General features: G+C 35.0%; 33 protein-coding genes. 26 read left to right on the top strand and 7 right to left on the bottom strand.

The genetic code is table 11. The features are described 5' to 3' along the window. Positions 1-28 precede the first annotated feature (28 nt). Positions 29-2,299 (top strand): aconitate hydratase, encoded by a 2,271-nt coding sequence (locus AB8B65_RS07850; protein WP_405300372.1) that lies wholly within the window; start codon positions 29-31, stop codon positions 2,297-2,299. A gap of 210 nt (positions 2,300-2,509) precedes the next feature. Here the strand turns inward: AB8B65_RS07850 and AB8B65_RS07855 are convergent, their stop codons facing one another. Genes AB8B65_RS07855 through AB8B65_RS07865 form a run of 3 tightly spaced genes read right to left on the bottom strand, consistent with a single transcriptional unit; the run spans position 2,510 to position 4,345 of the window. After that, the gene (locus AB8B65_RS07855) at positions 2,510-3,118 is read right to left on the bottom strand and encodes a hypothetical protein (RefSeq protein WP_405300336.1); all 609 of its coding nucleotides are present in this window, start codon (positions 3,116-3,118) and stop codon (positions 2,510-2,512) included. A gap of 16 nt (positions 3,119-3,134) precedes the next feature. Next, complete coding sequence (locus AB8B65_RS07860; protein WP_405300337.1) at positions 3,135-3,683, bottom strand: hypothetical protein; 549 nt, start codon at positions 3,681-3,683, stop codon at positions 3,135-3,137. Positions 3,684-3,709: 26 nt separating this feature from the next. Continuing rightward, positions 3,710-4,345: a hypothetical protein gene (locus AB8B65_RS07865; protein WP_405300339.1), complete on the bottom strand. Its 636-nt coding sequence runs from the start codon at positions 4,343-4,345 to the stop codon at positions 3,710-3,712. A 371-nt stretch (positions 4,346-4,716) separates the two neighbouring features. On the opposite strand from AB8B65_RS07865, the gene pabB reads away from it, so the two are divergent. After that, positions 4,717-6,024, top strand: coding sequence for an aminodeoxychorismate synthase component I (gene pabB / locus AB8B65_RS07870; RefSeq protein ID WP_405300340.1), 1,308 nt, complete (start codon positions 4,717-4,719; stop codon positions 6,022-6,024). A gap of 48 nt (positions 6,025-6,072) precedes the next feature. Here the strand turns inward: pabB and AB8B65_RS07875 are convergent, their stop codons facing one another. Continuing rightward, positions 6,073-6,327, bottom strand: a complete 255-nt coding sequence (locus AB8B65_RS07875; protein WP_405300341.1) for a hypothetical protein — start codon at positions 6,325-6,327, stop codon at positions 6,073-6,075. A gap of 210 nt (positions 6,328-6,537) precedes the next feature. On the opposite strand from AB8B65_RS07875, the gene tilS reads away from it, so the two are divergent. The 3 genes from tilS to AB8B65_RS07890 all read left to right on the top strand — a co-directional run bounded on the left by tilS (position 6,538) and on the right by AB8B65_RS07890 (position 12,206). Then, positions 6,538-7,863 (top strand): tRNA lysidine(34) synthetase TilS, encoded by a 1,326-nt coding sequence (gene tilS / locus AB8B65_RS07880; protein WP_405300342.1) that lies wholly within the window; start codon positions 6,538-6,540, stop codon positions 7,861-7,863. Positions 7,864-7,933: 70 nt separating this feature from the next. Beyond that, the gene (locus AB8B65_RS07885; protein WP_405300343.1) at positions 7,934-10,357 is read left to right on the top strand and encodes a protein-disulfide reductase DsbD domain-containing protein; all 2,424 of its coding nucleotides are present in this window, start codon (positions 7,934-7,936) and stop codon (positions 10,355-10,357) included. Positions 10,358-10,373: 16 nt separating this feature from the next. Then, a complete protein-coding gene (locus tag AB8B65_RS07890) occupies positions 10,374-12,206 on the top strand; it encodes a DUF885 domain-containing protein (RefSeq protein ID WP_405300344.1) in 1,833 nt (610 codons plus the stop codon). A gap of 353 nt (positions 12,207-12,559) precedes the next feature. On the opposite strand, the gene AB8B65_RS07895 is transcribed toward AB8B65_RS07890, so the two are convergent. The 3 genes from AB8B65_RS07895 to AB8B65_RS07905 form a co-directional block, all read right to left on the bottom strand. After that, positions 12,560-13,492, bottom strand: coding sequence for a T9SS type A sorting domain-containing protein (locus AB8B65_RS07895; protein ID WP_405300345.1), 933 nt, complete (start codon positions 13,490-13,492; stop codon positions 12,560-12,562). Between the two features lie 120 nt (positions 13,493-13,612). Next, positions 13,613-14,134: a phage tail protein gene (locus AB8B65_RS07900; RefSeq protein ID WP_405300346.1), complete on the bottom strand. Its 522-nt coding sequence runs from the start codon at positions 14,132-14,134 to the stop codon at positions 13,613-13,615. 59 nt (positions 14,135-14,193) lie between these two features. After that, complete coding sequence (locus tag AB8B65_RS07905; protein WP_405300348.1) at positions 14,194-14,715, bottom strand: phage tail protein; 522 nt, start codon at positions 14,713-14,715, stop codon at positions 14,194-14,196. A gap of 234 nt (positions 14,716-14,949) precedes the next feature. Here AB8B65_RS07905 and AB8B65_RS07910 point away from each other — a divergent pair, with 234 nt between their 5' ends. From AB8B65_RS07910 to AB8B65_RS08010, 21 genes are all read left to right on the top strand, one after another. Then, entirely contained in the window at positions 14,950-15,369 is a 420-nt protein-coding gene (locus AB8B65_RS07910; protein WP_405300349.1) for a hypothetical protein, read from the top strand. A gap of 733 nt (positions 15,370-16,102) precedes the next feature. Beyond that, a complete protein-coding gene (locus tag AB8B65_RS07915; protein ID WP_405300350.1) occupies positions 16,103-16,897 on the top strand; it encodes a sensor histidine kinase in 795 nt (264 codons plus the stop codon). A gap of 11 nt (positions 16,898-16,908) precedes the next feature. Next, the gene (locus AB8B65_RS07920) at positions 16,909-17,589 is read left to right on the top strand and encodes a response regulator (protein ID WP_405300351.1); all 681 of its coding nucleotides are present in this window, start codon (positions 16,909-16,911) and stop codon (positions 17,587-17,589) included. A gap of 109 nt (positions 17,590-17,698) precedes the next feature. After that, the gene (gene tmk / locus AB8B65_RS07925) at positions 17,699-18,328 is read left to right on the top strand and encodes a dTMP kinase (RefSeq protein WP_405300352.1); all 630 of its coding nucleotides are present in this window, start codon (positions 17,699-17,701) and stop codon (positions 18,326-18,328) included. A 474-nt stretch (positions 18,329-18,802) separates the two neighbouring features. After that, entirely contained in the window at positions 18,803-19,369 is a 567-nt protein-coding gene (locus tag AB8B65_RS07930; RefSeq protein WP_405300353.1) for a DUF4255 domain-containing protein, read from the top strand. Further along, positions 19,362-19,913 carry a hypothetical protein gene (locus AB8B65_RS07935; RefSeq protein WP_405300354.1) on the top strand — a complete coding sequence of 184 codons (552 nt, stop codon included), beginning with the start codon at positions 19,362-19,364 and terminating at the stop codon, positions 19,911-19,913. The genes AB8B65_RS07930 and AB8B65_RS07935 overlap by 8 nt, the downstream gene beginning before the upstream one ends. Positions 19,914-19,938: 25 nt before the next feature. Beyond that, a complete protein-coding gene (locus AB8B65_RS07940; RefSeq protein ID WP_405300355.1) occupies positions 19,939-22,017 on the top strand; it encodes a phage tail sheath C-terminal domain-containing protein in 2,079 nt (692 codons plus the stop codon). A gap of 49 nt (positions 22,018-22,066) precedes the next feature. Beyond that, positions 22,067-22,498, top strand: a complete 432-nt coding sequence (locus AB8B65_RS07945; RefSeq protein ID WP_405300356.1) for a phage tail protein — start codon at positions 22,067-22,069, stop codon at positions 22,496-22,498. A gap of 8 nt (positions 22,499-22,506) precedes the next feature. Beyond that, entirely contained in the window at positions 22,507-22,980 is a 474-nt protein-coding gene (locus AB8B65_RS07950; protein WP_405300357.1) for a phage tail protein, read from the top strand. Next, positions 22,980-23,135 carry a hypothetical protein gene (locus AB8B65_RS07955; RefSeq protein ID WP_405300358.1) on the top strand — a complete coding sequence of 52 codons (156 nt, stop codon included), beginning with the start codon at positions 22,980-22,982 and terminating at the stop codon, positions 23,133-23,135. The genes AB8B65_RS07950 and AB8B65_RS07955 overlap by 1 nt, the downstream gene beginning before the upstream one ends. A gap of 2 nt (positions 23,136-23,137) precedes the next feature. Beyond that, entirely contained in the window at positions 23,138-23,893 is a 756-nt protein-coding gene (locus AB8B65_RS07960; RefSeq protein WP_405300359.1) for a LysM peptidoglycan-binding domain-containing protein, read from the top strand. Next, entirely contained in the window at positions 23,890-25,629 is a 1,740-nt protein-coding gene (gene vgrG / locus AB8B65_RS07965) for a type VI secretion system tip protein VgrG (protein WP_405300361.1), read from the top strand. The genes AB8B65_RS07960 and vgrG overlap by 4 nt, the downstream gene beginning before the upstream one ends. A 12-nt stretch (positions 25,630-25,641) precedes the next feature. After that, a complete protein-coding gene (locus AB8B65_RS07970; RefSeq protein WP_405300363.1) occupies positions 25,642-25,932 on the top strand; it encodes a PAAR domain-containing protein in 291 nt (96 codons plus the stop codon). 4 nt (positions 25,933-25,936) lie between these two features. Next, positions 25,937-26,350 (top strand): GPW/gp25 family protein, encoded by a 414-nt coding sequence (locus AB8B65_RS07975; RefSeq protein ID WP_405300364.1) that lies wholly within the window; start codon positions 25,937-25,939, stop codon positions 26,348-26,350. A gap of 2 nt (positions 26,351-26,352) precedes the next feature. Further along, positions 26,353-29,544: a hypothetical protein gene (locus tag AB8B65_RS07980; protein ID WP_405300365.1), complete on the top strand. Its 3,192-nt coding sequence runs from the start codon at positions 26,353-26,355 to the stop codon at positions 29,542-29,544. Further along, positions 29,538-32,357: a hypothetical protein gene (locus tag AB8B65_RS07985; protein WP_405300366.1), complete on the top strand. Its 2,820-nt coding sequence runs from the start codon at positions 29,538-29,540 to the stop codon at positions 32,355-32,357. Before AB8B65_RS07980 ends, AB8B65_RS07985 begins: the two co-directional genes overlap by 7 nt. 257 nt (positions 32,358-32,614) lie before the next feature. Continuing rightward, on the top strand, positions 32,615-37,843 hold the full coding sequence (locus tag AB8B65_RS07990) for a hypothetical protein (protein WP_405300367.1): 5,229 nt from the start codon (positions 32,615-32,617) through the stop codon (positions 37,841-37,843). 6 nt (positions 37,844-37,849) lie between these two features. Further along, positions 37,850-39,595: a contractile injection system tape measure protein gene (locus AB8B65_RS07995; protein WP_405300368.1), complete on the top strand. Its 1,746-nt coding sequence runs from the start codon at positions 37,850-37,852 to the stop codon at positions 39,593-39,595. 27 nt (positions 39,596-39,622) lie between these two features. Further along, positions 39,623-43,912, top strand: coding sequence for a hypothetical protein (locus tag AB8B65_RS08000; RefSeq protein ID WP_405300369.1), 4,290 nt, complete (start codon positions 39,623-39,625; stop codon positions 43,910-43,912). 7 nt (positions 43,913-43,919) lie between these two features. Next, positions 43,920-44,792, top strand: coding sequence for an Imm49 family immunity protein (locus AB8B65_RS08005; RefSeq protein WP_405300370.1), 873 nt, complete (start codon positions 43,920-43,922; stop codon positions 44,790-44,792). A 220-nt stretch (positions 44,793-45,012) separates the two neighbouring features. Continuing rightward, the coding region (locus tag AB8B65_RS08010) for an ATP-binding protein (protein WP_405300371.1) at positions 45,013-46,103 on the top strand (1,091 nt) is incomplete at its 3' end.

Consider the following 46,103-nt stretch of genomic DNA (forward strand, 5'->3'; position numbering starts at 1 on the left):
GACTTTCAAAACACTAAAAAACGAATATATGGCCTTTGATATTGACATGATAAAAAAGGTTTACGAAACAATAGTGGAACGTGTAGATAAAGCACGCGAAATTACTGGTAAACCATTAACACTTTCAGAAAAAATACTATACTCACACTTATGGGATGGAACGGCAAACAAAGCGTTTGTTAGAGGAAAAGACTATGTAGATTTTGCTCCAGACCGTATTGCTTGTCAAGATGCAACTGCACAAATGGCACTATTGCAATTTATGCAAGCAGGAAAAACAAAAGTAGCAGTTCCGACAACAGTACACTGTGACCACTTGATCCAAGCCAAAGTTGGTGCTACTACCGATTTGCAATCTGCAATGAACAACAGTAGTGAAGTATTTAATTTCTTAGAGTCAGTATCAAACAAATACGGAATCGGATTTTGGAAACCAGGAGCTGGAATTATTCACCAAGTAGTATTAGAAAACTATGCCTTTCCAGGCGGAATGATGATCGGAACAGATTCACACACTGTAAATGCAGGTGGATTAGGAATGGTTGCCATTGGAGTTGGTGGTGCTGATGCCGTTGACGTAATGGCTGGAATGCCTTGGGAATTAAAATTTCCAAAACTAATAGGTGTAAAACTAACTGGAAAAGTTTCTGGTTGGGCAGCACCAAAAGATGTGATCTTAAAAGTAGCTGGAATTGTATCTGCAAAAGGCGGAACAGGAGCTATTGTTGAATATTTTGGACCTGGAGCCGTTTCTATGTCATGTACAGGAAAAGGAACAATCTGTAACATGGGAGCTGAAATTGGCGCAACAACGTCAACGTTTGGATACGACGAATCTATGGAACGTTATTTACGTGCTACAGACAGAAGCGATGTTGCTGATGCAGCTAACTCAGTGAAAGACTATTTAACAGGAGATGCAGAAGTATATGCAAATCCAGAACAATATTTTGATCAAGTTATTGAAATTAACTTATCAGAACTTGGCCCATTATTAAACGGACCGTTTACGCCAGATTTATCAACACCAGTTGGTGCTGATATGACGGCTAGAGCACAAGAAAAAGAATGGCCAATGCAAGTAGAATGGGGATTAATTGGTTCTTGTACAAACTCTTCGTATGAAGATTTATCAAGAGCATCTTCTGTTGCACAACAAGCCTTAGACAAAGGATTAAAAATGAAGTCTGAATTAGGAATTAATCCAGGATCAGAGCAAGTACGCTACACAGCAGAACGTGATGGAATTCTTGATATATTCGAAAAATTAGACGCAAAAATATTTACAAACGCTTGTGGACCTTGTATTGGACAATGGGCACGTTATAGCGATCCTAAAAATGCACCAAAAAACAGCATCGTTCACTCATTCAACAGAAACTTTGCAAAACGTGCAGATGGAAACCCAAACACACATGCATTTGTAGCTTCTCCTGAAATTACGGCAGCAATCGCAATTGCAGGTCGTTTAGACTTTAACCCAATGACAGATACTTTGATCAACGAAAATGGGGAAGAAGTAATGTTAGACGAACCAACAGGATGGGAATTGCCTCCAAAAGGTTTTGATGTAAAAGACAACGGATATTTAGCGCCAGAAGAAGATGGTTCTCATGTTCAAATTAACGTAAACCCAGATTCTGAGCGTTTAGAGTTACTAACTCCATTTACGCCAATTGGTTCAGAAATCAACGGAGCAAAATTATTAATAAAAGCACATGGAAAATGTACAACTGACCATATTTCTATGGCTGGACCTTGGTTACGTTTCCGTGGACACTTAGATAATATATCTAACAACTGTTTAATTGGTGCCGTAAACGCATACAACATGAAAACGAACTTTGTGAAAAGTCAGTTAGATGGAGAATATGATGCAGTTCCAAAAACAGCACGTGCATACAAAGCTGCTGGTGTTTATACAATTGTAGTTGGAGATCATAACTACGGAGAAGGTTCGTCACGTGAGCATGCAGCAATGGAGCCAAGACACTTAGGTGTTGCCGCAGTAATTGTAAAATCGTTTGCACGTATTCACGAAACAAACCTTAAAAAACAAGGAATGTTAGGGTTAACGTTCGCTAATGAAAGTGATTACGATTTAATTCAAGAAGATGATACATTCAACTTTGTTGACTTAAACGAATTTGCACCAGGAAAACCATTAACAATCGAAGCAGTTCATGCAGATGGAAGCAAAGATGTAATTGTAGCAAACCATACCTACAACCAAAGTCAGATTGAATGGTACAATGAGGGTTCTGCCTTAAATTTAATCAAAAAAGAAAACAACGCTTAATATATAAGCAGTTTGTAAATACATAAAAGAGGCTGTCTGTAAAGTTATAGAAGGCGTCATTCTGAATTCAATTCAGAATCTCATTACACTGATTTTCAATGATGATGAGAGACCGAATCAAGTTTGGTTTGACGAAATTTTAACTTTCTAGATAGCTTCTTTTTTATGTATAAGATTAGCTATTTGATGTTCTTATATTTTACCAAACGTTTAGTAGCCGTCATATTCTTTATAATTTACCAAATCAATCCTAAAATCGAGTTTCATCATTACAATTAATCGATTATTTGAGTCGTCAGCGATCCAAATTTCTTTTTTAGCATCTTTGGTTGCTACTATTAAAACAGGTATATTATAAGGTACTCCATCTTCTTTATTACCAAACGAGTACGTTTCTTTTCCTGTTAAGGTAAATAGTTCTTTTTCCGAATCTGAGTTACCCAAACCAATAGCAACTGGTTTTCCTGATTTTAAATCTTTAAACATCTTTTTGCTAACCCAAACTGTTGTTTTCTCAGTAAGTCTCTTATAACCATTACCAAAATAGTTATATAAATTGGTTGATTCTTTTAGTGCTTTTTCATCTATAGAAATAGTTCCAGATGCATCACCCAAATCATAATCGAAGGAAATAGAATTGCCAAAATGATTGATATTAAGATCAAAGTTCCACTTTTCATCACCAGCTTGTACTTCATAATACAAATCACTTCCTTCTATTAAAAGAATGCCTTCTTTTGCCAAGCTTTTAGTCGACGAACAAGATGATACTATTGAAGTTACTACAATAATGACGATTAATTTAATTAAGTTTTTCATTTTAAATGTTTTTAGATTATATAGAATAAAATCCTGTTGCAGAATATACCGCTGCTGGTCCACCGCTCATTCCCATTGGAGGAACAATTACTGGCGTAGGTATATTGTTTATTGTTAACGCTACCGTTTTTGCTTCGGCTTCTAAAGAGTTATCATGAAAAGGTAAACTTGGTGACTGTCTGTTTACTCTTGTCAATGCTCCAAAGTTTGAAAGTTTTAAATGCACTTCAAAACCTTCAATTTTCACGGTTACCTCTGCAAAGTTTGGCATGTTTGTATGTACCGATATTTCCCCAACGATGGTTGGAGCTTGTTCAAAAGGAGTACCAGCAAAAACATTCTTTGCAAAGTAATCGCCTACTACTTTACTGGTAGAAATGAATCCCATAACTTTTGGTGTTCCGTCTTCGTTTGGTAATAATAACATTCCTGATGGTGCAGATCCAACAGGAGTATGTACCATTCTGGCTAAATGTACTATTATATTTGGCATTTCTATTGTATCATTTGATAGGGCTACTAGATCTACACCAGCTTCCCAACTCATCCAATTTTGTACTTTCATAATTTTAAATTTTAATGTTATAAGATCTATTGATCTATTATTTTTGTAATTACTTTTTGTTTGTCATTTAAGCGAATAAATGAGAGCGAAACTGTATATACGTCTTCAATACTAGTCTCTCTTTCATTATATTTATAACCACCACTTAAATTGAATTTTATTAATAAATTATCCGTTGTGGTTGTTAAGTAGAATATTCTTTTTTTAAGGTTATGTCTTTCTTTTTTTAAATGATTTTCTTGTTTTATGAATCTAAATTCTTTCCCACTATTAAATCTACATGCATACCAATCATTATATAAATTTTCTAATGCTGTATTTGCTTTTTTTAAATCGAATCCTTCATAAACTTCTAAGCGAAAAACATGATGTGTTGTATTAATAGTATAATCAGTAAAAACGGCTGGAATAGCGATATTTGCTTCCCATTGCTCTCCAAAACGATCCTCATCTTTTTTTTCTCCTGTAATATCTATAAAGTCGTTATAATAGTTATTATATATGATTTTATAAAAATCACAAAGTGAAGTTTCTTGCGGTTTAATCTTTTTGATGCCTTTATTTGTTGCTCTTTTTTCTTTTTTAGAAAGAATAACATCTTGTGAAAAGGATTGTAGCGGTATTAAAATAAATAGGATGATGATTGCTATATTTTTTTTCATTGCTATTTCTTACTAGTTAATAGAGCATCTAACCAATGTTTTCCAGCTAAAATCACCCAGGCGGAAACATTCGTATAGATGCTCGTATCTAAACTTTTAAGTTGGGTGATTTTATAAGATGATTCAAAAGTAGTTGTTACAAACATGCGAGAACATAGAGTTATTCACGTAAACAACTACGGGATTTACCGTATTTTGAAAAGAAATAGTTGCTTTTAGATGAAAACCTTCACTTATCAATCAATACAAAATTACATTTCATACACTTATAGGATGATGTTTAGGTATAATTTAACCAATAGCTAGAAACAACCAACAACATTTGGCAATGCGATCTTTAATTCAGAAATTAGCAACTTAAACTTGAATTCTTGAGAGTCACGTTAAAATTTTCCCTAGAAAACACATCCATCATAAAACAACAACTGTTGTTATGGAGTAAGCAATACCATGAAGTAGTTTGGCTCGATTCAAATGACTATAAAGCAAATCATAACGGTTTTGATGCAATTTTAGCAGTAGACGCATTGACACTCTTACAAACAGATTATATAAACGGTTTTCAAAAACTAGAAGAATATCAAAAAATGACCAACGATTGGATTTTTGGTTATCTATCTTATGATTTAAAAAATGACGTTGAGCATTTAATCTCGCAAAATCATGATGGTTTGGCATTTCCTGAATTGTATTTCTTTCAACCCAAAAAAATATTCTTTCTAAAAGGAAATACGCTAGAAGTTCAATATTTACAAATGGTTGATGATGAATTGCAAGAAGATGTTCATGCAATTCTACATACTGAAATTGATCAAGAAGTATTCCATCATAAAGATTCCAACAAAGAACATCGTCCTAAAATAAAACTCCGAATTCACAAAGATGAATATCACGAAAAAGTAAACAAAATGCTTGCGCACATTCATCGAGGAGATATATATGAAGCGAATTTTTGTCAAGAGTTTTATGCTGAAAATGCTGAAATTGATCCGCTTTCAACCTATACACATTTAAATTCCATCTCAAAGCCGCCTTTTGCAACCTATATGCGACTGGAAGACAAATACATTCTTTCGGCTTCGCCAGAACGGTACATAAAAAAAGATGGCACTAAACTCATTTCACAGCCAATCAAAGGAACTGCAAAGCGTTCAGAAGATGTTCTTGAAGATCAACAATTAATAGAAAACCTGCAAAACGACGAAAAAGAACGCGCAGAAAATATTATGATTGTCGATTTGGTACGAAACGATTTATCAAAAACCGCCATCAAAGGAAGTGTACAAGTAGAAGAGCTTTGCAAAATTTACACATTTGATCAAGTACATCAAATGATTTCCACAGTCGTTTCAGAAGTTGCAGCAGACCAAAATCCGATTGAAATATTAAGAACAACATTTCCAATGGGAAGTATGACTGGCGCGCCAAAAATTTCGGCAATGCAAATTATAGAAAACTTGGAAGAAACCAAACGCGGTATCTATTCGGGCGCAATCGGTTACTTTACTCCACAAAACGATTTCGATTTCAACGTGGTTATTCGTTCCATTCTTTACAATAGCACAAAAAAATACGTTTCCTATTCTGTTGGTGGCGCTATTACAGCAAAATCAATTCCTGAAAAAGAATACGAAGAGTGCTTAATAAAAGCAAAAGCGATGCGTGAAGTGTTGGAGTAACCACTATAAAAAGAACATCACTAAATTCTTTATTTATAACAGAAGTATTTAATCTTTTAATACTTCAAATGGCCAACTGTAATGACTTGACACAAATGAACGTTTTCCGATTGGGTGAATTATTTTTGCTCTAATTTTAAATTTTGTCCCAACAGGAAAGTCATTAGATAGAACTTTAGAACATTGAACAAACATAGTTTCCAAATATGGATCTTGATTTGGTAGAGGTTTAATATGAATTGGTCCATGTTTACCTCTTTCTTTTGTTAAAACACTTTGAACAATTATATATTCATATTCCATAACTTTCAATCATTTTTTAAAAATATAAAAATACGGTTCAATATCATTATTTAATTTTAAAAATGTTTATGTCGAAAACATTTGTTGACTACATTGATATTATATTTCAATAACAACATTTCTAAGCTGTTTTCATGGTTAATTCGGCTATTTAATTATCTTTGGGAACAGTAAGTATAATAAGGGTTGTACTCTGTTTAATCTATTCGTTTGCTAGGAAATATAGAAAAACATATTGCGGAGCATTTACCATTTTTGAAGCAGTCAAAAATATTGATTGCTATTAGTGGAGGATTGGACAGTGTTGTATTGGCAAAACTATTTCATTCGTTAAACTATTCGATTGGATTTGCACACTGTAATTTTCAATTGCGCGGAGAAGAAAGTGATGAAGATGAAACTTTTGTCAAAAACTTGGCAACTGAGTTGAATGTGGAAGTATTTACAAAGAAATTTGGCACAGAAAAATACGCAAACCAACAGAAACTATCTATTCAAATGGCTGCACGAAAACTGCGCTACGAGTGGTTTCAGGAAATTGCAACTACATTTCAATACGATTATATCTTAACAGCGCACCACAAAGACGATGCGTTGGAAACGTTCTTAATCAATCTATCACGAGGAACTGGAATTGAAGGTTTGACAGGAATTCCTGAACGAAACGGAATTATTGTTCGTCCATTATTGCCGTTTACTAGAGCTGAAATTTACGCTTTCGCGGGAACTAACAAACTGCAATGGCGAGAAGATAGCAGCAATGCTTCTACAAAATACGTTCGCAATAAAATAAGACATGATATTGTGCCGTTGTTAAAAGAATTGCATCCAACGTTCATGGACAATTTTGAACGCACGCAAGTCCATTTACGCGAAAGCAAAGACATTATTCATGAAAGTATTCAAAAACTTCGTGAAGAACTTGTAGAAACTGTTGCAGACAATCAATACAGAATTGAAATTGCAGCATTACAAAAACTAGCGAATCCGAAAGCATATACGTACGAATTGCTCAAAAAATTTGGATTCAATGCTTGGAATGATGTTTCTGATTTGCTATCAGGACAAACAGGAAAACAATTGTTTTCGGCAAAGTACCGATTGATTAAAGACAGAACGCATTTGTTAATTCAAAAGCGCACAAAAAATAAAAATGCTTCCGAAGTGATTGTAATTAACAATTCGGAATCAATAATAAAAACACCTATTCGACTACAAATCGAAGAAGTAACAGGCATAACTGACACAGGAAAAAACATCTTATATATTGAAAAAGAGATGTTAAAGTTTCCTTTAACCGTAAGAAAATGGCAAAATGGAGACTATTTCTATCCATTCGGTATGAAAGGAAAAAAGAAGTTGAGCAAATACTTCAAAGATGAAAAGTATTCGTTGATTGACAAAGAAAATCAATGGTTGCTGTGTAGTGGAGAAAGCATTGTATGGATTATCGGAAAACGTTCGGACAATCGGTACAAATTAACTAAACTAACTAAAACTATTATTAAGCTAACATTGTACGAAAACAAGTCATGAAAACTCATATCACACCTAAAATTATGATTGACGAATTTTATGTAACAATGTAAACAACAAGTATTACCAGATGAAAAAACTAATTACGCTCTTACTTTTATGTGTGTCCAGTTACGCTGTGCATGCACAAGTGAACAATCCAGTAGAATGGACTTCTGAGATTGAAAAAATTTCAGATACAGAATTTAAACTAATCTACAAAGCAGAAATTCAAACAAAATGGCGTTTGTACTCTCAATACTTAGAAGAGAACAGCGGTTTTCCAACTGAATTTATGTACGATTCCATTCAAAAAGCTGATGATTTTAACCTTGTCGGAAAAAACAAAGAAAGCAAAGGAATTACGAAGTTTGACAAAGTTTTTCAGGCTAAACTCACGTATTTTACTGGGAAAGCTACATTTACACAAAAAGTAAAAGTAACCAATCCGGATGCATATAAAATAACATCAGAGGTTATATATCAAAGCTGTGATGATGAAAAATGTGTATTAGGTGACGAAACATTTACATTTAAAATACCAGGAAGAAAAGCACCTGTAGCCACTCCAGACGATAAGCAAGAAGCAGACGCATCTCATACAAGCGGAAATGCATTTCAAAACGAGCAGCCAAAAGTATTTGATCCTGTGCAATGGTCTAGCGAAGTATATAAATTACCAAATAATGAATATGAGCTTGTAATGAAAGCTACGGTTGAAGACAAATGGCACTTATATTCGCAAAAAAGTTATGGTGATGACGGTCCTTTTCCTACCGAATTTACGTTTTTAGAAGCAGGGAAAAAATATTCAACTGTTGGAAAAGTAGAAGAATCAGAAACCAAAGAAGTATTTGATAAAGTATTCAACAAAAAAATATCTTTCTATGAGAAAGAAGCTACGTTTACTCAAAAAATAAAGGTTACAGATACGGTTGTCAAAAACATAAAAGCAGAAGTATTATTTATGGTGTGTGACGATGAAAAATGTTTGCCACCAACGGTAAAAGACATCGAATTTGACTTAACAACTGCAAAAAACGATAAACTAGACAGAAGTTTATGGGCAACCTTTTTGATTGCATTTTTACTAGGTTTCGGAGTATTGCTAACGCCATGTGTATTTCCAATGATACCAATGACCGTAAGTTTCTTTACCAAGCAAAGTAAAAATAGAGGTGAAGGAATTAGAAATGCATTACTATATGGTTTATTCATCATTGTAATTTACACAGGATTAGGAACGGCAATGTCCGCATTATTCGGTTCCAATTTTATGTATGACTTATCTACAGGAGTTCCGTTTAACCTAATCATGTTTTTTGTATTGGTCATTTTTGCCTTTTCATTCATGGGCGCATTCGAAATTATGCTGCCAAGTTCTTGGATGAACAAAGTAGATCAGCAATCGAATCGTGGCGGAATCCTCGGAATCTTTTTCATGGCATTAGCATTAGCAGTAGTATCATTTTCATGTACATTTCCAATTGCAGGAACAGCACTATTAGAAGCCGCAACAATTGGTGGAATAACGCCTATTGTCAGTATGCTTGGATTCTCAACAGCTATTGCAATTCCGTTTGCACTATTTGCAGTATTCCCAGGTTGGCTGAATTCGTTGCCAAAATCAGGAGGTTGGCTAAACACAGTAAAAGTTGTATTAGGATTCTTAGAATTGGCGTTTGCGTTCAAGTTCTTATCAATGGTAGATATTGTTTTAGACTTACACATTTTAGACAGAGAAGTATTCCTAGCAATATGGATTGCCATTTTTGGAACATTAGCAATGTATCTATTTGGAAAACTTCAATTGCCGCATGACAGTCCGCTACAAAAAATATCAGTTGGTAGAGCCTGTTTAGGAATGTTAACTTTAGCATTTACAATATACATGTTGCCAGGATTATGGGGAGCACCACTAAAATTAATTAGCGGATTTCCACCACCAATGAACGGAAATAGTGAATCGCCGTATGGTGTTGGTTACAAAAAGAGAGCAAAAGCAACCGTTAGCTACTCAGAAGCAAAAAAAGAAGATACTCCCAAAATAGAAGGAGAATTTACCCATGAAGGACCACACGAAATCATGGCGTTTTTAGACTATGAAAAAGGACTAGAATATGCTAAAAAAGTAAACAAACCTGTTATGATTGATTTCACAGGAAAATCCTGTGTCAACTGCCGTAAAATGGAAGAACAGGTGTGGACAGAAGGGAATATTCTTGACATGATTCGTAATGATGTTGTCTTAATTTCTTTATACGCAGATGATAGAACTGAGCTTCCTAAAGAAGAACAATATGAATCAAAAGCAACAGGAAATAGAATTAGAACCATAGGAGACAAGTGGAAAGAATTTCAACAAACACGCTACAATACAAATGCGCAGCCATTATATATTATTCAAGATGTGAATGGAAGAGATTTGACGAAACCTGCAGCTTATACACCAGATCCAGTGGAATATGAAAAATGGCTAAAAGACGGAATTGATAAATTCAATAAAAGAAAATAATTAACTCGAAAATTATATGTATAAGATCACTAAAAGTATATTGATACTCGTTTTTTTTGCAGCCTTTACGGCTTGTGAAAGTGAAAAAAAGGAAGTAGTAAAAACGTATACAGAAGCGGAAGTTACTGAGCAATCAAAACTTCTCAATAATTGGTTTCAAGAACAATTTAAACAAGACTTAAAGGATTCTCCAGAAATGCAAACTCGTATAGGAGACAAAACTGATTATGGTAAATGGGACGATATTTCACCTGAAGCTGAAGAAAAACGATTGCAAGTAGCCAAAGATCGTGTAAAATGGTTGACTGAAAATATAGATGTTGCTGCTTTAGACGAATCTACGGCATTGAGTTATAAGTTGTACAAGCAACAAATGGAGGATCAAATCAGTGATCATACATACAAATTGTACAACTATCCGTTGAATCAAATGCACGGAATGCAAGCGGAAATTCCTGCGTTCTTAATTAACATGCATCAAATCAAAGACAAAGGAGACGCCAAAGCATACATTTCGCGTTTAGTAGCTATGAATCATCTTTTTACACAAATAGAAGGTGGTTTAAAAGATCGTGAAAAGGCAGGAATTATGCCTCCAAAATTTGTATTTGATCATGTAATTAGCGATTGCGAAAACATCATCAAAGGAAAACCATTTGATAACAGTAGCAAAAACAGTACACTTTGGGACGATTTCACCTCTAAAATTGCAGGCTTGGCATTAGAAGATGAAGATCGTAAAAAATTAGAAGCATTGGCAAAAGATGCAATGTTAAACTCTGTTCGTCCTGCGTATGGCTCGTTAATTCTATTACTAGAAGAACAAAGAAAACGAGCTACAGATGAAGATGGCGCTTGGAAATTTCCGAACGGAACAGAATTTTACAACATAGCCTTACAGCGAACAACAACAACAACGATGACTGCCGATGAAATTCACGATCTTGGTTTGGAAGAAGTAGATCGTATTCATAGTCAAATGAAAAAAATCAAAAATAGAGTAGGTTTCAAAGGGAATTTAGCTGAATTCTTTGTGTACATGAAAAATGACAAACAATTCTATTATCCTGCAACGGCGGCAGGACGTAAAGCATACATGGACAAAGCTACAGACATGATTACGACAATGAAATCACGTTTAAATGAACTATTCATCACAAAACCAAAAGCAGACATTCAAGTAAAAGCAGTCGAAGCATTTCGTGAAAAATCTGCTGGAAAAGCATTCTACCAACAACCTGCTTTAGATGGTTCGCGTCCAGGAACATACTATGCAAACATGTATGATATGGAAGCAATGCCAAGCTATCAAATGGAAGCATTGGCGTACCACGAAGGAATTCCAGGACATCACATGCAAATTGCTATTGCACAAGAATTGAAAGACGTTCCAATGTTTAGAAAATTTGGTAGTTACACGGCGTATGTGGAAGGTTGGGGATTATACTCTGAATTCATTCCAAAAGAAATGGGCTTCTATAGCGATCCGTATTCCGACTTTGGACGTTTGGCAATGGAACTATGGCGCGCATGTAGATTGGTTGTCGATACAGGAATTCACGCACGTAAATGGACGCGTCAAGAAGGAATTAACTATTACACTTCTAACACGCCAAATGCGGAGTCTGACGCCGTTAAAATGGTAGAACGCCACATTGTAATGCCAAGTCAAGCAACGGCGTACAAAGTTGGAATGAACAAAATCATTGCGCTTCGAAAAAATGCAAAAGAAAAACTAGGAGACAAGTTTGACATTCGCGAGTTTCACGAAGTAGTACTTAGCAATGGAGCAGTGCCACTAAACGTACTAAGCGATTTAGTAGACAACTGGATTGCCAGTAAAAACTAACTCAATCTCACATAAAACATTATAAAAACGAGCGCTGTAATGGTGCTCGTTTTTTTAGTAATACTCAATTTTAAATTAAAATTCACCCAAAACCCAAAACCCAAAACCCAATTTTCACACTTCCGTAGAATTGTACTCGTTTCAAAGAAAAGCGAGTCATAAACCATAAAAGTAATGTTATCAACAACAATTCTCTTTATTTTCGTAGGGTTTGAAGCGACTTAGTAAAATGACAAAAAGCAGAAAAAGCGGTATTAATCAATACCGATAACAGTACTTGAATTTCAAAAAAAAAGCATAAAAAAAGCGGATACAATTGTATCCGCTTTTCAATATTATGTAAAAATCAATAATTAATTGATAATTAATTTTTTAGTAGTTGTCGCTGTATCAGAATTCAATTGCATAAAATAAACACCAGATTTTAAATTTAAACTTAGGCTTTCATCTTGAACAACACCTGATAATGGAATAGTTGCAACGGTACGACCGTTAATGTCAGTAATAGTAGCAGATTGTAATACTACCGTAGAATTTTTAATAATAAGATTTCCGTTTGATGGGTTTGGATATAATTCAACACTATTTTCTAATTTAGTTTCTTCAACACCAATAACCATTGCTGCTTCAACAACAATATCGTCAAACAAAATTTCTTCTTGTGGACCTTGAGAATCAAAAAGAACACGAACCACTAAAGAACTTCCAGTCTCAGCTACAGTTACTTCAATTTCTTGCGAAGCCTGGTTTACTAATATATCATCACCAGTTCCAGTAATACCATTTCCTAAAGCATCATAATAATAATTATTATTAGTAGAAGTACCACCTGTATTGATAACAGTTTGAAAACCACCACCATCAACTGATATTTGGACTTGTAAAAAGTCTGCACTCTCGTATCTATTTCCATCGCTACCTCTAGGAGCAGCAAGACGAATTTTTAATGCTATTCCACTAGCACCAGAAATATTTATAGCGTTGGTGTTAATACTATGTTGTCCAGAAAAACCAGCACCATCATGATCTTCAAGTGCGATAACATTACCAGAAAAACCAGTAACAGTATTTCCTAGTGGTAAAGAAGCAGGAGTTGCTCTTACTATATAATCTATTCCAGTTGTTGAAAAGCCAACTGAACTACCACCTGAATTCAGTAATTGATATGTATCAAAATCAGTTCCCTCAAAATCTTGACTGTAGAGGGTTATTTGCGAATATGAGTAAGTACTAAAAATCATAAAAAATGATAATAATAATACTTTCAAAATGTAGTTTTTCTTCATGCTTATTTAGTTTAATTTCCGTAAAGGTAACGTAATTTTTTATTTAAGGGAAATCCTTTTTTTAAAGTATTTTCTGAGTTAAGAAATATTTCTTAACTCAGAAAATGTATTCATTTAATTTTAACTTCTAGAAGGAAAAGTTCCTTGCATAGCAATAATATAGTTAATCCCTAAAAATGGATTGCGAATATTGAAAGCTTGTTGGTTTCCTGTATTTTGAGTAGTAACACTACCCATTGCTAAACTTGTATTAGGACCACTTTCTATGTAAATTTCAGAGGCTCCAATAGATGCATTAGTACCAGGTACATCATCGTCACCAGCAATATTAGAAACCTTTATAGATCCAAAGTGGTTGTGACTTGGTAATTCCATAATAGTTAATGTCTTGGTTTCCATACCACCTCTTTGTCCTAATTTAATATCAGTAAGCCCTGGACCACGACCTTGTTGTATAGGACTTCTTCCTCTTAAATCTGGTAAAGCAAAAGTAGTTCTTCCGTCGCCACCATAAGTTGTTCCTAATAAAGAAAACAATGCTTGATTTGTATTTATGGGTAAAAGTTGCCCTTCACAAAGCGCCCAACCTCTTGGAGCAAAATTTCCAGCAAACATTACTATTTGCGCTAAAAATGGATTCATATTATATTTTTTTAATGTTAATTAAATTCGATTTTTTTTTAAAACTAAAATAGTTAATTCTAGCTTCTTGATGGATATACTCCCAACATAGCAATGATGAAGTTAATTCCTTCAAAAGGATTTCTTAGGTAGAATGATTGATTTCCTCCAGTATTTGAAGTTACAACACTTCCATTTGCTAAATTTGTATTAGGTGCGCTTTCAACAAATATTTCAGATGCTCCAATAGATGCAGTATTACCAGGAACATCATCATCACCAGCAACATTAGAAACACTCATACTTCCAGAGTGATTGTGGGTAGGCATTTGGCTTATTGTTAATGTATGATACTCAGCACCACCTCTTTGTCCTAATTTAATAGTAGACAGTCCTGGGCCAGTTCCTGGCTGAATAGCTGTTCTACCACGTAAATCAGGTAAAGCAAAAGTAGTTCTACCATCACCTCCGTATGTTGTTCCTAAAATAGAAAATAACGCCGAATTTGATGAGATAGCTAATAATTGTCCTTGGCAAAATGCCCAACCTCTTGGTGCAAAATTTCCTCCGAACATAACAATTTCTCCGATAAATGGATCCATAATAATATAGTTTATAAGGTTAAAAGAATAAAGATAGTATTTTTATTGAGAAATACTAATACCCAAAAGTATGCTCTTCATGTTATACATATATTGGTCAAACCACTTAAAAATAAAAACAGGTAGAAGTACGTAATTATAAATATAAAATGTTTTTTTAAGTAAGAATTGTTGAAAATAGAACCATATATTTTACTATTTTTAAGCCATACTAACTACAAAAATTAAATTATTATGGATTCAAAATTTGGAGAACAAAAAAGTTCAGGTTCATCTTCTACTTTAGTAAACACTATTTGTTTAGAAAAAGCAGAAGCTTGGACAAAAGCTTGGAGAGGTCAAGATGGGACATTCACAGACCACCAAGATTTAAAAGCATTTTTAATTCCCTTAGAAGACTTAAAAGAAGTCATAAAAGAACCAAATGTAGCTAATGTAAGAGCTTATATTGGTATTGATGCATCTGATGACAACAAACCTCACTTAATTATTGTTGGCGTTAATGCTGCAGGAGAAGATATTATTTATGCAGCAGCAAAAAAAGGTTGTGTAGATGACGATGGTACTGTAAACACAGGATTGTATGATTTCTCTCAACCATGTCCAAACACTTGCGACATTACAAGTCCGTTGTATGGACCACAAAAAAAATAACTTAAACAAACTATCATTCAAGATGTTGTAACATACACAGGATACTTAGTATTATTTATTAATATAATACTTTTTTTTAGCACTTATTCTTCAATGAGAATAAGTGCTAAAATATTTACTTGGTATTTATTTTCGATGGGGTTGATTCAAGTAGCAACATTCTGGCTTTGGTATAATGGAGTAAACAATTTACATTTATCACACTATTATTTAGTAACACAGTTTATCCTGCTAAGCTTATTCTATTACAATTTATACGGTAATAAAACTCAAAAAATAGTTACGGTACTAATTCTATTATCTGTAGTGGGCGTTCTAATTGTTCAGTCATATTTGCGACCAGATTTATTGTATAAATTCAATTTATTAGAAATTTTATTAACCTCATTACCAATCGTGTTTTTTAGCGTATTTCAATTTTACAATTCATTAACCGAGACAAAAAAATTTATGTACATTAACTCCGGAATATGTATATACATTTTATCAAGTACTTTAATTTTCTGCTCTGGTAATATTGTAAATGATATTACAACAGAATTCAGAACCACACTTTGGTTTATGAATGTAACGCTGTATTTAGTATATCAAATATTGATTTCAGTAGAATGGTTTCACAATTTTAAAAAGAAAATAATTTGATGAAGTACACAAGTAGTTCAAAAAAGGTACGTATTATTTAAAACTAGATATTTATTTTAAGAACAGCTACACAATGAAAATATAAAAATAAATGAACGAACTTTTTTCAGGAGAAAATAAAATAATAACCATTGTTATTCTAGGCGCAATATTAATGTTAATTATGGCATTAACGCTAATCCTTTTTTTCTATCTATCACGAAAAAAAATAATTCAAAAAGAACTAGAAAAGAAAACATTGGAGCTCAATCATCAAAAAGAAATGCTCAAAGCTACAATTGTAGCACAAGAAGACGAACGAAACAGAATTGCTCAAGACTTACACGACGCCATCAGCGCAAAACTAAATGTGGTTTCGCTTAGCGCGAATTTTCTATTAGAAGAAGAAAACGTGACAGCACAAGAAACAGACGAAATTATCAATCACATGTTGAAAGTAACCAATACAACGATTGAAAGTTCTCGGAAAATTGCACACAATTTATTACCACCAATTCTAGAAAAATTTGGTCTTGGTGCCGCTTTAGAAGAATTATGTGACGAATTCAGCAATAGCAAAAAAGTAAAAGTATCTTCTAAAATAGATTATAAAATTGGAAGACTCTCTAAAGATAGCGAACTGCACGTATTTAGAATTGTACAAGAACTCATGAACAATTCAATGCGTCACGGAAAAGCAAAAACAATTGCTTTAAATTTTGAGCCAGAAAACGAAAACTTATTTCTATATTATAAAGATGACGGACTCGGATTTGACACCTCAAAAATAAGTGTTCAAAAAGGACTCGGATTGCGAAATATAGAAAGTAGAGTATCTTTACTCAAAGGAGAAATAAACTATCACAGCGAAAAACAAAAAGGAGTAGCAGTAGAAATTACCATATAAAACACAACATCATGGATACACCAATCATAAAAATAGCCATCGCAGACGATGAAGCATTGTTTAGAGCAGGAATATCATTCATACTAACACGTGTAAAAAACTTTGAAATTATTTTTGAAGCCGAAGATGGTGCAGACTTAATTGAAAAGCTAAAAGTGGCAACCGAAAAGCCAGATGTGATACTTATGGACCTAAAAATGCCAAATCTAAATGGTGTTGAATGTACAAAAATTCTACAAAAAGAATATCCAGAAATCAAAGTCATTGCAGTCACAAGTTACGATGGTAAATCGTTCATTACCAATATGATTGATGTTGGTGCTTCTTCATATTTACTCAAAAATACATCGCCAAAAATTGTTGTACACACCATAAACGAAGTCTATGACAAAGGTTTTTACTATGATGAACGTGTGCTAAAAATCATTCACGAAAATCTACTATCTGCTAAAAGCAAGCGTATCAAAAGTGATTTAGACAACAATCTGCTTACAAAACGCGAAAAAGAAATACTCGAATTAATCTGTAATCAATACACAACCAACGAAATCGCAGAAAAACTCTTCATTAGTCCGCGAACGGTGGAAGGACACAGAAACAATCTATTACTCAAAACAGAATCAAAAAACGTAGCAGGTTTAGTTATTTACGGAATTCAAAAAAAATTAATAGAACTATCTCCCGATTTTTAATTGCTACTTACTGACAAACTTGTGATAGAAAATAGCGGTCATTAAAACTTTAGGAAAATAAAATATCAAGAATATTATCTTTACTTTTGGTCGCTACAATAAGAATTACATGATGAAAAACATATTCATTGCCATAGAAGGTATTGATGGAAGCGGAAAAAGTACACAAGCAAAAAACATTGCAAAACGTTTAGAAGCTAGCGGACACAAAGTCTATCTTACATTTGAACCTACAGACATGCGTATTGGTAAAATGATCCGTAGCATTCTTGGAGGAAAAGAAAAAGCTGATGAAAAAGTAATTGCGGCTTTATTTGCTGCGGACAGACTGGATCATTTACTGCACGAAACACAAGGAATTCTCAAAAAACTTGAAGAAGGCTACACTGTAATAACCGATCGTTATTACTTTTCTTCCTATGCATATCATGGTGCGCATGTAGACATGGATTGGGTAATTCAATCGAACAAAATGGCAGCCGAAATTCTAAAACCTACGGTAAATATTTTTGTTGATGTTTCTCCCGAAGTTGCTATGAAACGAATCAACTCCAATCGAGAAACAGTTGAAATCTATGAAACACTCGACAATCTAAAAGCAGTGCAATCGCAATATACGCGTGCGTTTAAAAAACTAAAAAGTGAAGAACACATCGTAAAAGTAAATGGTGACGAAACGCCCGAAAAAGTGACAGAAGCACTATGGGAAGTCATTCAAACAGAAATAAAAGATTCTTAAAAAATACTTACAATACACTCATGATAAAATCTCTTCAACCGAAGAGATTTTTTGTTTTATAAAAAATCAACAAAAAGCATTCGTGAATTCGTGTTAAAAACTCACAAGAGCAAGCAACAAAAAATATTCGTGAATTCGTGATAAAAAAAGTTTTCAGTTAATTCAAAGAAAATATAAAACGAATCAACGAAAGGTAAATAGTCAAAAGCTTAGTAATCAAAATAGTAAGCAAAATAAATCAACAAAAAAAAAGTTAAAAAGTTTACACTATGAAACAAACAGTTAGTAAATAAAGCAACCGATAACTGACAACAGAAGCAAAGCGGCTAACAACTAAAAAACCGTGTTTTTCCTATAAAAAAAAGTTTTTCCTCCCTAAATAAAAAAGTGTTTTTCCTGTGTCAAATTAGCGAATTAACTCTATACAATTTCTTGTACTATAAATAGATTTGTTTCGTAATCAATTAGGGAAACATGATCAATAAATTCGTAGACAAACTGAATGCAGACGGACTCGCTACCTACATAAACACCTTGGCAGGAATCTCAGTCAAGTTAGGAGCGCAAAATGTTGCCGACATTCAATCTGACGAAAACAATATTGAAAGTGACAATCTATTAGTAACCATTGTACGTATTGAAGAAGAAAGTACCTTAAAAAACTTTCCAAATCAGCGATTAGTTGAAAGTGGTGGAGCGTTCAAACTAGACAAACGTTTTCCAAAAATTCATCTCAACTATTACTTACTATTTTCCTGCACATTACAATATGACAAAGCTGTGGCGGTCATATACAAAACCATCAAATTCTTTCAGCATCAAAGAAAATTTGCTTTTACAGCAGATGAAGACGATATCGAACTCAATATGGAACTCTGTTCACCGAGTTTTGAACAACTCAATAATATCTGGGGAATGTTAGGAGGAAAACAAATACCTAGTGTACTCTACAAAGCTAGAGTATCTGCACTCGAAAGAGACATTGAAAAACTAGCAACAGTAATTACAACAATCGGAGGAGAAGAAAAACACTATGAGTAGATTCAGTTACACATATGCGCCAGTCACTATAATAAAACTTAATCATGAAGATGGTTTTGCTACACAAAGCAATGTAAAAATCTATCCAAGTAAAGATTCGGAAGCACTCATTGAAAAATATAAACTCATTGTAAAAATGACGCCAGAAGGATTTGCGTTGTTGTGCAAAAAACAAGAAGAATTTATAGCACAAACAGTGGATGAAGTATTAATAATAGATGGAGAAGAAGTAATAGATAAGCGAATTACTGGATATGCTTCAACAACGCCCAATCGTACATTTTCAAATTGGTTGCCAGATGTAATAGATATTGATCTAGAATTTTATGCAGTTGCCAATCAAAAATATAAAAACGAAACCAAATGGAACAATTTAGCATTGAATGACTTTGTAGCATATAGCGCTATAGATTTAGTAGGAACAATTACTCCGAATGCTACAATTAATGAGCGAATACAACCAGATGCCATCATACAACTCAACATAGCTGAAGTACATCTAACAACGCCAGCAACACTGACTTTTGAAATAAATAAATTATAACAAAACACTTTAAATCATAAATATTATGCCTAGTACATTAAAAACACCAGGAGTTTATATTGAGGAAATTGTGAAATTTCCACCTTCTGTCGCACAAGTAGAAACAGCGATCCCTGCATTCATAGGTTATACAGAGAAAGCTACAAAAAAAATTAGTGGAGACTTAAATGGAGTTCCAACACGTATTTCATCATTACTACAATATGAAACATATTTTGGTTCAGCAAAACCCGAAACAACAATCAATGTTACTGTAACCGATGATGTAAATGGCGATCAAACAATAGAAGTAACGCAACCAACAAGCAAACAACCGTTTATAATGTATTATTCAATGCAATTATACTTTGCAAATGGAGGAGGACCTTGTTATATAAACTCTGTTGGTCAATATGGAGATGGTACACTACTTACGATTCTAGATACAAACGCATTAAAAGCAGGTTTAGATGAAATTGCAAAAGTAGACGAGCCTACATTAATTGTATTTCCTGACCTAAGTAGAGCAGACTCTGATGATGTAGCATTCTACGGACTATATAATGAAGCACTTGCACAGTGTAATAAACTACAAGATCGTTTTACAATAATTGATACACATGGAAGCGATAATACTTCTGATCCAGATCCATTTGTAGTTAGCTTACGAAATAACATCAATGGAAGTAAAGACTTCGCAAAATATGGAGCGGTATACTATCCTTATTTAGAAACAATTTTAGATTACAAAATTGATCCAGATGCAATCATAATCAATCATATAGATAATTTTGGAACAGCTGGTGCAGCTGAAAAAATTAAAGGAAACCTAGCAAAAGTAAATACAGATGCAGCAACGGTTTTAGACAATATTATAACAACGCTAACAAGTTTTAGTACAACAGGATTTGCAGGAAAATTAGCAGATGTTGTTACATATTTATACAATGACAATGCTCCTGATGAAGGTTTTGACATTAGTGGAACAAAAAACTTTACGAGTCCAAGGCCAGCAACGTTGCATACAGATTTAGAAGAATTGCTCACAGAAGTGGCAACGCTTATTGATCTCAAAAATAATGCTAAAGTAGAAGCTGATGCTACTGTATTAGCATTAGAAGAAGAACTTCCACTATTAAGTATAGATGCTATAAAAGCAAAACTAAAAGAGCTTACAGATTTATTTGATGCAGCTGATACAATTGAAAAGCAATACGACGAATTAGTAAAGCTTACAAACTCTCTAAAAAAGCACATTCTTAAAGCAGATACAGCAAAAATAGAAAGCACAATTGACTCTGGAGCTAAAAATATTGTAGCGGTTATTGGCGAGTTCATCTCAACAACAACAGCACCAGCTGATGCAGATACAACATTATTCGATGCTGTTGCAACTAAATTTGGAGAACTAAATACTTTAATAGCTACTGAAATTGACAAAGACACAAACAACGGAGAAATGCATGGAAGAAGTCTAAGTTCATTAGAAACTGATGACAATGCTACGTACAACAAAATAAAAGCAGAAATAAATAATCTTCCAATGGAATTGCCACCAAGTAGTGCCATGGCTGGAATCTACGCTAGAGTAGACAGTACAAGAGGAGTTTGGAAAGCACCTGCAAACGTAAGCTTAAACTATGTAACGAAACCTACTGTAAGAGTAACAAACGATATTCAAGATCGATTAAATGTCGATACAACTGCTGGAAAATCAGTAAATGCAATTCGTTCATTCACTGGAAAAGGAGTGATGGTTTGGGGAGCAAGAACTTTGGCAGGAAATGACAATGAATGGCGATACGTTTCGGTAAGACGCTTCTTTAACATGGTTGAAGAATCAGTAAAGAAAGCAAGTGACCAATTTGTATTTGAAGCAAATGATGCCAATACTTGGGTTCGAATTCGTTCAATGATTGAAAATTTCTTGACAAACCAATGGAAAGCTGGAGCATTAGCTGGAGCAACCCCAGACGACGCATTTTATGTAAAAGTAGGGTTAAATCAAACCATGACTGCAGATGACATTTTAAACGGAATCATGAATGTAGAAATAGGAATGGCAGTAGTACGTCCTGCAGAATTTATTGTATTAAAGTTTTCTCACAAAATGCAAGAATCATAATTGATAATTACAACTAAAAAAGATAACAAATCATTAAAAACATAAAACTATGTCATATCCATTACCAAAGTTTCACTTCCAAGTAGAATGGGGAGGAACTAAAATCGGTTTTCAAGAAGTGTCGGGACTCGATAAGGAATTCGAAATGTTAGAATACCGAGAAGGATCAAGTCCAGAATATAGTAAAATCAACATGCCAGGAATGGTAAAATATACCGATATCGTACTTAAAAGAGGTGTGTTTAAAGGAGATAATGAATTTTTCGATTGGATGAAAACCAATAAACTCAACAAAGCAGAACGCCGTGATATTACCATCAGTTTACTCGATGAAGAACATGCACCAGTTGTCGTTTGGAAAGTATTAAATGCGTGGGCAAAAAAGATTCAGTCTACCGATTTAAAAGGAGAATCAAACGAAGTTGCTATAGAAACATTGACTTTAGCACATGAACGTATAGAAATTACCAACGAAGGATAATCTAAAATATGGCACTTTTTGACAACTTTAAATATCCAGTTTCTGGCTTTCACTTTGTAGTGTATTTCAATGGACTCTTACCAAATCCTGTAGACATGAGTTTTCAGTCGGTATCAGGATTAAGTGTTACTGTTGAAACGGAAAGCTATGCGGAAGGTGGAGAAAATAGATTTGTCCATGAAATACCAAAAGGATTAAAATTTAGCACGCTTACGCTGAAAAGAGGACTCAAAAATGTACCATCGTCAGTAGCAAAATGGTGTGAAGATGCGTATGAAAAATTCGAATTCAAACGCTTAAATCTTATCATCGTACTACTCAGTGAAAATCACATTCCTATCAAAACATGGAATGTTGTTGGAGCCTATCCTATCAAATACGAATTGGGAGAATTCAATGCAGAAACGCAAAGCATACTTATAGAAACGCTAGAGTTAAAGTATGATTATTTTAAACTTTTATCAATAGGAGATCTAATATAATGGGAATCGAAATAAAAAATTTGCGTATCAAAGTAAATGTCAATGCTCAAAAAGAGGAAGAAATCTCATTGGTCAAAGAAGAACGTGCCAATTGGACCTCTCACGAAATAATGACAGCTGTTTCAAAAATGATTACTAACAAAAAAGAACGCTAATCATGTCTATACTTGGAGAATTAGAGAAAATGTCTATCCAAAAATTTGATAGAGATGGAAACAAATCTGGCGATGCAATAAAAGTAGCAATCAATCCTGAAAATTATAAAGAAACATTTTCTGTAGAATATAATTTAGATCAAGAAACAAATTCACCCGGAAAAAAACCAAAATTTGCCAAAGTAAAACCAGGTGATATTACGTTCAAATTATTATTCGATTCTACTGGAATCTTTGATATTGTCGGTTTAGATCTCGATTCAACACTCACCAGTATTGCAGACGATATTGCAGGATTCAATCCGTTTAAAGATGATGAAGCTGATGAGAGTAACATCGTTGCTGAAATAAATAAAATCAAAGATTTGGTCGCTGTTCAAGGAGACATGCACATGCCGTTTGAGTTAGAAATCACTTGGGGATCATTAAGTTTTAAATGTTTTCTGATAAAATTAGACATTGATTATAAGCTATTTAATTCCAAAGGTTTTCCAATTCGCGCAGTTGCTACACTTACCTGTAAAGACAGTAAGGATGATAAATTACGCGCAGCAGAATTAAAATTATCATCACCAGATTTAACACACATACGACAAGTAAAAGAAGGTGATACGCTGCCACTAATGACGTACAGAATCTATGGCGATTCAAAATACTATCTAGAAGTTGCGAGAGCAAACAATCTACTCAACTTTAGAGATTTAGAACCAGGAACTGAATTGTTTTTTCCACCAATAAATAAAACACAAAGCGCATGAGTTTAGTCGGCGACATATCGACAGAACAACAAAGTCTAGTAACCTTAACAGTACTTATTGGTAATGCTGAGGAAGAAGTAAGTACTACATATGGCGTAAAAACCATAACAGTAGAACGTACTTGCAACCGAATTCCAACGGCAACCTTAGTCATTGTAGATGGTGATAGTGTTACGCAAGAATTTGAGGCAAGTAATGCTTCATTTGCACCAGGAGAAAAAATACATATCAAAGGAGGTTATGATTTAGAAGAAAAAACACTCTTCAAAGGAATCATTACAAAACACGGTATCAAATCAAATAACAGTACAAACTACCTCATTATTGAATGCAAAGATGAAGCATTTAAAATGACACAAGCACGTAAAAATAAAATCTTTTACGAAGCTACTGAAAGTGATGTAGTAGGAGATATCATCAAAGAAAATGGACTTAAAGGCTCCATGACTTCAACATCGCATACACATCATGAAATTGTGCAATACCAAGCCACAGATTGGGATTTTATACAATGCAGAGCACAAATCAATAACATGTTGTGTTTTACAGAAGATGGTGAAATTAGTATCAAAGCACCAACGCTAAGCGGAAGTGTATTTACAGCAACATTTGGAGGCAATATATTTTCATTTGAAGCAGAAATTGATGCCCGCAGTCAGTATGATGCTTTTGAAGCGTCTGCGTGGAACTATTCCAATCAAGAATTGGTTACAAAAACGGCGAGTAACAGTGGTTTAAACACTGCAGGAAATCTCGACTCAGGAAAATTAGCAGAAGCTGCAGGCGGAAACAGTATCATGCTTACACATACAGGTGACATTCCAGACGAAATATTAACGTCATGGGCAGAATCTAAAAGTATGTATCAGCAACTGGCAAAAATCTGTGGAACGGTCAAAGTGCAAGGAACAGAAGTTGTGCTTCCTGGTACTATGATTACACTCGAAGGAATGAGTGATCGCTTTAACGGAGATGTATTTGTGCGCGGTGTACACAATACAATTACCAATGGAAACTGGGTTACCACAATAGAATTTGGATTAAATCCGGAATGGTTTACCGAAACTTATGAAGTAAGTCAATTGCCAGCATCAGGAATGTTGCCAGCTATTAGCGGATTGCAAATTGGAGTAGTTTCTGCTTTAGAAGGAGATCCGAAAGAAGAACACAGAATACAAGTAAAATTACCCATCATCAGTGCAGATGAAGAAGGTGTTTGGGCACGTGTACTAACCATGCACGCAGGAGAAGAATTTGGAGTACACTTTTTACCAGAAATAGGAAATGAAGTCTTGGTAGGTTTTTTAAATGATGATCCAAATCAAGCCATAGTTTTAGGTTCTTTATTTAGTAATACCAATCTATCTCCAGTAGAATATTCGGATGATAACTATGAAAAAGTCATCATGACCAAAAGTGAAATCAAAATCACAATGAATGATGAACTAAAAAGTATCAAACTAGAAACACCTGGAGAAAAAATAATCAATATTGATGATGATGAAGGTGTCATTACACTCCAAGATGAAAACAGCAACATCATCACCATGAATACAGACGGAATTACGATCGAATCTGGAAAAGATATCATCATGAAAGCCACTGGAGACATAACTATGGAAGGTATAAATGTGGGAGTTGTCGCTTCCGCAGAATTTACTGCCGAAGGTGCGTCGGCAACCCTAGAAGGTTCAGCAACAACGACTATAAAAGGTGGAATCGTACAAATAAATTAAAAAAAGAGCAAAATGCCAGCAGCAGCAAGAATAACAGATATGCATGTTTGTCCAATGGTTACAGGAACTGTGCCACACGTTGGAGGACCAATATTACCACCTGGAGAACCTACCGTACTAATTGGCGGTTTACCAGCAGCAAAAGTAGGTGATATGTGTGTGTGTACTGGACCACCAGATAGCATCACAGCAGGTTCAGGAACTGTCATGATTGGCGGTATGCCAGCAGCAAGAATGGGCGATTCAACTGCACACGGTGGAAGCATTGTATTAGGAGAACCAACCGTAATAATAGGAGGATAAAACTATGGATGCATCAATAATAACATATTTAGGAAAAGGATGGGATTTCCCTCCAAAATTTCTAAAAAAACAAGGAGAAGTAAAAATCATCTCCGATATAGAAGACATTGAAAAAAGTTTACAAACGATCATTACCACACGTCAAGGAGAACGTGTCATGCGCCCAAAATTTGGTTGCGATCTTACAGATCAAATATTTGAAAACCTAAGCGCAACGCAAACTACGATCATGAAAAATCGAATCAAAGAAGCAATAGTTTTCTATGAACCGAGAATCGATGTCATCAAAATAGCATTAGATACACAAAATTTTCTAGAAGGAAAGTTTTTAATCAAAGTAGAGTACTTAATACGAGCAACAAACACAAGGAGAAATATTGTATTCCCTTACTATATAACTGAAGCAACAGACATATAATCATGAGCGATTGTACCGAAAATACATTAATAAAGTTACGCGAAGGCACTACACAGCAAGAGCGGTATCTTTCTTTGCTCAATCCTGGGAACGTAGAACTCATGGGATTCGGAGTAAAAGACTGGATGAACTTTGCGGAAGAATTTTCGAAGCATGTACAATTATACGATCAAAAAGATTTCAAAAATCCTAGCGGAAACTGGGAACCATTTCACAATGCTTCCAACGAAATCAAAGAAGTAATTGAAACCTATACAGAAGGAGACATTACGCCACAATTGGCACTATTTATAGCGTTCTTAAAACTATTAAACAAAAGTAAAGAACGATTCAATCAAATAACACAACGCCATCTTGACTTTTACTACAAGGAAGTTTTACAACTCAAAAAAAATGATGAAAAAGCAGATCATGCCTACATTATCTTTGAATTGGCTAAAAACGCAAACGAACAATTTCTAAGTAACGAAACACTCGTAGATGCAGGAAAAGATAGCAATGGAAACACACTTCACTATCAATTAGAAGACGAAATTGTCATCAACAAAGCTAAAATAGCGGCTTTGCGTAACACGTATGCTTACGAAGACGAATCAAACTGGCATGCATCAAACATTGCAAATTCGGCTGATGGAGAAGGAGGCGAAGATGAAAATGGCGGAACTTCTTGGTTGCCTTTCGGCGATACAGAACGCAATTTGGCAAAAAAAGGATTTTCACTCAGTGCGCCATCTTTATTACTTTCTGAAGGTGTACGAACAATTACCATAAAAGCAACATTTGCAGCGATACCAAGTGGAGAAGAATTGCGATCTATCCTAAGCATAGAACATACAGGAGAAAAAGAATGGGTAACACTTCCGTTTACAGCAATTACCAAAGCACAAACAAATACAAATGAAATAGAAATCATTATTGAACTTACTGAAGATGATGAAAAAATAGTAAACTATGATGCCGAAATTCATGAAGGAAGTTACAACACAGCACATCCAATAATACGTGTATTATTTGCACAAGATGATATTTCGGAAAGTACGTATGAAGCATACTTGCTAATTGCCAATGCAGACTTACAACAAATAACAATTACAACTGTAGGAACCTATTCTGAAAACCTAACAGTAAAAAATGATCTTGGTAAAATAAAAACTGAAAATCCGTTCTATCCATTCGGAATACAAGCAAAAAAACGTGCGAATCTAAAAGTTTCTTCCGAGGAATGGATTGGAAAACGCATTAGCAATATAGACTTAACTTTAAGTTGGAAAGATCGCCCAGATAGCTTTCAAACACATTACCAACAATACATTCAAGAATATCTCAACTTATCACCAACGGAAACTTTCAAGGAAGTCTACGATGGAATCAAAGCGGGAACAAAATCAAGTACCGAATTAGTTACTGGAATTAATGGTGAAAATCGTTTCCTTGTAGATGCAAGTTACATCGGAAAAGTAAAAACACATACTGAAAGTGTTGCAGATGCAGTGGCAAAAACTGAAGAAGAAGAAGCACCAACCCAATCGAGAGAAGAGAGAAGACGCAGTAGCGATCGAAGAGGCTTTGGAAGAAGAGATAAAAATAAAAAATCAAAAAGACATACCGAAGACGAAATGCAAGCGATGTATCATACGCACAGTGATGATAGAGATACGGGCAGTGATTCGGCAGCCACAAGTCCGGCACCATCAACTACAGGTATTGGTCAACAAATGTTCAAAGGTATTTCAAGTGTTACGTTCAACGGTTTTTTACCAACAAATACAACGTATATTCCTAAAAAGGCGGACGATTATTTTGTGCAATTATCCTTGCAAAACAGCTTTTTGCACGATGCATTTCCAAAAATATATACCTATCACGCACTCAATGAATTGGCATTACCTAACAATGCGTATACGCCATTTGCAGAAAACTTATCGGTTACTGTAACAACTACAGAAACTATTGGAACCACTAAAAATGAAGTGCAATTATATCACGAATTGCCTTTTGGAATCAACAAAGTAAAACGTTCCAACTTATCGCTGATGTCTTTGCCAGAAAATGGCGGACAACTCTATATTGGAATTGAGGAAGCTATAGCTGATCAAAACATTCAATTCCTTTGTCAAATTGAAGAAGGTTCAGAAAACCCAGATGCGATAGATACCTATGATAAAGCAACTGTAGTTTGGCAATATTTACATAAAAACATATGGAATAACCTAAAACCAGCATATTTACTCAAAGACCAAACCGACAGCTTTTTAACAGCAGGATTGGTAGCCTTTACAGTACCAAAGCAATTTGGAGATAACACCCTTTTTGCAGAAGATTATTTATGGATTCGTGCCACCATTTCCAAACCATTTGATACGGTATCAAAATTTACAAACATTCATACACAAGCGGTAGAAGTACAATTTGTAAATAATGAAAATACTTTAGAACATTTGGACAAAGGAATGCCAGCAGAAACCATATCTAAGTTAGAAGATCGTTTGGCAACTGTAAAAAAAGTAACGCAACCGTATGCTTCTTTTGATGGTTTTCCAAAAGAAAGTGACTTGGATTTTTACCGAAGAGTTAGCGAACGATTACGTCATAAAAATAGAGCTATTACGCTCTGGGATTATGAACATCTCGTACTTCAAAAATTTAATTATTTGCACAAAATCAAATGTCTTAATCACAGTACAAGCACTAGCTTCAAAGCGCCAGGAGAAGTATTATTGGTTGCCATTCCAAACATCATCGATCAAAATGTATATGACATTTACAAACCAAAATTAAGTCAAAGTAAACTCAACGCAATTGAAACCTTTATCAACGAACTCAATACCATGCATGTAAATGCAAAAGTAGTATCACCAGTATACGAAACTGTAGAAATTACAGTAAGTGCACGATTTTACGAAGGGTTAGATGCTAATTTCTATGCGAAAAAATTACAAGAAGACTTAGCGCAGTATTTGTCGCCATGGGCTTTTGATAAAAACCAACCGATATCATTCGGAAATGCGCTCTACGGAAGTGAAGTCATTTTTTACATTGAAAATTTAGACTATGTCGATTATATAAAAGATTTCAAAATGTTGCACGATGCAGACGAAAAAGATGAAATCATTCCAACAGATCAAAAAAGTATATTAACCTCAGTAGTGCCAACATCACATACTGTAAACGCTATAACAACCAACGAATGTTAAACGTAGACGAACATATCACCATACCGAGTAATGTAGACTACCAAAACGACTTGGATTTTCAACATCTAAGAGACGCTGGACAACAATACATTGAAGAACTCAGTCGAAAAATCTGGACAGATTACAATATCACCGATCCAGGAATTACGATTATGGAATTGTTATGCTATGCAATTACGGACTTAGGATTGCGTATAGATCAACCGATTGAAAATTTGGTTGCTTCTGCAGAAGATAACTTCGAAAAAATGCACGAGCAATTCAAGTCAGCAAAAAATATACTAACATGCAGACCTGTAACGGCAATCGATTATAGAAAACTGTTCATAGACATCAAAGGTGTCAAAAACTGTTGGCTAGCAATTCATACGTTACCAATACATGCCGAATGTAACGAAGAAAATCCACGCCTAAGCTTTGATCCATTTGTAGGATCAGATTACAAAACAGAAACCATCAATATCAAAGGATTATATACAATTCTTGTCGATTTTGATGAGGATGAAGAATATATAGAAGAAGACATCATTGCAACAATTTTCACCAAATACCATGAAAACAGAAATCTGTGTGAAGACTTAGTTGAGGTAAAAAAAGTGCCAAAACAATGCATTCGTGTCTGCGCGGAAATTCAATTAGAAAATGGCGCTAACGAAGAAAAAGTACACGCAACCATTCAGTGGTCAGTAGCACAATACTTATCGCCAAGTGTACGTGCCAATTCGCTTACGGAAATGTTAGATTTAGGACTTTCGTCAGATGAAATATTTGAAGGGCCAATCTTAGAAAACGGATTTCTAACACCAGAAGCTTTGCAAAAATCGGAGCTGCGTACGCAAGTACGTTTATCAGACATCATGAATATTATCATGAAAATTGATGGTGTAAAACTCATAGAAGGCATTAGTATTGATAATTGCCCACCAAAAATAAATGGAGAAGAAGGTGATTGCAATCAAAATATAACAGCAAAAAGTGATCCTTGGCTAATCTGTGTAGAAGCAGGACATTTACCTGTATTGTGCGATCAAAGTACATTCAATTACAAAAAAGGATTCTTGCCTGTCGGATTAAATCCAGAAATGGTAGCAGAATTCACTGTAGAATTAGAAGCAGCAGAAAAAGCAAGCACAGAAAAATCGTTTGACGACTTACCAATGCCGTTAGGTGTGTACAGCCAAATAAAATACAACACCGTACAACATCATTTGCCAGAAAATTACGGAATTTCCAAATACGGATTGTCCAATACCGTTTCTGATGAACGAAAAGTACGCGCCAAGCAATTACAAGGATACTTACTCTTTTTTGATCAAGTATTAGGAACCTATTTTTCACACTTAGAGCATACAAAAACACTCTTGTCAGCTGATGAAAACTTACAACAAACCTACTTTTTCAAAGCGGTAGAAGGCATAAACGGTATAGAAACCTTGTTGGATAACTTTCCAAAATACAAAAACAATGTAGAAAACATCATTGACAAATTAGAAGATTTCAATGCACGAAGAAACGAACTCTTAGATCACTTAATTGCACGTTTTGCAGAAGTATTTGAAAACTACACTAATACAATGTACAAGCTCTTTGGGAAAGACAAAGACAGTGTAGAAGCAAATATTATTACCACTAAAAACCGATTCATCAAAGAATACGATAAAATCAGTTCGGAACGTGGATTGGCATTCAATTACAGAGCAACAGAACAATGGGGCACCGAAAATGTATCAGGATTTCAAAAACGAATTGCGCTCTTATCTGGTTTAGACAGTTATTTACGTCGCGATTTATTCAACGATTACATCAGTATTGAAACAGCACAACGTAATACTTCTAAAAATGGATTGCATTTTGAATATCGTTGGCTCATAAAAAGTGATACGAAAGTATTTCTATCATCAGAAAAAGACTTTGCGTCAAAACAACAGGCAATCAATGAATTACTTAACGTATTAAAACTAGCAACCAATCAAAACAATTACGTATTACGTCAAACGGAAACAAAATCACAACGCTATTTCATTGCTTTGTTAGATGAAGAAGGAGAAATTATTGGCAGACAATACAATCATTATTATGCTACAAAAGAAATAGCCGAAGAAAGACTCGCGGAAACCATTGCATACATTAACAATTTACTATTTGATGAAGGTTTTTATTTAATAGAAAACATTCTCACATTACCATATCACACCAAAAAAATAGAAGACTTAAACGATTGTTTGCCGTTATGTATTGACGATGGATGCAATACGTGCAAAAACATAGATCCATTCTCGTATCAGGTAACAATCATATTTCCAGGATATACGTCGCGTTTCTCTAACATAGATTTCCGCATTTTCATGGAAGATCTAATTCGTAGAGAATTGCCAGCGCATATCCAACCACGTATCTGTTGGGTTGGACATATCGATGGCGCATTGACACGGATAGAAAAAATAGAAGTTGTTGAGAGTCCAACTGATGGCATATCAAACATGGAAATCGTGAGTGAACTAGAAACAGAAACAGATGCCGATACAGTATTTGAAGTAGCTAAAGATTTGACTGAAGCTGATTTATACCAAATTATAGATGACGATGAAGCGTATGATATGAAGCACGTTCAAAATGCATGGAAACAATTTTTAGAATCGAAAAAAGAAGGGCCAGATTATATGGCATCGCATGAGTCATCCAAAGAATTACTCTGTGCGATCAACCGAATGAATACTATTTACGCCACAGGAACACTACATGATTGTAACGATGATGATGGCGAAAATAAAAACAGAATCATACTTAACAGAAGTGCGCTCGGCTCACTCTAAGTACTAAAATTATGACTAACTATTGAAAGAATATACAAAATGATGCGTTAGAAACAGCTAGGAATTAGGCATTAGGTGTTGGGTATTAGGCCTTAGATATGAAATCAAACCAAAAACCCATAACCAAACAAACAAGCACCCAAATCTAAGAGCGAAGCGATCTAAAAGCGCAGCGTTCTAAAAGATTTCTGCACAAGCAGAAACAAGTCTAAAAGCAAAGCGATTCTAACAAAAATCATTCAAAAAATAAAATACAGATGAAAACAATAGAAAAAAAAGAACCGTATTTACAGACTTTGAATACTCAAGGCAATATTTATGAAGAATTTTTGCCAGATCAAGTATTAACGCATAAAAATCTAAATAAAGTTGTAAATTACTTCGAAGATCAAGATCGCTTAAGTCGTGTGTACTTAATTGGTGTTGGAGTTGGATGTGGTTTAAATATTGTTTCATACACAAACGCATACATAGAAATTGGCCAAGGAGTTGGAATTACCTCCGATGGCGACATAATAAAATCTGAAACACGTAGATTTCACTACTATTCGGTACTAACAGATAGAGCATCTTATGAACTATTTAATGGACTACAGGTATATGAGATCTACGAACAAGAGGGAGCGGGACGTCTTAACGACGAGCTTCCGCTCTCCTCTTTTACTAGTAATGAATTTGGATCGCTCAAAGATTACATTCTAATCGCGTATGCAGAAGCATATACCGAAGATGAAGGTTTGTGCGGCAGTAGCGGTTGCGACGAAACAGGAAACAAAGTATACAACAATATCAAATTTCTGTTAGTCCACAAAAACAACAAAAATCAGCTCATTGCGGCTGATACTATTTACAATAGTCACGATGTACTCTCTTATTATGACACGCTTCCAGAATTGTGTATGCCACGTTTATTATTAACGAAAGACAACACGACTTCAGGAATCTCAATTCACAATCAATTTACATCCAGTTTTTCGCTTAAAGCGGATTTGTACGATGGTATTACAACTATTATTGATCGTTTTGATCATCGAATCAATTTTGCAAGATACGGCGTAAATATCCCGCAAATAACAGCTTATTTTGATGATATTTTTGTGGTACAGGAAGAACCGTTCATTCAATACAAATATGACTTACTCAAAGATTTAATAGATACCTACAGAGAAATAAGAGAACTTGTATTACACACACGTTTTGAATGTGTGGCAAACTTAAAAGCATTTCCAAAACACTTACTCTTAGGAACCTTAGAAGAACAAACACGTTTACAAACGCGCCATGAATTCTATCCGTCACCAACGGTTTCGGAAAACGATGAAAACTTACTATCAATCAAAGCGTTATGTATTAAATTCTTCAATCAGTTAAAAGAATACAAAATACCAAACGTAAGTTCTGCGGCAGTAAAAATAACGCCGTCAAAAAGTTACGAATTCAAACTCAGCGAACGTTCTATTCCGTATTATTACGAAACAAAAAATTCGCTCATATCCAATTGGAATCCAGTTTCCATTCAACAGCGAAAGCCAAAAAATCAACTAGGATTTCATGTATCCAATCTAAAAAACATACCGTGTATTCAAAAACCATTAGAATACAGTCATTTAGATAAAGATTTCTATAGAATAGAAGGACATATAGGAAAAGATTTCCGTTTGGCATTACGAAAAGTAAATGCGCTAAAAGCGACGTACAACTTGGCTTTTGATGTAAAAACGGTCAGTATAGGATTTCCTGTCAACAAAGTTTCGCTTGACGATGACAAATGTGACACAAAAGACTATGCAATTTTACTAAAAACTTGGGAACAAGAGTTTTTATGTACGGCAGAAAATGCAACCGCATTCTTTGAAAAATACCAATTCAATCAGCCAGGTGTCAACGATACAAGTACTACTGTGTACACGCTTGCTACACAAGAGCCAAGCATGGAATTGGTACAATTACTCAACAGAAATGCAACCACAAATACAACCACAAATCCAGGTAAAATAACAGGGAAAAGTACCAACTTCACTGAAACAACAAACAGTGTAGGTGATGATTTACAAGATGCGGTACAAGATGTAGCTCAAGTAGAATCGGCTTACGAAACCTCCATACAATTTGCAATCAACGAAGCATACATGAACATAGGAACGGCAAATATTCCAGCAGGATATTTAGCCGCAGTTGCATTAGGAATAGTTGATCAATCATCAGACACGGTAGATCGTAGCGATGATAATTTCTTCTACACGCAAACACCTATCAAAATAATTGCGGGTTTAGCAGATATCAAGCGTAACTTTTTACAATCGTTAGATGAAGTATATGTTACAGAAAAGTGGACAGCACTCAACAACGCCATCACTGTTTTATGCACAGATATTGACCAGGTATTATTTGCCATATCGGAAGCGGGAGACAATACCGTTTTTGGAACACAAACACACGATAAAATGTACGAATATTTTATCTATGAACTTTCCAAACTATGCTGTCTCAAAGAAAAAATTGCATGGCTTAAAGAACAAATAGACGAGATACGAAACAATCTCTACAGAGAAGTTATCTTATCAAAACTCATAGAAAAACATCCAGGAGCCGAGCACATGGCAGGCGTGCCAAAAGGAGGAACATTCCTTATGGTATATCTTGGCGGAACTGAAGAACTCTTAGAAGATGATAGTGTTTTAAGTCAATTCAATGGAATTGTACAGTTCGATTTTGCCTTACCATATATGTGTTGTTCAGATTGTCCACCAGAAACCATTGTGTACAATGCAGAACCAGACATTACACTCGCTATAGCGAAAACAAAATACTGTTTACCAACTGATGAAGGACAAGAAAATTTCATCATTAGTCCAACAGATGGAGTAGTCACTTCTCCGGAAGGCGACGCATTTATTGTAGCGACTGATTCAGGATATGCGTTTGATCCATCATTAGTTCCAGACGATTTACTTGGTCAGCCACTAACATTCTTAGTAAACGGAACAACACCAATTACACCTTTAGAAACCTGTGTGTACAAACTGCCGACAGATAGTACAACAACAAGCGAATTTTTATCTTGGGATGAAACAGGCATCAACTTAGACTTAAACGTAAGTCATGGTTTAGAAGCACAAAGTTACCTTTCGTATGTGTGGAATCGTGCAGATGGATCTGAAATAGGAACCACCAAAACCATTACAGCAGCAGCTTTTAATAATCCTGGGGCTACTTTTCAAGAAACAATTACAGTTACCATTGGAGTAGAAGGAAGTCCTGTAGCATGTACGATTACAACTGAATTAGAACTAGATTTTTCAAGACCTGAAGAAAACAGTGTAACTGTTTCGCCAATTACATGTCACAGGCTTACGGAAACAACGCCAGCTTGGGTATCAATTGCAGTGACACCATTTGAAGCAGCGTTAACATCGCCACAAAGGCCCATAGATGGTGAAAGTTTTATAGAACAAGATGGTGGAGGAAACTATTTCCTAAATCCTGCAAAAGTGCCAAACGAACTAGCAGGCGTACCAATCACATTTGCTGTAAATGGCGAAATTGTGGATGGTGTATCAACGATAGTTGCAAAATTACCATTCGCAATAAATACGGACATGTTACCAAGTTTTAGTGTCGTAAGTTGGGATGAAACTGGTGTAAATGTAAATATTAGAGCTTCACACGACTTTCAAGGTGTAGATTACATAAGATACAGATGGTTCGATCTAAATAATGAAAATACAGAAATAGCAACTACAAGAAACCTTCCAAATTTTAGAATAGAAAATGGTGGCGCAAGTACAGTTGCTATAAATTATAGACTTGAAATGAGCGTCATTGGGTTGGAAGAATTTTGTGTAGAAAGTTTCTTTGTAAATCATACTGCCGAAAGACCTAGCTTAGAAATACCAAGCGGAATCTGTTTTGGACAATCGATAGAATTAGATGTAAACGCAGACGATATAGTTACAACTTCATTAGATAACAATGTAATTCAAAATATCTCTGATATCATTACTTTCGAATCAGGATTGGTATTAAATACAGACATTGATTCAGACATTGAAATCTTTCTAAATGGTTCGCCAGTCGGAACAACAAGAGTATATAAACTTCCAATAGAAAGCGATATTGACAGGGGTTTTGAAGTTGATCGTTGGGACGGAAATGATTTAATTGTAAATCTTGAATATGATGTAAGAATACCAGATGTTATCAATCCAGGAAGTTACTTAGAAGCAAAATGGTTTGATGGCAACGGAGGTCTAATTTCACAAACAGCAGGACACAGAATAGCTGGAAATGGAGATACCATCAATGTCACTTACAAATTGGTCATTTGCGTAAGAGCAGATTTATTAGATAATCCACCTTGCGAAACTGCCGCAATCAATGTAATTATAAATCAAGATCCTCCTAGAGATGAATTGCCTACAGATTTAGGCTTAGAAGACAGATACTGTTGGAAAGAAGGAGATCCTGCGCTAAACATTTCCATTCCTGTAGTGCCAAATGATTTTATCATAACATCGCCGCAAGGAAGCAGTTTTATAAGACAAAATACAAATACACATACATTTATTGCGTCTAGCGCACCAAACGGTGGTTTGGGAACTCCAATTCAATTCCAAATAAATGGTACAGACGTAGATTCAACAAGAGTATTCAAATTACCAGCAGAAAATACCATCGCACACGATCTTGCAAATTCACGATTTATAAATGGAGCCTACGAATTTAAATTCAGTCATACTTTCGATGACAAAGACTATTTTGAATATGATGTAACCGATGCTTCAACAGGAGAAGTAATAGGAGAAATAGCACCTGGCGTATTCAAAGTTTCAGCAGATAACGCTATCAATAGACGATTTAGTGTACGCATATTTATTGCAGGTCTTTGTTCCACAGAAAAAATTACAATAACAGTTGCCGATAATATAGATTCGGGAGGACCTAGCCCTACAACTAGTTTTAGAAACCTTAACTGTAGCAATTCGTATACGAACAGACTAACAGAATTAGGTGTTAATACAAGTGTAGTAAGCCTAGAAGCAGTATTTGAAAATGAAGCATACAAGGATGCAATTACGAATGATGTAGTTACTCCAATGAAAAATCTTATTAAATTGATGGAAACATCTTCTAATGTAAGCAATGATAGCATTTCAGGAATAAATCAAATCAACAATTTGCGTACTGAACTGGATAGAAGTTTCCTAAGAAGTCCAAACTTTAGAGGTGACAAAAGACCAATCCTAGCATTAGACGAACTCTTAGAAATCATGTCTTTAGAGTTATTACGTTGTGTAGACGAAAACAATAGTGAAGTTACAACGATCTACAACAGTCTAATTATAGCTTCTAACGACAGAGATGCCGATTATGGAACCGAGACAACACGATCAAAAATAACACAAGAATATCTAAACACGTTTGACACCAAAGACGATGCATTTAAAAATACACTGTCGAATACATTCACAAAAAGTAATCGATAAGAAACAATGCATACAATCCATAACATAGCTTTTGAAGTAGACATAAACTACGACAATTCATTAGTCTCTTGGGAGCAATATTATGTCGATTTTTTCCAAGAAAGATTAATGCCGCGAGTCGAACGTATATGTGATGATTGGGACAAAAAATACCCAAACTCAAAATGTGCTATCGATACAATTGATATCAATGTTGAGGTAAATAGTCTAGATTTGGAAGTCTTACAAAAAGAAATCACTAAGCAAATCAGTCAACAAATCAGCAACATTCGTTCAGATGGTAGCAATACAGAAGGAACGCTTGTTGCTACAATTACCCAACAAAAATCACCTTTTGAGGCATTAGTAAGCTATTTAACAACTGGAATATTGCCTGCACATATTTCTGTAAAAGCTTTTAAAGAATGGTTGGGCGCTGTTGCGGAATTTACTTTGATAGAAAAAAGCGAGCTCATGTCTTTATTTTCAGTAAAAACAGAAGCTATAGAACGTATGTTATCGCTACTGCGGAATGATTATGAAAAACTGTCAACAATCATCAACAATAAACAACAAATAACAGCGCAATACGTAACGCTTGAAACGACTTTCTTTCAGAAACTTTTAAAAGTACTTTGTGCACAGTTCAAACTCACATACAAAGCGGAAGAAGCTGCAATTTGGTATAAAACCTTAGGATTTAGCAGTTCATTACCACAATTCTCAAAAACCTTTTTACAGCTCTTACAACCAAAAGCTGCTGCAGAAAGCAAACGGCTTACAAAAATAGAAGAAACGCAGTTGTCTGTATTAGTATTGCAAGCAATTACGCAGTATGAACAAGGAAAAAATCTAGATGTAAAAGCGTCAAAAATTGCAACGATTATCAATATAGAAGCATCAAAATCGCAAAAAGCCAATACTTCAATCACAAAATCAGTTCACAAAAATCCTACAGAAGAAACGGATGTAAAAGCAACAGAAAAAGAATCGAATAAGGTTGAGGTTAAAGCATCTAAAAACAACAAGAACAAAGTAGCACAAACAGAATCCGAGAAGTCTCAAACAAAGCTACAGCAAAACGGAGAAGTTTCAGAAGAAACGCTTAAAAACACTGAAACAAGCAAGGCAACAACGACGAAAAAATCAGAAGAAAAAACAATACAAACAAACGAGTCAAATCTCGCGAAAGCGAATATAAAAGAGTATACGGAAACAAGCTCTAAAACTGAAAACTTGCAAGAGAACAACGTAATAACGCGAAAATCAATTACAAAAGATATTCCGTTAAGCACTGAAAAAGCAGGATTAATACTCTTACATCCGTTTTTAGTGCGATTTTTTGGCGGAGTTGGAATACTTACAGAAGACAATAAAATCAATGACATTGGTAAAGCGTGTATGTTGTTACACTTCTTAGCAACCGAAACGGAAGAAGTGACAGACTTAGAACTGACACTCGAAAAAATCCTTTTAGGAATTCCATTAGAAACAGTGGTTAATTACCAAACTCCATTAACTGAAGAGGACAAAAAGCTTTGTGAAGAATTGCTAAAAGCTGTCTTAGAACATTGGGTTGTACTTAAAAAAAGTACCATAAATACCTTACGAGATATGTTTCTAAAACGAGAAGGAGAATTGACCATAACTAATGACAGTATCAAACTAAAAATAAATCGTGTAGCACAAGATGTTTTACTAGACAAAGTTCCTTGGAATATCAGTTTAATCCGCCTAAAATGGATGAAAAAAATGATGCATATAGAATGGTAACTCATACTTAGAATCACTCACAAAACAATGAATACAGCGCGCGCTCAAAAAAATACAACTGACAAATCGAAAGGAAATTCCTCTCGATCGAGCATGTTTATTGCGCCAACTCAACTAAAAAAAAATAAAGAAAATACAAGCGCAAAAGAAGAAACAGACTTATTTATAGTTCCTACACGTCAACAAGCTCAAGATACACAACAAACCACAGAAACTACAAATTCCTCTTTCATACAAAGTTCTTCTCAAACAGCAGCATCAATACCTAACATCCAAGACAAAGAAGAGCAAAAAGAAGAAACTACAGAAACGCAAACACAGGAAACTACACAAGAATCTAGTAAAGAACCATCGAGTATAGTTGAGAAAGCAAAAACAAATGAAGTAGCTGGAAAACCAGAAGCTAAAACGAAAGCTGAGACTAAAACTGCTAAAGGAAAAGGAACTAAAGCTGGCGGTGGAGGCGGAAAAGCGTATGCTGCTCCAAATGGATCAGAAGGAGGTATACCAGAAGTAGAGGCAGTAAAAGAAGATGACGGACCTGTAGCATTACCTACAGAAAACAGCAAAGTATATGCTGACGGATTGGTAAGTCAAACACCTTCGAATTTTATGAAAGGTGTAAAACAATCCAGTACAACCTTAGCGGAAGTTCAAAAAAATGAACAAAATACACTAAGCGATTCGTTACCAGAAATAGAACAACCAACAGGAATTCCAACAAAATCTGCGGCGCTAAAGGAAAAATCTAAAGCAACATCTGAGAAAGTTGGCGAACAAATAAAAGGAGACAAATCAATACTGGGCGACCTTACTCCAAAAGGAAAAGTAGAAGGTGAAAAAATAGCGACAGAAAGTATACAACCTCCTAGTTCAGTGATGGCGCGTATTCGAAGTTTCTTCGGATTTGGAAAAAGCGGAAGTGATGAAGACCGTAAATCGCAAATAAAAAGCGGAATTAACAACTTACCAACTTCCGAAAGTGTAAACACAAGTCCAGGAGAAAAACCAGCGGTAGACCTAAAAGGACAAGCTGATCCGAACAAGAATAAGGAAAACTTTGACGAATCTGAAGCAACGACTAACAAAGAGCAAAATAAAAATTTAGCAGAAAGCAAACTCTACAAAGGAGAAGATGACATTTACCCAGAAATGGAACTAGAAATGATGTCACCAACAGTCGAATTATCAACGCCTCCAGATACAGCAGCACTTTCAGAAGAAATACCAAATGTATCTGCCGAAGTAAAAAATAGCTTTGATACACAAGCAAAATCGTATATAGATCAAGAACTTGAACCTGACATGCAAAAGCAAAATGCGGAGTATGAAAAAATGCAGGCAGATCAAGAAAAAGAACGCCAACAATCAGAGCAAGACATTGATGCAGAAACTGAACGTGTAAAGAAAGAACAAGAAACTGCGCAAAACGATGCAAAATCTGATGTTGAAGGGCAACGAGCAGAATGGAAACAGGAAAATGAAAATGTAAAGAAAGAATACAGCGAAAAATCGGAGGCTGAAAAGAAAAAGGTTGATGGTGATATTGATACGCAAGTAAAAGATGCAGATTCTAAAATTACCAAAGAGTACGATAGCGCTAAAAAAGAAGCAGACAAAGAAGTAAATAAAACCGACCAAGAAGCAGCTGCTAAAAAAGCACAAGCCAAAAAAGACTCTGAAAAGAAAAGTTGGTGGGACAGAGCTATTGATGCCGTAAGTAGCTTCTTTGACAAATTAAAAGAAGGACTCAATAAACTCTTTGATGGCTTACGAAAACTGGTAAAAGGTCTTATTGAAGCTGCTAAAAAACTAGCAAACAAACTCATTGATCTTGCCAGAGATGCGATTGTTGGAATGATAAAAGCCTTTGGAGAAGCCTTGAAAGCCTTTGTAAATGTAGCTCTAGCAGCATTTCCGAAGCTTCGAGATAAATTTAACGCAGCAATAGACAAAGCTGTAGATGTTGCTGTAAAAGCGGTAAACTTATTAGCGGAAGGACTCAAAAAAGCGGTGAATGCTTTACTAGACTTACTTGGAGCAGTTTTAGATGCCATACTAGCCGCATATCAAGCCTTGTATAATTTATTGCTTGACGCGATGAAATTTTTAACTGTTGGATTGATAAAAGTTATTCGATTCTTATGGAACCTTCAAGTAGGAGCGTGGTATGCGCCAGGACAATTCTTTGGCGCATTGGCAGAAGTGGCTTTAGGAGGAAATCCAGCAGAACCGTTAAAGAATTTTGAAGTTCCACTAGGACAAGAAGAAGCTTGGGCAGCTGCAATGGGTAAAAATTCAGGAGAGCAAACGGCAGATGCGGCGAGTGCAACACAACCAATTCCAGAAGCATTACAATCGGTGCTTACCAAATCACAATTAAGTAATAGTGATGTAGAGATAGAGCCATATCCAGCAGTAACTTTAGAACCAGAATTAATTTCAGGTTTACCACCAATGCAAGATGGCGTTCCGCTAGAATTAGGTGGAGCAGGAGCAGATGCAGTCACTGCAAGAGACTTACAATCATCTGCAGCAGATTCTGCAGGATACGCATTGCCGCAACAAGTAGAACAATCTGCTGATGAAAGTGCAGGAGCAGCAAATCAATCTATGGATGAAGCAGCGGAAAAGCCAGATCCTGATTGGATTAATATGACTGATCCGGCAAAACTAGATCATTACAATGCACAGATGTTGGTAGAATCGGAAGAAGTTGGAAATGCAGAGCCACAACCAGGAAAAGTAGCTTCCACACCAAATATGGACAACGATCCAGCAACCTTAATCACAAAAACAGGACGTTTAGACATCGCAACTCGTTTAGCGTTTATGGGAACTCAAATGATGACAGGATTACAAGTATTTTGGAATAAAAACAAAGTATGGATTATTGCCGCGCTAGTTGCCGCATTAATTGCTGCTGGACTTATAGCATTCTTTACAGGTGGTGCAGGACTAGTAGCCGCAGTAGATATCATTGTAAAAGCAATGGTTATCATCTTTGGTGCGTATGCAGTATTCCAAGCCATGGGACATATATGGGATTATGTGAAAAAAGCTTGGGCAGGAGATGCCGTTGGAGCAGGAAAATCGTTGGCAATGGCAATGGCTGTTATTGTGATGGAATTCTTATTAGATAAGATTCTACTGGGAATGGGGAAAGTTTTCAAACGTATTATAGCAGCAGCAAAAGTGACACGAGCTGGACAAAAGGTAATGAAAGGAGTCAACTTTATTCGTAAAGGAGTTACCAAGACAGGAAATGTCATCAAAAAAGGAGTTGCCAGAATAAAAAATACACGTTTGGCAATCCGTATACAAGGAGCTGTTGGAAAAGGAACTAAAAAATTAAGTAACTTACGTCAGAAAATTTTAGACAAATTTAAGTTTAAAAGAATTTGGCTTAAGAAAAGCGGAAAGTGGATTGAGCTTTGGGCTGAATTTAACCCAGATTTTCTATTGTCTAGAACAGATCCTGATACAGGAGATGAAATCAAAGTTAATGCGGATAATAGGTTTGACCCTAAAAATCAAGCACAATGGCAGAGAAAAGCGGATGGAACGTATGAAGTGAAAGTAGATGCAAATTCTCCATGGGAAAGTGCCACGAAAGTAGACGATAAAATAGATACACCAGCCAAGTATTATGAAGGAGCAGATAAAAAAGTTATACAGGATACTTATACACGTAATAGACCTACCAAACAAGCTGATATAGACAATTTACCGGAACTTGATAAAAAGATACTAAAAGCAGAAGCAGATCGTGTTAAAATTGATGCAGAAATAAAAGCAAGTAAAACACCAGAAGTAGAAGCGGCATTAAAGAAAAAGAAGGCGAATCAAGATTTAACACCAGATGAGCAAGCGCTACTTGATGCACATCATAAAATAGCGAATAAAAAAGTTAAAAATAGTGAAAAAATTGGTGATACAGGCGCAGAAGATGCCATCAAAAAGAAGCATTCAGACATAAAAAAAACGCATACACATGAGGGACCAGGAGTATTTGATCAAGTACATAAAACTGAATCTGGAGAATTCATTATAGTTGAAGCAAAAGGAGGTAGTTCTAAATTAGGATCAGCAAAACATAAAGGTTCTCGTGTAGAACAAGGAACAGCTGAATATTTTGAATATGTTATTGACAGAATGCAAAGTTCTGGTGGAGCTAAGAAGGAGCTTGCAGATGAAATGATGAAAAACTATAGACTCAATGGTGGTTTTGACCAAATAAAATTTTATAAAGCTGAAACACCGATTAACTCTAAAGGTTTAGCAATGGATACAATACTTACAGAATTTAGATTATAAAATAATTATGGGAAATAAACTAGTATTTAACAATTGGGACGAAGAGTCTTTTAAAAATGATTACGACAACAACTTCATTGATTTTGAAAACCAAATGATGAAAGTTGCTAAAACGAATCCAAAAACATCTCACAGTCTATTCGCCTGTGCCATATTATGGTTTGCTTTAAAATATATTGACAAAAAAGAAGCTAGTTCAGACGAATTAGTAAACTATATGAAACTAGCAATGCAAGGCGCATACGCACATATTCTTACGGAAATGAATCTTGGTAAGTCTCAGGAAGTTTGGATTGATCAAGAACTAGTAACATTAGAAAAAGAAGCTTCAACCCATAAAACTGACGTAGCTACTTTGGTAGATATATATGATATTGCTTGTATTTGTAGATGTGAAAAAGTTAAAAAAATCATTATAAATCAAATTGACCCAGGCCCATTTTTTCATAATTCTAACTTGTCAAAATCCTATTATTATTCCTTGTATTATCTCGAAAAAACAGATTCTAAAAACAATACAAATTTAGTACAAAAACAATTTGAGGAAGTTCGAACAAAGGCAGCGGCAGTTTATGAAAATGATAATGAATGGAAAAAATGGTATGAAAAATATTTATTACCAACTATCAAGCTCCGTGAAGTATTAATGATTGGAAATGAAGTAGATTTTAATATTCAACTTCAAGAAGTACTTAATAAAGACAGAGAGTTAAAAGATGTTTCTCCAAAAGTTATGAATCCCAACAACTGGATTCCATGGGAAATCAATTCTCTAGCCTGTAGAGCACATGACAAAGGTTGGAAAATAACGGTGGAAGATAGTAGATTGTTAAAATTTCTTGTTGAAGGAAAATGCAATGTTACTAGTTTAGAACCTTGAGATACAACTTTATAAGTTATCCAAAATAAGTTATACGGTATATCCAAAACTATTTTTGTCATATAAAAAAGCAAAAATTAAAATAGAAGTATAGAAAAAAGGAAAACACCCTTAAAAAAAGTGTTTCAACTGTTTTACAAAACATAAAATCTTCTTTTATTTAAACGTAAAAAATTAACCATTAAAAGAGTTATTTCACCACAAAAAATCCTTGTAAACCATGACTGTAGAACTTATAGATTATATAAAACAAGTCGTACGATTTCGATTGGTCGAAATTTCAGGAAGCGATGATGAAGTTACATTCCCAAGTTTTGACTTTGCTAATGACGATTCTGAGTTTTCAAGATTTGTAACAGAAAACAACTTTCAAATCTTTGAAATACTAATACTGTTGCTCTCAATGTTACCATATATTGCACCAGGTTTTTTAACCAATATACTTTCTGAATATTTTCCTGACGGAAGCGACTTTCCAGAATTTGGAGGCGTAAAAGGAACGCAATATCGCGGTATATTGCCAACTGGCGAAACTGCCATATTTATTGTAGTAGGAACAAACTACAGAGCAAGAAACTTTATCATTTCTATATTTAATGAAGAACATGCTTTTGCTAAAAAATCAATTTTAAGATTAGGAAATGTGCCTTTGGGTGAACCTAAAATTAGTGGGAATTTATTGTTAGATTTTGAATATGTGGAATTGTTCGTGTACGGTTCGGTTTCAAAACCAAAACTAAGTCAAGACTTCCCAGCAGAATTATTAGAAACAGAAATGGAATGGGACGATTTAGTCCTAAATCAAAAAACGCTCGATGAAGTCAACAATGTACTCGTATGGATGGAACACAATGAAACCTTGCTGAACGACTTCAACATGAAAGACAAAATCAAACCAGGTTACAAAGTCATGTTTTTTGGTTCGCCAGGCGTTGGAAAAACGCTCACGGCAAGTTTGATGGGAAAACACACGGGAAAAGATGTCTATCGAATCGATTTATCTTTAGTAATATCCAAATACATTGGAGAAACCGAAAAAAATCTTTCCAATCTCTTCAACAAAGCCAAAAATAAAGATTGGATTCTCTTCTTTGACGAAGCTGATGCTATCTTCGGAAAACGTACAGGTGTGCGTGATGCACATGACAAATACGCCAACCAAGAAGTTTCGTATTTACTACAACGTATAGAATCACATTCAGGCTTGGTCATTTTAGCATCTAACTATCGTAGTAATATTGACAAAGCTTTTACCAGAAGATTCCAATCCATTATTGACTTTGAAAGCCCAGGAATTCCTGAGCGTTTGGA

The organism is Kordia sp. (assembly GCF_045105435.1).
Lineage (GTDB): Bacteria > Bacteroidota > Bacteroidia > Flavobacteriales > Flavobacteriaceae > Kordia.

Excerpts from the sequence above, each read along its gene's own strand:
- AB8B65_RS07920 (WP_405300351.1), top strand. The coding sequence starts at position 16,909 with ATGGATACACCAATCATAAAAATAGCCATCGCAGACGATGAAGCATTG.
- AB8B65_RS07975 (WP_405300364.1), top strand. The coding sequence starts at position 25,937 with ATGGATGCATCAATAATAACATATTTAGGAAAAGGATGGGATTTCCCT.
- tmk (WP_405300352.1), top strand. The coding sequence starts at position 17,699 with ATGATGAAAAACATATTCATTGCCATAGAAGGTATTGATGGAAGCGGA.
- AB8B65_RS07865 (WP_405300339.1), bottom strand. The coding sequence starts at position 4,345 with ATGAAAAAAAATATAGCAATCATCATCCTATTTATTTTAATACCGCTA.
- AB8B65_RS07950 (WP_405300357.1), top strand. The coding sequence starts at position 22,507 with ATGGCACTTTTTGACAACTTTAAATATCCAGTTTCTGGCTTTCACTTT.
- AB8B65_RS07910 (WP_405300349.1), top strand. The coding sequence starts at position 14,950 with ATGGATTCAAAATTTGGAGAACAAAAAAGTTCAGGTTCATCTTCTACT.
- AB8B65_RS07970 (WP_405300363.1), top strand. The coding sequence starts at position 25,642 with ATGCCAGCAGCAGCAAGAATAACAGATATGCATGTTTGTCCAATGGTT.
- AB8B65_RS07935 (WP_405300354.1), top strand. The coding sequence starts at position 19,362 with ATGAGTAGATTCAGTTACACATATGCGCCAGTCACTATAATAAAACTT.
- vgrG (WP_405300361.1), top strand. The coding sequence starts at position 23,890 with ATGAGTTTAGTCGGCGACATATCGACAGAACAACAAAGTCTAGTAACC.
- AB8B65_RS07995 (WP_405300368.1), top strand. The coding sequence starts at position 37,850 with ATGCATACAATCCATAACATAGCTTTTGAAGTAGACATAAACTACGAC.
- AB8B65_RS07900 (WP_405300346.1), bottom strand. The coding sequence starts at position 14,134 with ATGAATCCATTTTTAGCGCAAATAGTAATGTTTGCTGGAAATTTTGCT.
- AB8B65_RS07890 (WP_405300344.1), top strand. The coding sequence starts at position 10,374 with ATGTATAAGATCACTAAAAGTATATTGATACTCGTTTTTTTTGCAGCC.
- AB8B65_RS07860 (WP_405300337.1), bottom strand. The coding sequence starts at position 3,683 with ATGAAAGTACAAAATTGGATGAGTTGGGAAGCTGGTGTAGATCTAGTA.
- AB8B65_RS07940 (WP_405300355.1), top strand. The coding sequence starts at position 19,939 with ATGCCTAGTACATTAAAAACACCAGGAGTTTATATTGAGGAAATTGTG.
- AB8B65_RS07985 (WP_405300366.1), top strand. The coding sequence starts at position 29,538 with ATGTTAAACGTAGACGAACATATCACCATACCGAGTAATGTAGACTAC.
- AB8B65_RS07850 (WP_405300372.1), top strand. The coding sequence starts at position 29 with ATGGCCTTTGATATTGACATGATAAAAAAGGTTTACGAAACAATAGTG.
- AB8B65_RS07980 (WP_405300365.1), top strand. The coding sequence starts at position 26,353 with ATGAGCGATTGTACCGAAAATACATTAATAAAGTTACGCGAAGGCACT.
- AB8B65_RS07895 (WP_405300345.1), bottom strand. The coding sequence starts at position 13,492 with ATGAAGAAAAACTACATTTTGAAAGTATTATTATTATCATTTTTTATG.
- AB8B65_RS08000 (WP_405300369.1), top strand. The coding sequence starts at position 39,623 with ATGAATACAGCGCGCGCTCAAAAAAATACAACTGACAAATCGAAAGGA.
- AB8B65_RS07930 (WP_405300353.1), top strand. The coding sequence starts at position 18,803 with ATGATCAATAAATTCGTAGACAAACTGAATGCAGACGGACTCGCTACC.
- AB8B65_RS07885 (WP_405300343.1), top strand. The coding sequence starts at position 7,934 with ATGAAAAAACTAATTACGCTCTTACTTTTATGTGTGTCCAGTTACGCT.
- AB8B65_RS07875 (WP_405300341.1), bottom strand. The coding sequence starts at position 6,327 with ATGGAATATGAATATATAATTGTTCAAAGTGTTTTAACAAAAGAAAGA.
- AB8B65_RS07915 (WP_405300350.1), top strand. The coding sequence starts at position 16,103 with ATGAACGAACTTTTTTCAGGAGAAAATAAAATAATAACCATTGTTATT.
- AB8B65_RS07905 (WP_405300348.1), bottom strand. The coding sequence starts at position 14,715 with ATGGATCCATTTATCGGAGAAATTGTTATGTTCGGAGGAAATTTTGCA.
- AB8B65_RS07990 (WP_405300367.1), top strand. The coding sequence starts at position 32,615 with ATGAAAACAATAGAAAAAAAAGAACCGTATTTACAGACTTTGAATACT.
- AB8B65_RS07855 (WP_405300336.1), bottom strand. The coding sequence starts at position 3,118 with ATGAAAAACTTAATTAAATTAATCGTCATTATTGTAGTAACTTCAATA.
- AB8B65_RS07960 (WP_405300359.1), top strand. The coding sequence starts at position 23,138 with ATGTCTATACTTGGAGAATTAGAGAAAATGTCTATCCAAAAATTTGAT.
- AB8B65_RS08005 (WP_405300370.1), top strand. The coding sequence starts at position 43,920 with ATGGGAAATAAACTAGTATTTAACAATTGGGACGAAGAGTCTTTTAAA.
- AB8B65_RS07945 (WP_405300356.1), top strand. The coding sequence starts at position 22,067 with ATGTCATATCCATTACCAAAGTTTCACTTCCAAGTAGAATGGGGAGGA.
- AB8B65_RS07955 (WP_405300358.1), top strand. The coding sequence starts at position 22,980 with ATGGGAATCGAAATAAAAAATTTGCGTATCAAAGTAAATGTCAATGCT.